We start from the raw sequence: 55,876 nt of genomic DNA, 5'->3' as shown, positions 1-55,876 counted from the left end.
TGCCCCGGGCGGCGCCATGACGAAGGTTGTCATGGCGCCGTTCGCTGTTTTACCCTTGAAGACGCAGGATCCCATTGCCAATCTTTCGAGGGGAAGCCGATGTTCGAGACCACGCCGCAGATGGCTTACATGCGTGACCAACTGGTCGGTTGGGGGCCCAGGATATTGCTGGCCATTGTCATCCTGGTCGCCACGTACTTCATTGCGCGCGCACTGAGGTGGGGCGTGGTGCGGATCGTCGGGGCGATTCCCTTTTTCGCGCGCGGTGCCGGGCGCTCGGGCGAAGCGCTGACGTCATCGCTGGGCGCGCTGGTCTACTGGCTCATCTGGCTGGTCGGCCTGCTGGCCGCGATGCAGCCCCTGGGCCTGACCCAGGCCATGGAGCCGATCAACGCGCTGACCCACCAGGTGTTCGCCTATGCGCCCCAGGTGATCGGCGCGGCGCTGATCTTCTTCGTCGGCCTGATCTTCGCGCGGATCGTGCGCAACATCGTCGAAGCCGCGCTGGGGGCCATCCGCGTCGAACGCCTGCTGGGCCGCCTGGGCCTGTGCACGCCCCCCGCCGAGCCGGTCATCCTCTCGGATCCCGCCGCGCCGGCGTCGTGCATGTCGCTGGTGCGGGTGTGCGGCGCCGTGGTTTTCACGCTGATCATCATTCCCGTCTCGATCGCGGCCCTGCAGACGCTGGGCATCTCGTCCATCGTCACGCCTTCGGTCGCCGTGCTGCAGACCGTGCTGGAGGCCATCCCCCGCGTCATTGCCGCGGCCTTGCTGCTGGCGATCGCCTTCGTCATTGCGCAGTGGGTGCGCCAGCTGATCGCCAATACGCTGGCTTCGCTGGGCTTCGACCAGGCGCTGGGCAGCCTGGGCGGGCTGAGCGCGACCACCCGGCCCTCGGCGGTGGCGGCGATGATCGCGCTGATCGCGATCATGCTGTTCGCGGCGGTCGAAGCCGCCAGCCTGCTGGCCTTCGACTCGGTGGCGGTCATGCTCACGCAGGTAACCGAGCTGGGCGGCCACGTGGTGTTCGGCAGCGTCATCATCCTGGTGGGCGTGATCATGGGCCGCATCGTCGCCCGCGTGGTGGGCGATTCCGTCGGCGAGAGCGGCCTGCCGTCCATCCTGAAGTACGCGGTGATCGCGCTGGCGGTGGCCATCGGCCTGCGCTTCATGGGGCTGGCCAACGAGATCGTCAATCTCGCCTTCGGGCTCATCCTCGGCTCCGCCGCGGTGGCGTGCGCGCTGGCCTTCGGCCTGGGCGGCCGCGAGACGGCGCACCAGCTGTTGCAGAAATGGGTCGCGGACTGCCTGGCCAGCCGGCGCCGCACGCCCCCGCCGGGCGAGGGCCAAGGCGAATGACGCGCCGGGGAGCGGCGGCTCGAGCTCCCGTTCCCCGCTGCAGCCGGGCAGCCGCCCGGCGGGTCATTCCTGCAAGGCGCGGGCCGCCGTGATCGGGTCGCCCTCCAGCGAGACGGAGGCGCGGCCGTCCGGCCCGACCGGGACCTCTCCGCCCAGCGTAATGCGGAACAACTGCCGGTCGAAGTCGGTCGCGAAGATGTCCTGCGGCGCGAGGTGGGCGGTCGAGCGGTTGTCCCAGAATGCGATGCTGCCGGGTTCCCATTTGAAGCGCACCGTGAATTCCGGCCGGATGGCATGCTCGAACAGTAGTTCCAGCAAGACCTGGCTCTCGCGCGGCGCGAGCCCCGCGATGCTCTGCAGGAAGGTCGGGCTGATCAGCAGGGATTTTTCACCCGTTTCCGGGTGGACGCGCACCAGCGGGTGCTCGGTCAGCAGTGGCCGCCGCTGGATTTTGTTGACGAAGTCGTCCGTGGCGACGGACCCTTGCGGCGCCGTGTAGCGATGCAGGCCGCGCAGTCCATCGACGAAACGGCGCAGCGGTTCGGACAGCGCCTGGTAGGCCGCCGCCAGGTTGGTCCACTGGGTGTCGCCGCTGTAGGGCGGAATCACCACGCCGCGCAGGATGGAAGCGAAGGGCGGGTTGATGGCCGCGGTCACGTCCGTGTGCCAGCCCGACCAGGGGCGGACCAGTTCCGTGCCCTGGTAGCGCGCTTTCTTGCGGTTCCGCGAGACGGGATAGATCTCGGGGTAGTCGGCCTCGAAGCCGAACACGGGATGGCCGATGGTGGGCTCGCCGAATTGCCTGGCCAGCGCGACGTGCTGGGCGTGAGACAGAGGCTGGTCGCGGAAGAACAGTACTTTCCATTGCAGCAGCGCGCTGCGTATGTCCGCGACCTGTTCCGGCGCGAGCGGCCGGCTCAGGTCCGCGCCGCGTATTTCAGCGCCGATGTGGGCCGACTGGGGCAGGACGTCGATGGTGGACGGACGGAGGGCGGGAACGGCGCTCATGGGATCTCCTTGGCTTGCGGTGCGATCGATTCTAGGTAAGCGTCCGCGGTATCCCAACGGCATTTTCGACATATCCAAATGCCGCCTCTCATCTGGGCGGGGTGCCGCTTCCTAGGGGTAACCCTCAGTGTTTTCAACCGTAAAGTTGCCGCTGGACGCTTGCACGTACCCCGAAGTTTGCGGACAATCTAACCTGATCGCCCCGGTTCCTGATCGAGCCGGGGTTTTATTTTTCTTCCGCCATCCTGCGCCTTGCCGCGCCTGGGGCCGGCCGTGCCGGCTCCCTCCTTCGGAGGCGGATCCCAACAGACGTAGAAAGGAAGTACACATGGCTGCCATTCCGCTGACCTCGCGCGGTGCCGAGCGCCTGAAACAGGAACTGCATCGCCTGAAAACGGTAGAGCGTCCCGCCGTGATCACCGCGATCGCCGACGCGCGCGCCCAGGGCGACCTGTCCGAAAACGCCGAATACGACGCCGCCAAGGAAAAACAGGGTTTCATCGAAGGCCGCATCCAGGAACTGGAGGCCAAGCTGTCCAATGCCCAGATCATCAACCCGGCCGAACTCGACGCCGGCGGCCGCATCGTCTTCGGCGCCACCGTCGACCTGGAAGACCTAGAATCCAGCGAAAAAGTCACCTACCAGGTGGTAGGCGACGACGAAGCGGACATCCGCGCCAACATGATCTCCGTCTCCAGCCCCATCGCCCGCGCCCTGATCGGCAAATCCGCCGGCGACGTCGCCGAAGTGCAAGCCCCCTCCGGCATCCGCGAATACGAAGTCCTGGATGTGAAGTACATTTAGACCCCCTACGCCCTTACGCGCGCCCCCCGAGCGGGCGAGGCGAGCGGACCGGCAAAGCCGGATCCACCGCCTCCTGGGTCTGGGAAGGTCGTCTTGGGTCAGGTAAACCTGGCCTCACGCAGGCGAATGTTGACAACGGGAACAGCGGATCCGGCTCCGCCGGTCCGCCAGTTCCGCCCCCTGGGGGGCGCGCGTAAGCGCGTAGGGGGTTACTTCTTCCTTGCGCCGGCGCGCAAGGAAAGGGAGCTGCCGGTGCGGCGGGCGGAGGTCTTCTTGGCGGCGCCGAGCGTGGAGCTCAGGCCGCTGGGACGGCGCGGCGGGGTGGTGCGGGCGGCGCCTCGGCGCGATCCGGTTTCTTCGTGCGTGGACGGGCGCTGGCGCTTGTCGGTGCCGAGATAGCGTTCGCGGGCGGTCAGGCCGGTTTCGCGCTCGGGGCGGGCCGGACGCTCGCCGCGCGGGGCGCGCGCTTCCGAGGCGGGCTTGCCGACCACGGCCAGCTTCTTGGGCAGGTGGGCCTCGCCGGATTTGCGGGCGCCGGTGCCGAGCGTGGCGACGTCGGATTTGATCTTGCGGCCACCGAGCACTGCCGTGGCGTCCGGATCGCGTTCGGTGGGGCGGAACAGGATGAAGATCTTGCCCAGGTGGTGGACGGGCGCGCAGCCCACGGCGTCGCAGATCTGGTAGAGCAGTTCGTCGCGCGCGGCGCGGTCTTCGCCGCCGGCACGGACCTTGATCAGGCCGTGGGCGGAAAGGTTGCGGTCGATTTCCTGCAGCACCGCGTCACTGAGGCCTTTGTCGCCGATGAGGACGACGGGCTTGAGCGGGTGGGCAGCGGCCCGAAGGGCGCTGCGCAGTTGGGTATTGATGTCAAGGACTGGCATGTCGCGATTGTACGGGAGCCCGAGGCCGGACGCGAGGGCGTTCCGCCCCCCGCGCGCTTCGCGCGTCCAGTATGGCGGGTCCCAGCCGCCACGCGGCAATCCCCCCGAGGGGGCGGCGCAGTGCCCCGGGGCGGCCGGTGGCATTTTTTATTGTTTATTCATGGAATGACCTCGGGAAAACCCGGGAAAATATGGCCAAGAACAAGTTTTCGAAGAACTGGTTGCACCAGCACATCAACGACCCCTATGTGAAGCTCGCGCAACAAAAGGGCTACCGGGCCCGGGCCGCTTTCAAGCTGACCGAGATCCTGGAGACCGAAAAGCTGCTCAAGCCGGGCGACGTGGTGATCGACCTCGGGTCTGCGCCCGGCAGCTGGTCGCAGGTGGCGCGCGAGCGGCTGGCGGGCGCGCAGGGCGTGATACGAGGCCGCATCATCGCCCTCGACCTGCTGCCCATGGAGCCCGTCGCCGGGGTGGAATTCATCCAGGGCGACTTCCGCGAAGAGGAAGTGCTGCTGCAACTGGAGTCCTTGCTGGGAAATCAGCCGGTAGACCTTGTGATTTCCGATATGGCCCCCAATCTATCCGGCGTCGGGAGTGCAGATTCCGCCCGGATCCAGCACGTATGCGACCTGGCGCGGGAGTTTTCGCAGGCCCATCTGAAGCCGGACGGGGCGCTGATCGTGAAGGCTTTCCACGGCAGCGGGTTTTCCCAGATCGTACAGAGTTTCAAGCAGACGTTTCGCCGGGTGGTGGAGCGCAAGCCCAAGGCCTCCCGGGATAAATCTTCGGAAACCTTCCTGGTAGGCGTCGGGCTGAAGAATCCCGGCGGCGGACAATAGTAGAATCGGACATAGTGTCCGATCGGGCCGGATTTTTCCGGCAGGTCGACCGATCGGCAATCAAGTAGGAGATCGGCCTTGAACAATATGTTCTCCAAAGTTGCGATCTGGATGGTGATCGCTTTTGTCCTGTTTACGGTCTTCAAGCAATTCGAGGGCCGCACCCGTCCCCAGGACGCCGTGTCCTATTCCCAGTTCATGGAAGAGGCCAAGGCAGGGCGCATCCAGAAGGTCGACATCCAGGGCGACGTGCTGGGCGTCACGCCTGCGGACGGTCGTCCCTACACCATTACGTCCCCCGGCGATCTCTGGCTGGTGAGCGACCTGATGAAGTACGGCGTCCAGGTCTCGGGCAAGGCCAAGGAAGAGCAGTCGCTCTTCATGAGCATCTTCGTGTCCTGGTTCCCGATGCTGCTGCTGATCGGCGTGTGGGTGTTCTTCATGCGGCAGATGCAGGGCGGCGGCCGCGGCGGCGCGTTCAACTTCGGCAAGTCGCGCGCCCGCATGCTGGACGAGAACTCCAATACCGTGACCTTCGCCGATGTCGCCGGCTGCGACGAAGCCAAGGAAGACGTCCAGGAACTGGTCGATTTCCTGCGCGATCCGTCCAAGTTCCAGAAACTGGGCGGCCGCATTCCGCGCGGCGTGCTGATGGTCGGCTCGCCCGGCACCGGCAAGACGCTGCTGGCGCGCGCCATCGCCGGCGAGGCCAAGGTGCCGTTCTTCAGCATTTCCGGTTCCGACTTCGTCGAAATGTTCGTCGGCGTGGGCGCGGCGCGCGTGCGCGACATGTTCGAGAATGCCAAGAAGCATGCTCCGTGCATCATCTTCATCGATGAAATCGACGCGGTCGGCCGCCAGCGCGGCGCCGGCCTGGGCGGCGGCAACGACGAGCGCGAACAGACGCTGAACCAGATGCTGGTGGAAATGGACGGTTTCGAAACCGGCCAGGGCATCATCGTGATCGCCGCCACCAACCGTCCCGACGTGCTCGACCCGGCGCTGCTGCGCCCGGGCCGCTTCGACCGCCAGGTGGTCGTGCCCCTGCCCGACATCCGCGGCCGCGAGCAGATCCTGAAGGTCCACATGCGCAAGGTGCCGGTCGCCACCGACGTCGATGCCACCATTCTCGCGCGCGGCACGCCCGGCTTCTCGGGCGCCGACCTGGCCAACCTGGTCAACGAGGCCGCGCTGTTCGCCGCGCGCCGCAACGGCCGTACCGTGGACATGCTCGATTTCGAGAAGGCCAAGGACAAGATCATCATGGGCGCGGAGCGCCGCTCCATCGTGATGCCCGAGGAAGAGCGCCGCAATACCGCCTACCACGAGTCCGGCCACGCCATCGTCGCCAAGCTGTTGCCCAAGACCGACCCGGTGCACAAGGTCACCATCATCCCGCGCGGCCGTGCGCTGGGCGTGACCATGCAGCTGCCCGAGGGCGACCGCTACAGCATGGACAAGGACCGCATGCTGAACACGATCGCGGTGCTGTTCGGCGGCCGGATCGCCGAGGAAATCTTCATGAACCAGATGACCACCGGCGCCTCCAACGACTTCGAGCGCGCCACCCAGATCGCGCGCGACATGGTCACCCGCTACGGCATGACCGATACCCTCGGCCCCATGGTCTACGCCGAGAACGAGGGCGAGGTCTTCCTGGGCCGCAGCATCACCAAGACCACCCAGGTGTCGGAAGCCACCATGCAGAAGGTGGACGCCGAGATCCGGCGCATCATCGACGAGCAATACACCGTGGCGCGCAAGATCCTGGAAGACAACCGCGACAAGGTCGAGACCATGACCAAGGCGCTGCTCGAGTGGGAAACCATCGACGTCGACCAGATCAACGACATCGTCGACGGCCGCCCGCCGCGTCCGCCCAAAGTGTCCGACTCGGCCGATGCGCCGCCGAACAACCCGCCGAGCACCGGCGGCGTCGCTCCCAACGCCACTGCTCCAGCCTGAGTTCGCTCAGCGATTGACCATGCCAGCCTATTGACGGAAATCTTCCGCCAATAGGCTGTGTTTTTTCCAGCGCTCCACCGAGTTCTGCATGTCCGAATTGCGTTGCGGTCGTTTTAATCTGGATTTGTCTCGGCCCTTGGTCATGGGCATCCTCAACGTCACGCCCGATTCCTTTTCCGATGGCGGCAGGAATCTTGCGTTCGACGCCGCGGTTGCGCACGCCCGCCAATTGATCGACGAGGGCGCCGACATGCTGGACATCGGCGGCGAATCGACGCGGCCGGGGGCTGCGCCGGTGCCGCTGGACGAAGAGCTCGCGCGGCTGCTGCCGCTGATCGAGGCGCTGCGCGGCTGCGGGGTGCCGCTGTCCATCGATACCTTCAAGCCTGCCGTGATGCGCGCGGTGCTGGACGCCGGCGCCGACATGATCAACGACATCTACGGCTTCAGGCAGCCGGGCGCGATCGAGGCGGTGGCGCGGGGAACCAGCGGCCTGTGCCTGATGCACATGCAGGGCGAGCCGCGCACCATGCAGCAGGCGCCGGTCTACCGAGACGTCGCGGGCGAAGTGTCGGCCTTCCTGGATGCGCAGGCGCAGCGGCTGCTGGCGGCCGGCATCGCGCGCGAACGCATCTGCCTGGACCCGGGCTTCGGTTTCGGCAAGACCGCGCCTCACAACTACGAATTGATGCGCCGCCTGCCCGAGGTGGGGGCGCTGGGCTACCCGCTGCTGGTCGGCGTGTCGCGCAAAACCATGATAGGCGCCGTCACCGGCAAGCCGGTGGACGACCGCGTCAGCGGCAGTATCGCAGGGGCACTGGCCGCGGTCGCGCGGGGCGCGGCCATCGTCAGGGTCCATGACGTGGCCGCCACGGTGGACGCGCTCAAGGTCTGGCGCGCCGTCGAGTCCTGGAGCGATTGACGCCGCCCGGAGCGCGGGGAACGCGGCAAGACGGCCGAAAAAGAAACAACAACAAAGAGGGCAACCGGCAATGGTTGGAAAACGCAAGTATTTCGGCACCGACGGTATTCGAGGCAAAGTGGGGGCCAGGGTCATCAACGCGGAATTCGCGCTCAGGCTGGGCTACGCCGCTGGCAAGGTGCTGACGGACACCCATCACGAAGGCAGCCGTCCGGTCGTGCTGATCGGCAAGGACACCCGTATTTCCGGCTACATGCTGGAGTCCGCGCTGGAAGCAGGCCTGTCTGCCGCCGGCATCGACGTGCTGCTGGCCGGCCCCATTCCCACGCCGGGCATCGCCTACCTGACCCGCGCGCTGCGCCTGTCGGCGGGCATCGTGATCAGTGCCTCGCACAACCCGTATTACGACAACGGCATCAAGTTCTTCTCCTCCGCCGGCATGAAGCTGCCCGACGAGGTCGAACTGGCCATCGAGGCGGCGCTGGACGAGCCGGTGGGATGCGTGGCGTCCGAGAAACTCGGCCGGGCCCGCCGCCTGAACGATGCCGCCGGCCGCTACATCGAGTTCTGCAAGAGCGGGTTCCCCAACGACCTGGATCTGTCCGGGCTCAAGGTCGTGGTCGATGCGGCGCATGGCGCGGGATATCACATCGCCCCCGATGTGTTCAGGGAACTGGGTGCGGTGGTCAGTTGCATAGGCTGCACGCCGAACGGGCTGAACATCAATGAAGGCGTGGGCGCCACGCACATGGATGCCTTGGCGCAGGCCGTTTCGGAGCAGGGCGCCGACGTCGGCATCGCGCTGGACGGCGACGCCGACCGTTTGCTGATGGTGGACCGCTCGGGCCATCGCTACAACGGCGACGAGCTGCTCTACGTCATCGTGGCGGACCGCCTGCGCCACGGGCCGGTGGCCGGCGTGGCCGGCACCCAGATGACCAACCTGGCGCTCGAGCACCGCCTGGCGGAAATGAAGATCCCCTTTGGGCGCGCCGCGGTGGGCGACCGCTACGTCCTGGCCATGCTGCAGAAGAAGGGCTGGCTCTATGGCGGCGAAAGCTCCGGCCACCTGCTCTGCCTGGACCGCCACACCACAGGGGACGGCATCGTCGCGGCATTGCAGATCCTGGCGGCGGTGCAGCGCGAAGGGCGTCCGCTGGCGGAGCTGATGGATGGCTTGACGCTGTATCCCCAGAAACTGGTGAACGTGCCGCTGACACCCGGCGTAGACTGGCATGACCACGCCGGTTTGGCGCGCGCGCGGGAGGACGTGGAACGGGAATTGCAAGGCCGTGGCCGGGTGCTGATCCGGGCCTCGGGTACCGAGCCCAAGCTGCGGCTCATGGTGGAGGCCTCCGACGAACGGCAGGTCGATGCGTGCCTGGAGAAGCTCTCCGCGAGTTTGAGATAGTCCCCTTACGCGCCGAGCCAGTCGCGTCGTTGGGGGCAGCGCGCTGAGCTGTCAAGCGGTGGTCATTTGCGGCGAGCACAATTCGGGGATCTACGATGATCTTGCAGGCTCCTTCCATGAATCTTCTTCTCTGGCGCCATGCCGAGGCCGAGGACGGCCAGGACGACATGGCGCGCGAGCTGACTCGGCGCGGCCGCAAGCAGGCCTCCGCCATGTCGGCCTGGTTGCATGCGCATGCGCCGTCCGGTCTGCTGGTGATGGTCAGCCCGGCCGTGCGCACGCGGCAGACCGCCGACGCGCTGGACCGCGAGTACCAGGTCGTGCCGGACCTCGCTCCGGAAGCCGAGCCGGCGCACGTGCTGGCTGCCGTCGGCTGGCCGCTGTCGCCCCGGCCGGTGCTGGTGGTCGGCCACCAGCCCACCCTGGGGCGGGTCGCCAGCACCTTGCTGGCGGGACAGGATCTGCCCTGGACGCTCAAGAAGGGCGGGCTCTGGTGGCTGGCGCGGCGCCAGCGCGACGAGGATTTCCAGACCGTCCTGCGGGCCGTGGTCAATCCGGAGTTCATCTAGCTCCGGCATAGGGCATTGCGGCCGGAAGAAGCGGTGCCCTTGGCTCGTCTTCCCCGGCCCGCCCTGATTTTGCAAGCAAGCTGGTGCCCGGAACCGGTGTCATGGTACGGTCATCATGCTGTCAAAGACGTGAAACGCGCAGCACCGACACTCGCCTTACTTGTCAAGGAGTGTGCATATGCTCGAATTCACCCGCATCGAAGCGCCTCGAAGCCCGGCCAGCGGCCTGGATGACGGTCCCGTCCTGGCAGTCGGGCTGGCTCGGTCCTGGGAAGAGGTCAGGCAGGCGCAACGCCTGCGCTACGAAGTTTTCACCGAAGACATGGGGGCCGTGTTCCCCGGCGCGGTGGGCGGCATTGACGAAGACCGGTTCGACGCCTGGTGCGAACACCTGATCGTGCGCGAACTGGACACCGACCGCGTGGTCGGCACTTACCGCATTCTCGCTCCCGAGCAAGCCCGCCTGGCGGGTGGATACTATTCCGAATCGGAGTTCGACCTATCCGGGCTGGCGCCCATCCGCAGCGAACTGGTCGAGTTCGGCCGTTCGTGCACGCATCGCGACTATCGCAGCGGCTCGGTGATCATGCTGCTGTGGTCCGGCCTGGCCGAGTTCCTGCGCCGTTCCGGACACCGCTACGTGTTCGGCTGCGCCAGCGTGAGCCTGCGCGACGACGGCGCCACGGCCGCCGGCGTGTACCGCTCGGTGGCCTCGCACATCGAGTCGGCGCGCGAGCTGCGCGTGACGCCGCTGCACGGCCTGCCCATGGAGCGGCTCGATTGCCGCCTGCCCGTGCGCGTGCCGCCGCTGATCAAAGGCTACCTGAAGACGGGCGCGCGCGTCTGCGGCGAGCCGGCCTGGGACGCCGATTTCAACACGGCGGATTTTCCGATGCTGTTGTCCATGGATGCCCTGGACGACCGCTATCGCCGCCACTTCGGTTTGGATACCCACACCTCCAGGCAATCATGATGCGCCCGGCATCGCTCGTGCCCGCCGCAGCGGGCGGCCGGCGCCTGGCCAGCACGCGCCGGCGTGCGAAGCTGCGGCGGCGCGTACGCCGCCTGGGCGTGCGGGTGCTGAGCCGGCTGACCCGGCGGGTGCGCTCAGAGCTCAAGCAGCTCGAACGTGAATCCTACCTTGCGCCATTCTGATTCTTCGGCGCGCAGCGTGAAGTCGGTGAGCGGATGCGCGCGCATCCAGGCCGCGGCGGCCTTGACGATGAGGGAATGGCCCTTGAGCGAAACCGCGATGGGCAGCGGGCCGACGTCTTCGCGCCGGCGATAGAGGATGGCGGCGAGCCGCAGGCACAGGATGGCGATCCATTGCTCCTCGTGGGCGACGAGTTCTTCCAGCTTGGCCAGCTTGCCCTGGTGGCTCAGCGCCAGCAGCGCCAGCAGGGATTGGTCCTGGCGGGAGAACCCCGGCATGTCGGCATGTTCCAGGATGTAGGCCGTGTGCTTGTGATAGGTATTGTGCGCGATCGAGAGGCCGATCTCGTGCAGATCGGCCGCCCAGCCCAGGATGCGCGTCAGTTCGCCCTGGTCGGGGGCGGGCGAAGGCACCAGCTGCCTGAACAGCTCCAGGGCCGTCTGGCGCACGCGCGCGGCCTGGGCCTTGTCGGTCTTGTAGCGGCTCATGAACTGGCGCACGGTATCGTCGCGCTTGTCGAACGCCGAGTCGCGTCCGGCCAGGTCGTACAGCACGCCTACCCGCAGCGCACCGTCCGCGGTGCGCATCGACTCGATGCCCAGTTCGTCGAAGATCGCGCTCATGATGGCCAGGCCGCCGGGCAGCACCGAAATGCGGTCGGGTTTGATGCCGGCCAGCTGGGCGCGCTCGACCGTGCCGGCCTTGATCAGCCTGTCCTTGAGCTTGTCCAGGCCGCGCCGCGTGATGCCCTGGTCGGAGAAGCCCGACTCGGTGAGGATCGCGCCCAGCGCCTTGGCCGTGCCGGACGAGCCGTAGGCTTCCTGCCAGCCCGCCTTTCGGTATTGCTTGGCGATGACTTCGATCTCGCGGCGCGCCGCCATCTCGGCCTGTTTCATGGTGTGGGCGTCGACGATGCCGGCGGGAAAGTGGGCGCGGCTGAAACTGACGCAGCCCATGTACAGCGATTCCATCAATTCCGGCTCGAAGCGGCGGCCGATGATGAATTCGGTCGAGCCGCCGCCGATGTCCACCACCAGGCGCTTGTCGACCGACGGCGGCAGCGAGTGCGCCACGCCGGCGAAGATCAGCCGGGCTTCTTCGCGGCCGGCGATGACTTCGATGGGAAAACCCAGGGCTTCTTCCGCCTGGGGCAGGAATTCCGCGACGTTGCGGGCGACGCGGAAGGTGTTGGTGGCGACGGCGCGCACCCGTTCGGGGTGGAAGCTGCGCAGGCGCTCGCCGAAGCGTCGCAGCACTTCCAGCGCGAAGGCGGCGGTCGGCGCGTCCAGGGTTTTGTCGGCGCGCAGGCCTGCGGCCAGCCGCACGGTTTCTTTGAGGCGGTCCACCGGGTAGATCTGCACCGCGTCGCCGGATTCGACGATGCGGCCGATCACCAGCCGGAAACTATTGGAGCCGAGGTCGACGGCGGCAAGCAACTGGGTCATGGGTGCGGGATAGTGGACGCGTAACCACGAAAGAATAGGGCGCTTCGATGACAGAATGGTTGCACTGTCATAAGGTAGTCATCATTTTGACGCAAGAATAGCGCTTCGAGATTCGATAACGACGCTGCGGATATTCCATGGTTGCCCGATTGCCTGCCAAAGACCGGTTCCTGAACCGCGAGCTTGCCTTGCTGAAGTTCAACGAACGGGTGCTGGCCCAGGCCGAGGACGAGCGCACCCCGCTGCTCGAGCGCCTGCGCTTCCTCTGTATCGTGGCCTCCAACCTGGACGAATTCTTCGAGATACGCGTGGCCAGCCTGCACGAACAGGTGCGCCAGAACCCTTCGGTCCGGGGTCTGGACGACCGCACGCCGGCCGAGGTGGCCGAGCGCGTGTCGCAAGCCGCCCATGAACTGGTGCGGCGCCAGTACGCGCTGCTCAACCAGGAGGTGTTGCCGCGCATGCAGGCCGAGGGCATCGTGCTGCACATGGCGCAGAGCTGGACGCCGGCGCAGCGGGCCTGGGCCCACGAGGTATTCCGGCTGGACGTGATGCCGCTGCTCACTCCCATCGGGCTGGATCCGGCGCATCCTTTTCCGCGGGTGTTCAACAAGAGCCTGAACTTCGCAGTCCAGCTGTCGGGCCGCGACGCCTTCGGCCGCAACGCCGCCATCGCCATCGTGCAGGCGCCGCGCGCGCTGCCGCGCCTGATGCAAATGCCTCCCAGGCTGTCCGGCCATCCCCACGGCTACGTCATGCTGACCTCGTTCATGCAGGCTTTCGTGGGCGATCTGTTTCCCGGCATGACGGTGGAAGGGTGCTACCAGTGGCGCCTGACGCGCAATAGCGACCTGTTCGTCGACGACGAGGAAATCACCAATCTGCGCCAGGCGCTGCAGGGCGAACTGACGCAGCGCCACTTCGGCGACGGCGTGCGGCTCGAACTGGCCGATTCCAGCCCGCCCGAACTCGAGCGTTTCCTGCTCAAGGAGTTTTCGCTCTCGCCCGCCGACGCCTATCGCGTGAATGGTCCGGTGAACCTGGCACGCCTCATGCAGCTGGTCAACGGCATCAACCGGCCCGATCTGAAATTCCCCCCGTTCCGCGCGGCGGTGCCCGCGCCGTTCGACCAGCGCAGCCTGGCGCCGGAGGCCTTGTTCAAGGCCATCGCCGAGCAGGACCGCCTGCTGCACCATCCCTACCAGTCGTTCCAGCCCGTCATCGATTTCCTGACCGCGGCGGCGGCCGATCCGAACGTCGTGGCGATCAAGCAGACCATCTACCGCACCGGCGAGGATTCCGAACTGATGCGGCTATTGCTGGCGGCGGCTCGGTCGGGCAAGGAGGTGACCGTGGTGGTGGAACTGATGGCGCGCTTCGACGAGCAGACCAACATCAACTGGGCGGCGCGTCTGGAAGAGGTGGGGGCGCACGTGGTGTACGGCGTGGTAGGCCACAAGACGCACGCCAAGATGGCGCTGGTGCTGCGCCGCGAGCGCGGCCGCATCCGCCGCTACGGCCACCTGGGCACCGGCAATTACCATCCCAGCACGGCCCGGCTGTATACCGACTTCGGCCTGTTCACGGCCGATCCGCGCATGTGCCTGGACATGGAGCAGATTTTCTCCCAGCTCACCGGCCTGGGCGCGCGCCGCCAGCTCAAGTGCCTGCTGCAGGCGCCGTTTTCGCTGCATGAAACCATGGTGGCGATGATCCGGCGCGAAGCCCGCCACGCCCGCGCGGGCAAGCCGGCCCGCATCATGGCCAAGATGAACTCGCTGCTCGAGCCCTCCATCATCGAAGAACTCTACAAGGCCAGCCGCGCCGGCGTGCGCGTGGACCTCGTCGTGCGGGGCGTCTGCACGCTGCGCGCCGGCGTGCCGGGCCTGTCCGAAAACATCACCGTGCGCTCCATCGTCGGCCGCTTCCTCGAGCATTCGCGGGTGTTCTATTTCCTGAACGGCGGCCTGGAATCGGTGTACCTGTCCTCGGCGGACTGGATGGACCGCAACTTCTTCCGGCGCATCGAAGTGGCCTATCCCGTCACCGACAAGGCCCTGAAGAAGCGGGTCATCGACGAGGCCTTCACCTTCGCGCTGCGCGACAACCAACTGGCATGGCAGCAGCAGCCGTCCGGCGACTACGTCCGGGTCCGCTCGCGCCGCCAGCCGTTCAGCCTGCATGCCCATCTGATGAAGACGCTGGTCGGCTTCGACGAAACGGTGCAGTAGCGCAGGCCGCCTCGTTCGCGCGTACGGCCAGGCCCGCGCCCGCTACGGTCGCCGCCCGCGCCCCTACAATCTGGCCACGAGCCAAGGGGAGGCGCGATGGATCTGCGGCAGTTGGAATACTTCATCTATGTGGCCGAACTGGGCAGCTTCACCCAGGCCGCGGCCGTGCTCGGAGTCGGCCAGCCCGCCTTGAGCCGGCAGGTGCGCAAGCTGGAAGTAGCGCTGCGGCAGACGCTGTTCTACCGCAACGGCCGCGGCGTGCGCCTGACGGAGGCGGGCAAGCGCCTGCTGGCGCATGGCCGGACCATACAGCTGCAGGTCGAACATGCACGCCATGACGTCGAGGATGCGCGCGGCACGCCGCTGGGCCGGGTGATCATCGGTTTTCCCTATGCGGTCGGACGGATGTCCAGCACCGCCTTCGTCAAGGCGTTCCGGCACCGCTATCCCCGGGCCAACCTGTGCATCACGGAGGGGCTGACCATCCACCTGCAAGAGTGGCTGCTGGCCGGCCGCATCGACATCGCGCTGCTGCACGATCCGGTGCCGTCCCCCAGCCTGGACATCCAGCCCATACGCGAAGACGACTTGCTGCTGCTGGGCTACAAGAAGCACAGCGAGGCCGCGGTGGTGGCCGATATTCCCCTGCGGCGCGTGGCGGAGCTGCCGCTGATCATCCCCTGCAGGCCGCATCCGCTGCGCATGATGGTGGAGACCCGGCTGGCCAACATGGGACTCAAGCCGCAGGTGGCGCTTGAAATCGACGCGGTGGCGACCATCGTCAACCTGGTCGCCCAGGGCGAAGGCTATGCCGTCGTGACCCGCCACGCCGTTGCCATCAGCGCCTTCAAGGAGAGCCTGCAGTTGCGCCGCATCATCGGGCCGCGCATGAGCAGCGTGCTGGCGCTGGCTACGTCGTCCGAGCGGCCCCTGACCACGCTGGTGCATCGCACGAAAGAGCTGCTGCTGGAGCAGTTGGCGGCGCCCCAGGCTTGAACCGTGTGCGCGCAGGCCAGCGGCCCGGATATGTTTTCGAGGAATAACAGCTAGGCAGGGATGCCGATATTCATAGCGTTTCTCCAGCACTAAGCTTTCGGTGTCGCGCGGCGGTGCATGCGCCGCGACGGCATACCGATAAAACAGGAGACACGACGATGACGCAGCGTTTCGGTTGCATGTTCGCGGGCATGGCAGGAGGAGCCGCGCTTGCCCTGGCCCTGGCGGCGCCGGCCCTGGCGGCCTATCCCGACAAACCCATCACCCTGGTCGTTCCTTTCCCGCCCGGCGGCGCGGTCGACACCCTGGGACGCCTGTTCGCCGAGAGCATCAGCGCGCAGACCGGGCAGCCCGTGATCGTGGAGAACAAGGGCGGCGCCAACGGCAACATCGGCACGGAAGCCGTCGTGAAGTCGGCGCCGGACGGCTACACGCTGCTGATCGCGGCCAACGGGCTGGCCACCAACCCCACGATCTATCCCAAGCGGACGTTCAATGAGGTGAACGATCTTCGGCCCGTGGCCTATATCGGCTATGCGCCGCTCATCCTGGTGGTGGCGCAGGATTCCCCCTACAAGACTCTGGACGACCTGATCAAGGCGGCCAAGGCCAAGCCCGGTACGATCACCTATGCCACCTCGGGCAGCGGCAGCGCGCCGCACCTGGCGTCGGAACTGCTGAGGCTGACGACCAATACCCAGATGGTCCACGTTCCCTACAAGGGCGGCTCGGCCGCCAAGCTCGATCTGGTGACGGGCCGGGTGTCGTTCATGCTGCTCAATCCGCTGGAGGCCGTTCCCCAGGTCCAGGCGAAAAAGCTGCGTGCGCTGATGGTCGACAGCGACGAGCGCCTGCCGCAGCTTCCCGACGTCCCGACGGCGCGGGAGCTCGGCCATTCCGAATTGGAGGCCAAGGTCTGGTGGGGGTTCGCGGTGCCCAAGCGGACGCCCGACGACGTGGTCGAGGCGTTGAACGCGCGCATCAACGCCGCGCTCAAGGACAAGCAGGTCCAGGACAAGCTCAAGCAGATGGCGGTCACGGTGGGAGGAGGCAGCACCCGGCAGTTCGACGCCTTCTTCCACGAGCAGGTCGCCAAGTGGGCCGACGTGGTCAAAAAGGCCGGCGTGACTGCCGAATGAACCGCCGGACGCGGACCGCAAGGCGCCGCGCCCGCCCCTGCAATGTATCCGGATAGACCATGATCATCGATTGCCATGGCCATTACACGACGGCTCCCAAGGCGCTCGCGGCTTTTCGCGCCTGGCAGCTGGACATGCTGCTGCATCCCGAACGGCGCACGCCCGACCCGGGCATGGCGGTGAGCGACGACGAGATCCGCGAGTCGCTCGAGCTCAACCAATTGCGCATCCAGCGCGAGCGCGGCGTCGATATGACGCTGTTTTCGCCCCGTGCGGGCGGCATGGCGCACCACGTGGGCGATGCCCGCACCAGCGAAGCCTGGACGCGGCATTGCAACGACCTGATCCATCGGGCGGTGTCGCTGTACCCGGACCGTTTTGCCGGCGTCTGCCAATTGCCGCAGTCGCCGGGCGTCAGCCCTGCCCTGTGCATTCCCGAACTGGTGCGCTGCGTGGAGGAGCTGGGCTTCGTCGGCTGCAATATCAATCCCGATCCCACCGATGGCTACTGGAAGGATCCTCCGCTGACCGACCGCCACTGGTATCCGCTTTACGAGAAGCTGGTCGAGCTGGACGTGCCGGCCATGGTCCATACCAGTTGTTCGTGCAATCCCAATTTCCATTTCACGGGGGCGCATTACATCAACGGCGACACCACGGCTTTCATGCAGTTCATCGAAGCCGACCTGTTCAGGGACTTTCCCGGCCTGAAGTTCATCATTCCCCATGGCGGCGGCGCGGTGCCCTACCACTGGGGCCGTTATCGCGGCCTGGCCCAGGACATGGGCAGGCCGCCGCTGGAGAGCATGATGGAGAACGTCTTTTTCGATACCTGCGTCTACCACCAGCCGGGCATGGAGCTGCTGCTGCAGATCGTGCCGGAGGACAACGTGTTGTTCGCATCCGAGATCGTCGGCGCGGTCAAGGGCGTGGATCCGCGCACGGGCTTCAACTATGACGACACCAAGCGCTACATCGACGGCATCGCCTGGCTGCGGCCCGAGGCACGCGCCAAGGTCATGGGCGGGAATGCCCTGCGCGTCTATCCGCGCCTGCGTACCCGCCTGGAAGCCTCGGGCCGTTCGCCGGCCCGGGCCTGACGCGCGCACCGGAGCATGACGATGAAGCCGGACAACGGTGTGCTTGCGCATGGCGCGGGGAGGGCGTCGCCGCCCAGGCTGGTAGGCGTACTGGGCGGCATGGGGCCCCTGGCCACGGTGGATTTCATGCAGCGCCTGATCGACCTTGCCGGCGCCGGCACCGACCAGCAGCACATCCCCGCGGTAGTGGCCCAGATCCCCCAGATACCCGATCGCGTCGGCGCCATTCTCAGCGCGACCGAGAGCCCGCTGCCGCAATTGACCGAGTCGCTGCGGCGCTTGGAGCGCGCGGGGGCCGATCTGATCGTGATGCCGTGCAATACCGCGCACTACTGGTATCCCGAGCTGGCCGCCGCTACCGACCTGCCGTTCCTGAATATCGTCGATGCGGTGATTGACGTGTTGGCCGGCCACGGCCTGGAGCCGGGCAGCCGGGTCGGGTTGCTGGCCACCCGCGCGACCCTGGCCGCGGGCGTCTATGCCGAACGCGACGGGGTGCAATTCGTTGCGCCGGAAGAGTCCGAACTGCGCGACCTGCTGCTCCCATGCATCGCTCTGGTCAAGGAAGGCCGCGTCCAGGAAGCGGGCGGATTGCTGACGCAGTGCGTGGCGAGCATGCGCGCCCGAGGTGTCGAGCACATTGTCCTGGGCTGCACGGAATTGCCGCTTGCGCTCAAGGCGGCCGGCATGTCGCTGGACGATGGCTTCGTCGATTCCACCACCGCGCTGGCGCAGGCCGCCATTGCCGCCGCGAGGGCCGGTCCCGCCTAGTTTTCAACCCGGTTTTCCACCTTCGTTCAGGAGACAAAAATGAATCTCGCAAAATTCCCCCGTCACCGCTTCGGTCATTTCCCGACGCCGCTCGAGCATCTGAAAAACCTGAGTGAACATCTGGGCGGCCCCGATATCTACATCAAGCGCGACGATTGCACCGGGCTGGCCACGGGCGGCAACAAGACCCGCAAGCTCGAGTTTCTCATCGCCGATGCGCTGCGGCAGGGGGCGGACACCGTCATCACGCAGGGAGCGACGCAGTCGAACCACGTGCGCCAGACGATCGCGGCGGCGAATATCGTAGGCTTGAAGAGCAAGGCCATCCTGGAGAGCCGGGTGACCAACCTGGACCAGGAATACGCCGAATCGGGCAACGTTTTCCTGGACCGGCTGCTGGGCGGCGAGATCGCCAGCCGCGTGCCGGCCGGCACCGACATGAACGCGGCGATGGAAACCCTGGCGGCGGAACTGCGCAGCCAGGGCGCCAAACCCTACATCATCCCGGGCGGCGGCAGCAATCCGGTCGGCGCGCTGGGCTACGTCGCCTGCGGGCTGGAAATCATGCAGCAGGCCTACGAGCTCGGCCTGGACGTCGCGGCGGTGTTCCACGGGACGGGCAGCACAGGCACGCAGGCCGGTCTGATAGCCGCTTTCGAGGGTACGCAAAGCGGCATTCCCGTGATCGGCATCAGCGTGCGGGCGCCGCAGGCGCCGCAAGTGGCCAACGTGCTGAAGCTGGCCAACGCCACTGCCGAACTGCTGGGGCTTTCGACCCGCATCGCCGAATCGGCGGTGCAGGTGGACGACCGCTACGTGGGGCCGGGCTATGGCCAGCCCACGCCTTCGATGATCGAAGCCGTCACCATGCTGGCGCAACGCGAAGGCATACTGCTGGACCCGGTTTATTCCGGCAAAGGCATGGCCGGGCTGATCGGCCAGATCCGGGAAGGCCGGTACCGCAAGGGCCAGAAGGTGGTATTCGTCCATACCGGCGGGTCCGCCGCGCTTTTCGGTTACCGTTCCGTGTTCTGAGCCGTCCGGCGCGACCACAGCAGCATGGGCGTGAGCACCAGCGTGGCCAGCGCCAGCCCGACGCCGACCATAAAGCCCCCGCCGTAGCCCGCCAGCGCGGCCAGGGCGATCAACGACGAGGACGCGGCCATTTCACCCAGGTCGCGCATGCTCTGCACGGCGGTCATGTCGGTGCCCGCCTGGTCGCGCGCATGGGCGAAGCGCATCGCGGCGGTCATCATCGCGACGGATGCGCTCCCCGCGCCGAAACTGGCCAGCAGCGTCGCCAGCCAGACGACATAGGCAGGCAGAGCGGGCGAACTCCAGGCCAGGACCGTCCAGACGGCGGCCGCCGCGCCCGCCGAGGCGATGCCGACGAAGAACACCGGCCAGGCGCCCAGCCGCGACACCAGCCAGGCGCCCCCTCCGCAGCCCAGGACGATGGTGACGGCGCCGCCGGCCATGCCCACCTGGCCGATCTTTTCGAGTGCCCAGCCGGCATCGACCAGCAGCAGCTTGGACAATCCATGGCAGGCGACCACGGTCACGGCGGACAGAAAGGCCGCGGCGATCAACGCCCATGCTTGCGGACCCGAACTCAGGAAGCGCCGCAGGCTGGCCTGCTGCGGGCGCGTCCATCGATCGGAGGGCGGCGCGGGTTCGCGCCATGCCGCGACCAGCGCCAGGCTGAGCGCGATGGGCAGGGACAGGAGCAGCAGCGCGCCCGTCTGGCCGAGCCGGGCATAGGCCATCAGGAACACCGGGCCACCGTAGAAAAAGCCGATCATGGTGCCGCCGACCTGGACCGCGTTGGCCGCGCCCAGCGTGCGCGTATCGAACCGTTCGGCGACCAGGCCGTCGGTGGCGATGTCCTGCGTGGCGCTGGCCAGCGACGCGGCCACCGAGAGCGCCAGCAGATAGGGCAGGGCGGCCTGCGCGACGCCGATCGCCATGATGCCCAGCAACAGGGCCAGCACCAGCCCCTGCATGGGCAGGATCCAGCTGCGCCGGCGACCCAGGCGCGGCGACCAGTGGTTGTCCACGATCGGCGCCCAGCCGCATTTCAGGACCCAGGGCAGACCCACCAAGGGAAGATAGGCGAGCGCCCCGAGGTTGGCTCCCTGCTCCCGCAGTATGGCCGGCAGCGCTTCCATCGCGAGTCCGAAGGGGATGCCCTGGGAAGCGTACAGAAACGCGATCATGGGCCATTGCAGCAGGGGCGCGTCGCGCCGTGCCTTCGAAGCGGGGGAAAGGGTTGGCATGTCAGTTTTCCTGGTCGCGGGGGCGGCGCGGGCGGTGCTCGCTGTCGGTGGCGGGGGTGACGAACATCAGGCGGCCCGGCCGATGCACTTCCAGCCTGTGCCACCATCCCTGGGGAACGACTAGGGACTCACCCGCGGCGACTTCCAGTTCGCGTTCGTCGCCCTCGTCCGCGGCCAGGACGACGCGCAGCGACCCTTCCAGCAGCGTCAGGATCTCGTCGCCGCGCGGATGCCGTTCCCAGTGGTTGCCGTGGACCGAGGCGGTGTCGGAGATGGGCTTGATGCCCATGATCCAGCCGGCCTCCGGCAGGCCGTGCCGCTGGAACGGCATGAGGCGCACGGTCGCGTCGGCCTGGAGGACGGCCAGCGAGGAGGACAGCGCGAATAGCCGGGGCAGGCGAGAGGCGTCGCTGCCGGAGTCGGGGAGTTTGTGTCGGGTCATGATGGTCGAAGGGAAAAACGGGCGAGCCGCCACAACAGGGCGCCCGCCAGGATCAGCAGGAAGTTGAAGGCCAGCGCCGGCCACTCGGCGGCAAGCGGGTGGCCGGACTGATGCGCGAGGCTGGCGATGGCCGCCATCCAGAGCAGGGCACCGGCGATACGCAGCGAGGCCGCGGCGCGTTTGCGGCCGCTCGCGGGCCACGCGAAGCAGGCGGCCGCTCCAAGCCAGGCACCCCAGAAGGCCCAGGCCTGCAGCGCCGGACGGGCCGGCAGCGTGTCCGGCGTCAGGCTGGTGACCGCCAGCAGGACGCAGCATGAGAAGCTCAATCCCAGGCAGACACCTTGCGCCGCCCGCCGCGGCCAGGCCTGCGGATGCTCCGGGGTCGTCCGCCGCCGCAGCCAGAGCCAGGTGCCGGAGGCGGCCAGCAGCGCGGCGGCCAGGCCCCCCGCCGCGTGCAGCCAGCGGCTGGCCGTGCCGCCGTATTGCGCGAAGTGCAGAGGCTGGATGGCGATGAACGCCCGGGTCCAGGGACCGCGCTGCGCCGCGCTGTCGTGGCGCAGCAGCGCGCCGTCGCTCAGCCGGTAATGGAAGCGTTCGAACACGCCGGTGCTCAATTGGCCGGCGCCGTGTCCGCGCAAGGTGGCATAGGCCTGCGCATCGCCCCAGTGCTGGATGGCGATGCTCTCCACCTGGAACCCGGGATGGGCCTGCCGATGGCGTTCGGCCAGGGCGTTCAGGCTGGGCATGGCGGCTGGCTGCCCCACGGCGGGGAAGGAGGCGTTGTCCATCAGCGCCTGCATGGCCCGGCGAGGGCTTTCGGGGAAGGCATGGGGCGCCAGGTTGACGGTGGCCAGCGCGCCCAGGCCAGAAAAAATGCCTGTCACTGCGATGAGCAACAGGAGCGGCGAGAGCCAGAGCCCCAGCAGCTTGTGGGCGTCGAGCGCCAGTGTCCGCGCGTCCGCGCCGACGCGCAGGCGCAGCAGTCCGGAGGCCCGGCGGGGGTGGTTGGCCACCCCGCCCACGACCAGGAAGGCCAGCGCGAAGCCGAACAGGCTCACGAGCACACGGCCCGGAAACCCCGCGTGCAAGGTGTTGTGCAGCGTGACCAGCAGCTCCGCCGCGCCGCCATGGACGGCGGGCACGGGGCTGGCGTCGCCGGCGCGCAGGGCCAGCGCGGCCTGGCCGGCTGCCGGCCGGCCGCCGGCGGGGGCCACGATCGCATGGCGACGCAGGCCGTCCGGCAACTGGATCGTCAACGAGGCGCTGTCGCCGAACCGGGCCTGGCCCGCACGCAGCAGGGCGTCCAGGTCGAGCCTCGGGTCCGGGGCCTGGCGCTCGGACGGCATCTCCCAGTAGCGGACCTCCTGCTTGAGCACGGCGAACACGCCGGTCAGGCAGATCACGAACAACACGAGGCCCACGGTCATCCCCGCCCAGGCGTGAGTGACGGACACGGCCCGGCGCATGGGCACGGCCGCGCGCACGCCCAGGAACAGGCAGGCGCCCAGCATCAGCAGTTGCGCCAGCACGCCGACGAACATGCCGGCGTACAGCCGGTCCAGCGCGTCGTCCAGCGGCGCCCAGCGCGCGATGGCGATCGCCAGCCCGATGGCGGCCGCCGGCGCGGCCAGGACGGCCAGACCCGCGCGCGCGGGCCAGCGGGGAGCCGGCACCCTAATACTCCATGCGCAGCGTCAGGGCAACGCTGCGCGGTTCGCCATAGCGGTTGTTCCAGCTGGTGCCGGACAGGCTCTGGTAGTAGCGCGTGTCGAACAGGTTGTTGACGTGCAGCGCCGCGCTCATGTGTTTGCTGATGCGGTAGCCGAGCCGCAGGCTGGCCAGGGCATAGCCGCCCTGGCGCAGGGTGACGCCGCCGGACTGCACGGTATAGGCGCTTTGCGCCTGGATGCCCAGGCCCGCGCTGAGCCGGCCGTCGTTTCCGGGCAGGACGGTATTGGCCCACAGCCTGAAGATGTGCTTGGGCGTGAAGCGGGCGAAGGGCTGACCCTGCGACTGGGCGTCCTTCAGGTATTCGGTGGCGTTGTAGGTATATCCCAGCGACAGGTCCAGGCCCGGCAGGACGCGTCCGTTCAATTCGGCCTCGATCCCGCGGCTCTCGACCTCTCCGCTCGCGATGTAGTAGCAGATCGCGCCCGCGCAAGGATGCGCGGGGTCCGATTGCGCGCGGTTGCGCTGCCGGATGTTGAAGAGGGCCAGGCTGGCGTCCAGCCGCCCGTCCAGCAGTCCGCCCTTGATGCCGACTTCCCGGTTGCTTCCCTGGACCGGATCGAGCATGTCGCCTTCCCACGTGGCCTGCGTCTGCGGCTGGAAAACCTGCGCGTAGCTGGCGTAGAGCGCCCACTGCGGCGCGATGTCCAGCACCAGGCCGCCATAGGGCGTGAACTCGCTGTTGATGCGGGAGCTGGCGGACGAGGTGCTCTGCTTCCACCGGCTCAGCCGGCCGCCCAGGATCAGCTTGAGGGGATCGGCCAGCGAGAACCGGCCCATTGCGTAGGCGCCCGATTGGACCATGCGCGTCGGCCCGCGGGATGTGTACGGGCCCACTGCGGGTTCGGGCACGCTGTGCGGGTCCCAGTTCCAGACGTCCACCGGCACGCCTATCGGCGTCAGGAAGTTGGCGGAGAACTGCTCGGTGCTGGTGCGCAGGTGATTGACGCCCACCAGCGCCTCGTGCCTGCGGCCGAACAGCGTGAACGGGCCGTTCAGGTAGCCGTCCGCGCTGGTCTGGCGGTTCTCGAATTCATAGGCGGCGCCCGTCAGGCGCGGACCGGCGCCGGTGGCGGGATCGACCGCGCCGTTGGCGCCGGCATACTTCATGTCGGCGTTGCCGCTCAGGCGGTTGACGTTGAGCTTGGCCGTCCAGCCGTTGTCGAACGCGTGCTCCAGGCCGGCGAACACGCGCGTATTGTCCCAGTTGAAGCGGTCCCACGCGACGTCCAGGTAGGTGGAGCGGGGCAGGCCGATGTCGCGGCCATCGCTGTAGAAGGGCACGCCGGCCATGTTGGTGATGGAGCGGATGCGCTGGTGGTGCACGCCCACGGACAGCACGGTGCCGGGGCCGAGGTCCAGCTCGGCCGTGCCGTACAGGTTGGTGGACTTCTGGTCGGCCACGTCGTAGAAGAAGTCGCGGTCCTCGTGACTGACCACCATTCTCGCGCGCAGGCTGCCGCTTTCGTTCACCGGGCCGCCCACGTCCGCTTCGGCGCGGTAGCGGTTCCAGCTGCCGGCGGTCAGCGCGCCGCGCGCGCCGAACTGCCGCGGCGCCCGCTTGGGCACGAGATTGACGGTCGCGGCCGGGTTGCCCGTGCCCTGGAGCAGGCCGTTCGCGCCGCGCAGGATCTCCACCCGTTCGTACATGCCCATGTCTTCCGGCGCGCCGGCCGTCTGGCCCATGAGCACGGGTACGCCGTCCTGCTGGAACGAGTCGATCTTGAAACCCCGCGCGTAGTAGCCCGTGGTGAGCTGTTGATAGGGCTGGACGGTGATGCCGGGCGCCTGCTGCAGTACCTCTTCCAGCGTCTGCAGGTTCTGCTGCTGCATGCGTTCGCGGTCGATGACCGTGACCGATTGCGGCGTTTCCTTGAGGGACTGCGAAGTCTTGAGCAGCGACGCGGGCGCATCGGCGCTTCCCGTGACCTTGACTTCGGGCAGCGTGCTGGCCTGCGGCTCGGGCGCTGTCTGAGCATGGGCGCCCGCGCCCAGCAGCATGATGGCCGAGGCCAGGGCGGTGCGGACATGAAATGGCTTGCGCGTATCCACGAGGGTCCTCTTCCTTGTGTTGGAATTGAGAATCAATCTCATGAATTCTAGGAAGGGAGCGGAGTGCCGATTGGCGATTGCCGGTATCAATCTGGCGATCGGGAGTATTCGGCGGAACGGAGGGGAACTAGCGTCGCAAACCGCGCGGGGCGATGCCGAAACGCTTCTGGAAGGCCTTGGAGAAGTGCGAGTCGCTATAGCCCGCGGCGGACGCGGCGTGGGCCACGCTGCAGCGGCCGGCCGCCAGCATGCGGTAGGCGAGTTCGAGGCGCTGGTCGCGCACGAACTGGTAGACGCTGCAGCCGAACAAGGTGCGGAATCCTCGCGTGAGCGTCGTGACGTTCAGCCCCACCTGCCGCCCGAGCGCCGCGAGACCGGGCGGCTCGGAAAGTTGCTCCAGCAGCAGCGCGCGGGCCTCGTGCAGCGCTTCCAGCTGGCGCGGCGACAGCGTGAGCGCATCGCCTTGCGCGGTGCCGGCGGTGGCAAGTTCCAGACCGGCGAGCACGCTGGAGGTCAGCTCCAGCGCCTTGCCGGCCAGGTAGAGGTCGCGCAGGTTTCCCCGCAGCGGGCAGGCCAGCAGTTGCCGGCCCAGCGCCTGCAATATCCTGTTCGCCTGCCGGTCGAGGAAGAAGGGCGTGTCGGCGCCGCGTCCCCGCTGCCGGGCATGCAGGCCGATGTCGACGTCCAGCCCTTCCTGCAGCACTTCCTCGGGCATGCGCACGGCGACGTATTGCAGCGGCGTCGCAGCATGGAAGGAATGGCTGACCGTGAACGGGCTGCGGCTCAGGCTGAGATGGACGGCGGGCCCCTTGATGCCCATCGACCGATGTCTTTGCATCGAGTACCGCAATTCCCCGCCCAGCAGCAGGACCAGCTTCAACCCGGCTTCGTTGTGCTCGGTAATGGCCTGGTCGCGATCCGCGCGCAATATGCCGCCGCTGATGGACAGCGAAGCGGTCACGGCGGGGACATGCCATTGCTCGGGCACCGGGGCGGTCATCTGCATATATTGAATGAGAATCGTTATTCATTCTACATGTGGCGGCAACGACGCGCCATTGCCGGCCTGGCCGGCCGGCGGAGGTTTCCTGTCACGGTCATGTCATATTCGCTACGTAATCTCTCGGTCGTAGTGAGGTTTCCACTCCCCCCAAGCAGAGGACTGCACATGTTCAAGTTCGCTTTCAACAAGGTTACGGTTGCCGTCGCGCTGGGCGTTGCTGCGATTTCCGCGCACGCCGCCGACATCACCGGGGCCGGCGCGTCGTTCCCCTATCCCATCTACGCCAAGTGGGCGTCCGACTACAAGGCCGCCACCGGCAACACCGTGAACTACCAGTCGATCGGTTCGGGCGGCGGCCAGAAGCAGATCATCGCCAAGACCGTCGATTTCGGCGCTTCGGACGATCCGATGAGCGGCGAAGACCTGGCCAAGAACGGCCTGGTCCAGTTCCCGGCTGTGATCGGCGGCATCGTGCCCGTGGTCAACCTGCAGGGCATCCAGCCCGGCCAACTGAAGTTCACGGGTTCGCTGCTGGCCGACATCTACCTGGGCAAGGTCAAGAAGTGGAATGACGAGGCCATCGCCAAGCTGAACCCCGGCGTGTCGCTGCCGGCCGCCGACATCATCGTCGTCCACCGTTCGGACGGTTCGGGCACGACCTTCGGCTGGACCAACTACCTTTCCAAGGTTTCCGCCGACTGGAAGTCCACCGTGGGTGAAGGCAAGGCCGTGAAGTGGCCCGCCGGCCAGGGCGGCAAGGGCAACGAAGGCGTGGCCAACTACGTCAAGCAGTTCGCCGGCGCCATCGGCTACGTCGAATACGCCTACGCCAAGCAGAACAAGCTGTCCCACGGCCAGGTGCAGAACAAGGACGGCAAGTTCGTCCAGCCGGAAGAAGCCGCCTTCGCCGCCGCCGCCGCGAACGCCGACTGGAAGAGCGCGCCCGGCATGGGCGTGATCCTGAACGACGAGCCGGGCGAGAAGAGCTGGCCCATCACCAGCGCCACCTTCATCCTGATGCACAAGTCGCAGGACAAGCCCACCCAGGGCGCCGAAGTCCTGAAGTTCTTCGACTGGGCCTTCAAGAACGGCAAGAAGTCCGCTTCCGATCTGGACTACGTCGCGCTGCCCGATGCCGTGACCACCCAGATCCGCACGTTGTGGAAGTCCGACATCAAGGATGCCGGCGGCAAGTCGCTGTACTGATTAGTCCCCCTAAGCGCTTACGCGCGCCCAGCATGGTGAGCCCCCAGCCGCTGCGCGGCAGCCCCCCGAGGGGGCCTGGGCCCGCCTTGGGGCGGCCCGGCGCCGGGCCCAGGGGGCTCTACCGGCGGACTGGCAAGGCCAGATCCGCCGTGCCCTGGATCTGGCGGCGCATTGTCATGCGTCGCTTTTCTTCTGTCCCAATTCCCCGGACCCCCCATGAGCGCGGTACTTGATAACATTTCGGGCGTGATGAGAGGAAATCCTTCCTCCGACCGTGCAACTACCGGGAATCCGCCCCCGATGAAGAAAAACCGTAATGCGGCCATGGACGCATTGTTCAAGAACCTGACGCGGTTCTTCGCCTTCGCCGTTTTGTGCCTGCTGGCGGCGATCCTGGTCTCGCTGATCATCGGCAGCCAGGAAACCCTCGACAAATACGGCCTGTCGTTCCTGTGGTCGTCCGAATGGGATCCGGTCAACAACGAATACGGCGCGCTCGTGCCTATCGTGGGCACGCTCATCACCTCGGCCATCGCGCTGCTGATCGCCGTGCCCGTGTCGTTCGGCATCGCGCTGTTCCTGACCGAGCTGGCGCCCGCCTGGCTGCGCCGCCCGCTGGGCACGGCCATCGAAATGCTGGCCGCCATCCCCTCCATCATCTACGGCATGTGGGGCCTGTTCGTTTTCGCCCCGCTGTTCAAGGAATACGTGCAGCCGCTGCTGATCGCCACGCTGGGCAGCATCCCCGGCGCCGGCGTGCTGTTCCAGGGGCCGGCCTTCGGCATCGGCGTGTTCACCGCAGGCATCATCCTGGCCGTCATGATCATCCCCTTCATCACCGCCGTGATGCGCGACGTGTTCGAACTCGTGCCGGCGATGCTTAAGGAGTCGGCCTACGGCCTGGGCGCGACCACCTGGGAAGTGGTCTCGCGCGTGGTGCTGCCCTTCACCAAGGTCGGTGTGGTCGGCGGCATCATGCTGGGGCTGGGCCGCGCCCTGGGCGAAACCATGGCCGTCACCTTCGTCATCGGCAACGCCTACCGGCTTTCCGGCTCGCTGTTCGCGCCCGGCAACTCGATCGCCTCGGCCCTGGCCAACGAATTCGCCGAAGCCTCCGACGACGTCCACTTGTCGGCGCTGATCGAACTGGGCCTGATCCTCTTCCTCATTACCACCATCGTGCTGGCATGTTCCAAGCTGCTGCTGTTGCGGCTGGCGCAAGGCGAAGGCAGGAAGGGATGAACCCACCCCCTACCCGCTGACGCGGGCCCCCTCAAGGGGGCGGCGCTGGCGGACCGGCAAAGCCGGATCCGCGGCGCCCTGGGAAGAGCCGGCACAGTAACTGCGAAAGGAATTCTGATGTCTGTCATTACCATGCAGAACGGCGTCTACCGTCGCCGGCGGCTGACCAACCAGGTCATGCTGACCTTGTCGGCGGGGGCGCTGCTGTTCGGGCTGTTCTGGCTGTTCTGGATCATCCTGACCCTGCTGTCCAAGGGCGCCGCGGCTTTGTCGCTGTCGCTGTTCACCGAGATCACGCCGCCTCCCGGCCAGAACGGCGGCCTGCTCAATGCCTTGCTGGGCAGCGTGCTGATGGCCGGCCTGGGCACCGCGATCGGTACCCCCATCGGCATTCTCGCCGGCACCTACCTGGCCGAATACGGCCAGCGCGGCTGGCTGGCGCCCGCCACGCGCTTTATCAACGACGTGCTGCTGTCGGCGCCCTCTATCGTCATCGGCCTGTTCATCTACACCGTGTTCGTGGCGCGCATACAGCACTTCTCGGGCTGGGCCGGCACCCTGGCGCTTGCCGTCATCGTCATTCCCGTCGTCGTGCGCACCACCGACGACATGCTCAAGCTCGTGCCCAACAGCCTGCGCGAGGCCTGCATCGCGCTCGGCTGCCCGCACTGGAAAATGATCACCATGGTGTGCTATCGCGCAGCGCGCTCCGGCATCATCACCGGCATCCTGCTGGCAGTGGCCCGCATCGCCGGCGAAACCGCACCGCTGCTGTTCACCGCCCTGAACAACCAGTTCCTGTCGCTGAACATGAATGCGCCCATGGCCAACCTGCCGGTCACGATCTTCCAGTTCGCCATGAGCCCCTTCGCCGACTGGCAGCGCCTGGCCTGGGCCGGCGCGACCCTGATCACGCTGCTCGTCCTGGTCATCAACATCATTGCCCGCGTCATGTTCCGCAAGCAAGGCGCCTGAGCCCACCCATACCGACGCGACTCATACCCGGATACACCATGTCTACCATCGCCGAGATAGTGAACCCCAAGCTGGAAGTCAAGGACCTGAACTTCTACTACGGCAAGTTCCACGCGCTGCGCAACGTCAACATGCGGATTCCCGAAAAAAAGGTTACCGCCTTCATCGGGCCATCGGGCTGCGGCAAATCCACGCTGCTGCGCACCTTCAACCGCATGTTCGAGCTCTACCCCGAACAGCGCGCCGAAGGCCAGATCAACATGGACGGCGAAAACCTGCTCACGTCGAAAATGGACATCTCGCTGATCCGCGCCAAGGTCGGCATGGTGTTCCAGAAACCCACGCCGTTTCCGATGAGCATCTACGACAACATCGCCTTCGGCGTGCGCCTGTTCGAGAATCTCAGCAAAGGCGAAATGGACGAGCGCGTCGAATGGGCGCTCACCAAAGCCGCGCTGTGGGAAGAGGTCAAGACCAAGCTGCACCAGAGCGGCCATAGCCTGTCGGGCGGCCAGCAGCAGCGCCTGTGCATCGCCCGGGGCATCGCCATCAAGCCCGAAGTGCTGCTGCTCGACGAACCGTGTTCGGCGCTGGACCCGATCTCCACCGCCAAGATCGAAGAGCTCATCGCCGAACTGAAGAACGATTACACCGTGGTCATCGTGACCCACAACATGCAGCAGGCGGCGCGCTGTTCCGACTACACCGCGTACATGTACCTGGGCGAACTGGTGGAGTTCGGGGTGACGGACCAGATCTTCATCAAGCCGGCGAAAAAGGCCACGGAAGACTACATCACCGGCCGCTTCGGCTGACGTCCCTCCGGCCGGGCATCCCCGGCCGATCCTGCTGCAACCTGGGCGAACCGGCCGCGCTGGGCGCGACGGACCGGTTCCTTGCCACGGCATCGGCCGATATCAATAGGCCCGCGTGTCCAGGCTGATCCAGCCCCGCACGTCGACGATCCCCAGGCGGGCAATGGAGCCCGACGGCAACTGATCGCGCGTTCCGCGAAGAATCTGCTGGTTCGGGGCCACCGGAACGAACGGTACCGCGGCGGAGGCGGGCGGCGCTATCCAGTGGCCCAGATCGTTCTCGTCCTGGACCAGCCACAGCGGCTGCACGGTGGCGTCTGCAGGCAGGCTCTGCGGGCGCGGCACGCCAGCGGAGAAGTTGTCTCCGACGGAACTCAGGAACCCGGTGATGCGCAGGACCCCCGGCTCGGCCGCGTCCGATACGATCAGCATGCCCGGCAGCGAATCGTCGTCGTCATCATCGTCATCGTCGGGCAGGCCGCGCACGGAGACCGGAATCATGAAGTTCTCGGGGGAGTCGACCGCAAAGCGCATGCCGTCCGGAAGCGCCGAGAAGTAGACAGGCGTGCCGGCGTCGTCCAGGTGGAACCAGCCCTGCATGAACGACGGGTCGACGAGCTGGTCGACGGTGCTGTCCGTCAGCGGTTTGATGGCGGTCAGCCAGCCGGAGGCGTCCTGAACCGCGGCGAAGTCCTGTTCCACGAGGCCGCGATCCACCGCGTTCAGGTCGGCCTGGACCGAGGTCGGGGCGTTCGGGGTTCCGTCGTTCCAGTCGACCACGCCGATGGTGGGCAGCGGCAGCTTGGTATTGTCGGTGCCGATGTCGGAGTGCTGCCGGATGAAGCTGCGCTGCGAGTCGGGCAGGAAAGCCAGCGCGGTATAGGTATTCGTGTCGTCGGAGGTCTCGGCGACGCGCTGCGGCAGATAGAACGTGAGGCCGGCAAGGTTGGAGAAGGCCTCGGTGTGCTTCTGGTGGACCACTGCCTGCTCCAGCGCCTGCGTCAGCCTTTCCCGCTGCGCGTCGGTCAGCCGCAGGCTGTTCCACTCGAACATGCGCAGGTCGACCAGCTCCATTGGCCCGGGGCTCAGCAGATTGGAGCCGAAAATGAACGCCCTGGAGCGGGCTTGGGCGATGTCGAGCCAGGTCTGCACCGGCTCGGTGGCCAGTTGTCCGTTCAGCGTGGCGCTGATGTCGGCGAGCGCGGCGGTCACGCCGTCGATGCGGCTCAGGTCGACCAATGACAGCGTGGCCTGGGCGACGGGGTTTTCCTTCAATTGCTTGGCGACGAAGGCGTCGACCATGGTGCGGCCGAAGGCTTCGGTGCTGTCGGTGGCAGAGCGGGTCAGGTGCGTCAGCAGCGCCGCCCAGTCCTGGCCGGTGCCGGGCTCGAGCTCCTGCGAAGCGACCATGTAGTCGGCGTAGGGGGCCAGGGCCTGGCCGACTTCGACCGATGCCATCAGACAGGCGTCGAAGCCGATCAACGCGAGCTTGCGTCCGGATGCCTGCGTGACCGGAGCGAGCGCGCTGCGCAGGGCGTCCAGCGACAGGGCGTGCCCGGTGAACGGGTCGGAGCCTATGCCGTGGTTGGGGCCGCCGCCGTGGTCCCACAGGACGAGCATGGTCCGCTCGGCCGGGTAGGTTTTCATGCCCCAGGAGACGAAATCCTGCAGGGTCTTGGCGCTGCCCATGTCCACGGCGCCCAGGTCGTCGAGCAGCTCGACCCGCTGGCCCAGCACGCGCTTGCGCTGGACGGTGCGCCAGCCGTCTTTCTTGGCGGCGCCGGTGGTCAGCACGACGTTGACCCGGTCGCTGGGCGCGATGCTTCGCATTTCGTCGATGTTGAGCGTGGCCGAGCCGTCATCGCTCTCGAGATTGGTGCCCATCATGTAGACGAGCAGGGTGACGTCCGCCTGCGCGGCCGGCGTACTGCCGGACCCGCCGCAACTGACGACGAGCATGGCCAGCGTGGCGATGGCGAATATGGCCCGCAGGCGGGCGGCAAAAATGCGGAAGGCGCGAAGAGGAGGAGCGGGCATGCGGCGATCCTTTTCATGGTTATATCGGAAGCATTTTGTAACACCGTTTGAGACGAGAAGCGATACTTTTCAGCCCTTTCGTTGGCTCATGGGCTTAGTCGATCGGGGGCGCGCCCTGAGGCAGCCAGAGGAGTCTCACGGTCAGCCATATCGGTTGCGGCGCCCGGCCGGCAGCTTTTTCGCCCGGCGTGGGTAGATTCTTCATTCCGGGAGCGCCTGAGCGTGGAACGGTGAGGTACCGCGGCCTGGCACGAACCCTGCTCGGTGCGGCCATGGACTTCAACTGCAACGCCGCTGTGTTGGTTCCCGCGCCGGCCGATGCCGCGGCCGGCGGCGCTCCGTCCCTGGTCTACGTGGACGATGCCGGTCCGGGGTACGGCCGCCGGCTGGTCCGTGGACGATTCGTCTATGTCGACCTGTACGGCAAGCGCATCCGCGACCCGAAGGAGATTGCCCGCATCGACGCACTGGCGATCCCGCCCGCCTACGCCGAGGTCTGGATATGCCCCGACCCGGCCGGACATATCCAGGCGACCGGACGCGATGCGCGCGGCCGTAAACAATATCGCTACCACCCGCATTGGCAGGCCGAACGCGACGCTGATAAATATGCCCAGTTGGCCGAGTTCGGCCGCGCCCTGCCGCGCATCCGGCGCCGCGTGCAGCGCGCGCTCGACGCGCCGGGCCTGGGCGAAGAAAAGGTGCTGGGCACCCTGGTGCGCCTCCTCGAGACGACCTTGGTGCGGGTCGGCAACCGCGCCTACGCCAGGGAGAACCGGTCGTTCGGCCTGACGACTTTGCGCCGGCGCCACGCCTCATTGTCGGGCGTCCGCCTCCGGCTGCGCTTTCGCGGCAAGAGCGGCGTCGAGCATGACGTCGCCATCGCCGACCGGCGCGTGGCGCGAGTCGTGCGGCGATGCATGGAAATTCCCGGCCAGACGCTGTTCCACTACCTGGACGAGGCGGGCCAGCCGCACGGCGTCGACTCGGCCGCCGTCAACGCCTACCTGCGCGAAGCGGGGCAGGGGGATTTCACCGCCAAACACTACCGGACGTGGGCCGGATCGGTGATGGCCCTGGAATGCCTGCGCAAAATGCCCTGCGCGCAAGGCCAGGCCGCGCGCCGGGCGGTCGCCGAGGTGGTCAAGGCGGTGGCCCGAAGGTTGGCCAACACGCCTGCCGTTTGCCGGACTTGCTACATCCATCCGGCCATCATCGAGGCCTATCTGCGTGGAGAGCTGCCCGCGGGCTCGACTCCCGTCGCCCCGCGGGGATTGTGCGCGGCCGAGCGGCGGCTGCTGGCATTCCTGGATAGCCTAGGCCTGGATGGGAAGTGAGGTTAGAAAAATGCCAACCCTTGAGGGGCGCGCTGACCGCAAGCCGGTTGCACCCATAGGGCAGAAAACGCAAAGGCCTGGGACGTAGAAGCGTCCCAGGCCTTGATTTCATTGTTCCGGGCGGCGTAATCGCGGCTCTTATCGCGGCCGGGCGCAACCAAGGATCATGAGCGGAATGCGGCAGTGCAAGCGTCAGGAATCGAAGGTCGAGAGGTCAAAATAGCCGACAACGCCGGCTCGAGTCTGCTTCTGGAGGCTTCCCAGGAGCACCAGGCGTGGCGGCTCGTAGGACTCTTTCTGCGGCTCAGAGCGGGAGCTGTTCAATTCGGAGGGTTCGAAATTCGACGTGATGGTTCCATGAGCGGGTGGGGTGTTGGCAGGGCTTTTACCTTATCCGGCGTGGAATAGCCATTCATGCTGCTTCAGAATGGGCGCCAAGAACACAACAGGACTAGCCACTATCGCGTCAGAATCTCGAAGGTGCTTTGGCACTCTGAGTACAAAGACTACGATGGCAAGGTCTTAAAATCCTACCAGATCGGTCTGAGGACCAGCCGTCGGCGAATGCACTCGAACAGCGCTTACGAGCTTTTGACGCCGAGGAAGCGAAGCGCTAGGGCAAACGAAACACGTTGTCGGGTGTGGATCTAATGTTTGGCAGTTTGAGGCCTGCACGCCTCGACGTTCGCATTGGAAAGCAGGCTATGTCTGCTCCTTTTGTCCACGACACGTGAATCTCAGATTCAACATATCAGACATCCGGATGGAAAAGCTATACGACCGCAACTGGCCGGAAGCAGGCAGCGGCTTACTAGCGATAACGTGTAATTATCTCTAGTTATGTCGGAGTTCGGCCTGCTGTCTTGAAAAACTCCCTACCTGCGCCTTATGCAACTTTTTCGCAGCCGTCCGCTAAAGAGCCTTGTTGGCTTTCATGTCAGTAAGAAACGGGCCAGAGTCGTTCCCGATGCTGTAATTTGTGTGACGCCTGCCGCCAATGCTTCATCTCTCAAGTTCGTAGCAGCCCATCGCCCGCAAAAAATGTAGATAGGTGTGCTAGGTGAAAGTTGCTTAATTGCTCGAGCTAGATCAATGCCCGCCTTCTCCCCTTCGGGCCTGCCCATGTCTGAGATCACTACGTCATAATGCGACCGCCTGAACATTGCAACGCCTTCATCCGTCGCTAGCGCGGTGTCCACGCGCGCTCCACGGTTCTCTAACGACGCGACCAAAAAACTATTGTTTTTTGGATCGTCATCTACCCAAAGAATGCGCTTACCAGAAGCTGGTGCTGTCCCTAACGCTTCTTGCGTCGCTCCACCCAGTCGCTTCTCAAGCTCGGCGACCTTAGATTGAAGGTCTGAGAGCGCGTCAATCTGTTGTTTTGACACCTCCTCCATTGTCAATTCGTTACCCGCAACCTTGATAGTGAATTTGCGTGCGAGAGCTGTTTCGATAAGCGCTTTAATCGGTGCATAGAATTTAACCAGTAGAACGGCAAAGACGATTGGCCACGCAAGTGTTGCAAGAGCGGTAATCAGTTTCGCAATAGATTCCAATAGCGCCTCCATGATAGCTAACTACAAATAGGCGACAAGCCGCTGGAGACGATTGATCGCCTAAACAGATGCAACCTAGTCCAACTCATTGAAGCAAAGTCTTTTGATTTAGTTTAGACAAACCTAAAAACCTACGGATGGAGGATCTGTCCACTTTTGGCCGGACAGCGACAATCCAGATAGATGCGCTGTCCGATTGTAAGCAAACCTCACGTTTCTGTCTGCTCTGCCATTTCCAGCGCGTCGTCGACTTCGATGCCAAGGTATCGCACCGTGCTTTCTAACTTGGTATGTCCGAGAAGGAGTTGGACTGCCCGAAGGTTCTTCGTTCGCCGGTAGATCAGCGTCGCCTTTGTTCGGCGCATGGTGTGCGTGCCATACGTCGCAGGGTCCAAACCGATCGACACGACCCAACCCGCAATGATGCGTGCGTACTGGCGCGTAGAAAGGTGCGGCGACTTGGTTACCGGCCGATGCATCTTGCGCTGCATGACGATAGCACGCGGGTAGATGCTCTTCCCTTGTGAAGTGTCGCAAACGCGCAAGCTGACCAAATCGCAACCACGTAATTTGCTGTCGATGGCTAGGTTGAATAGCGCCAGATCCCGCACCTTTTCAGCTAGCTGGAGCCGTATACGGATCGCCCAGACTTCTTTTAGCTTCAAAGGAGTCTTTTGGCCAACAAGTCTCCCCTTGTTCCAAGGAAAGAACGGTTTTGCTTCATTGAGATCCGGTTTCATGAGGTTCTCCTTCGATGAAAGGAATCCCATTTTTACTAACAAAAAGGATGAGTGCGACCCGAAGCGGGCGTCCATATCCGTCAAGCATGAGGCCTATGTTGAGGGATAATACCCTTCCAGAATTCCGGCTCATTGAGCGATAGACTGGCATAATCCGGTTGTCAAAGGTAACCGGAGTGGGGAATGAAGTCGGAGACATGGACGATCCAGCAGGTTTTCCAGGATCGTAAGCAGTACAAAGTACCGTTTTATCAGCGAGCCTACGTGTGGACCTTGGAGAAGCAGTGGCAGCTTCTGTGGGCCGATATCAAGGACAAGGCTGACGAACGGCTAACTGGAGCAACTCCCGCACCTCACTTCCTCGGAGCCATCGTGGTGGAACCTCAGGACAAATCCGGCCTGCGAGGTGTCGACACTCTCCACATCATCGATGGTCAACAGCGGTTGACCACCCTACAGTATATCTTGGCCGGTATCCGTTTGGCCACCCGCGAGTTGGGGATCGTGGACTACGATTCCTATTTAGCAGCAGTGTTGGATAACCCAAACCGCAGCACCATGGGCAACGCGGACGTGGAGATCTTCAAAGTCTGGCCGACGTTCTCGGATCAGAAGGCATTTGTTGAGGCCATGACCGCCGACAAGTTGCCCACGCTGCAATCGCGGTTTCCGGCACACTTCACCCAAGCCGGGACATTTCGACGGATTGGGATCATCCATCCTGCGGCGTTGGACGCCATCTGGAATTTCGCCGAGTGGGCCAAGGAATGGATCGTGGCCAATGGTGGTACCGATGCCGTCGAGGCTTTGATTATGGCGGTACTGAACGACCTGAAGGTGGTGCTGATCCAATTAGAGAAAGACGACGATGCCCAGGTTATTTTTGAAACCTTGAACGGGCGGGGAGCAGAACTCCATGCTACTGACTTGATCCGTAACTACTTGTTCATGAGTGTGGACAGCGCCATGGAAGATCCGGCGGCGTTATACGAAGAAAAGTGGAAGCAGTTTGAAGAAGATATTTGGAAGGTCCGAGAGCGACGAGGCCGCATCACTAAACCGCGGCTAGAGTGGCTGATCTTCTCTGCTATTCGTGCGCAAACTGGTCAGGAGGGCGACCTGGCCCGACTGTACGTGGATTTTAAGAACGACGCCCAGGGTCGAACCACCACCCAGCAATTGGACATGCTGGGCACCTATGCTAAGCATTATCTTCAATTGATCGAAGGGAAGGGTACCTTGCCTGTCGCCAGGTTCGGCCGACGTCTCCAGCCATTCGATACCACGACTACCCATCCGCTCGCTTTGCGTATTTCAACGGCCGACGTATCGGAAAGCGAGAAGACGGCGATGTTTGGCGATATCGTCTCGTACGTCGTTCGCCGTGCAGTATGCGGACTTACTTCCAAGAACTACAACAACTGGTTCACATCGGTGCTGCGCCAATGGATCAAGGGGCCGATGACACATGCCACGTTGAAGGATCTGCTAGCCTCTTCGCCCAACAGTCCTGCTGCTCGTTGGCCAGACGACGACGAGTTCTTACACGCCCTCCAGACGGCACCTATTTACCACGGGAACCTTGATAGTGGTCGTTGCCGCATGTTGCTCACAGAGCTAGAAGGCTGGCTGCGCATGAGCAAGCGCACAGAAGAGCCCGCCATTCCCGACTTGTCCGACCTCGACATCGACCATATCCTGCCGCGATCCTGGTATGAGCATTGGACATTGCCTGATGGCTCCAAGGCGACACTTGCCGAGAGTCGGGCGGCTGAGCAACATGAACTAATGGGCGGTACCCTATCGAGCCAGTACCTAGCTATCCGTCAGCGTGCCAAGATAGTCCCTACGTTGGGTAATCTCACCTTGCTCAACCTGTCGGTCAATCGTGAAGCGCAGAACAAGTCGTTCCCGATCAAGAAACGTCTGCTGATCGCCAATACTGTGTTGAGCATCAATGGTGACTTGATAGCCCGAGAAATATGGGACGAGGAATCCATTTCGGCTCGCTCTAAGTTGCTGGCCGAAGCAGCTACGAAGCTTTACCCGCGCTAGGTACGCTCTCGATTTCAAAGCAATTATTACAACGTCCGGACTGTCTGCTATTGACCGACAGCAGACCTGAACGGACGCCCGCTTCCGACCCGAAGCGGAAGTTCAACAGGTTAAGGCCAATGGCCGCTCCGCAGCGGTAAGCAGACATCGAGTCACGCACCGTTCAGTTCGGCTCACCGGCGCGTTGCCGACTTTCGCGCTGAACAACTACGCACGCAACGGTAAGGTCAGCGCAGATTGCTACTTGAGCTGCGTTGACCATCAACGCTCGAGCTCGGGCTAGATCGGTGTCGAAGTGGGCTTTAGCGCTCACCAGGATTGGCATACTCGTCTCTCAGCTCGCGTCGAACACGTCGTTGATTGCCCCAAACAGTGCGGCGAATCTTGCGGAGGTCGCGACGTCCAGTGACTTGGGAGGTGATGACGCGAACTGAGACGCAACGGCATAATGGTTGAATCCGCCCGACGGCCTAAGCGAGATCCCATTGGCTTCAACGTACTTTTCCAAGCGGCACACGATCCGATCGCCTGCTGGCAAATCAGCTTCGTTCACTTCTTTCCCGGCAAGCTGCTTAGCAAACGTCGTGTTGAAGTACTTCAAGTAAAGGCTCGGGGTGAAGAGATCTTCGATGTCGGTCGGGGTTGTGCTCTGCCCAAACTTCTTCTCATCGCGAAACTGCGAAACGTTGAAAAGCGACTTGGCGTTGAGAAGCTTGTCGCGAACAAGTACAGTCAACTTTTGCTCCGGAGACCCCTTGTAGTCGTGGAGCACCGCAAGCTTCAACCCACTTGCACCAAGCAGAGATACAAACGTCGCGACGTTGTCCAATCCGCCCGTCGGTACGATCGTAAGGTCGGCGCGAAGTCCCGGCGTGCCTTTTGCGTCGAATAGGCTAGACGCCACCTGCAGATAGATCAGTTCAGATGGCCCTTCGACCAAGAGATTGCGTTCAGATATGAACAGGTTCTGAGCGATCGTCCATCCCAAGGCGGCCTGCAGTGGGAATATGGTTCGTGGATCAGATCCGTTAAGGTTCGAGGAGATGACCGTGCCTACTTTGAGTTGGTCCTCCACCAGCCGTACCTGGTGGAGTCGGTCTGAGTGGATCATGAAAGGTGAATGCGTCGTGTAGAGAACTTGATGGTCTTGTGCGAGGCGATCGATGTACCGAAGAAAATCAGCCTGAGCGAGCGCATGAAGAGCCAACCCAGGCTCATCCAGCAACAGAATCAATTTTTTGCCTGCACTCTTTCCCGATGGGTCGAGTTGATGCTGGACACTGTCGAACCAGACCAAAAAGCTAAAGAACCAGATGAATCCGCGGCTGCGCTGATCGAATGGCGTGCTAACTCCGCGATGCCTGCGATTCTTGATACGCAGGTAGAGGTTGGCGCCGTTGTTGAATGGCACAGCATCAGTTGGATCGGCCTTGAGGTCGACTTCCACTTCCAAGTCCTCGTTCTGCTTCCAGAACTCCATGACCTGATCTGTAAGGCTGATCGAGACGCCTTCGATCTTCGCCTTCAACTCCTCATAGCTGCCTGGGCTTACGAGGTCTTCCATCGAAATGTCGGCCATTCTCAGCAAGGCCAGTACCGAGCGGTGTGCCGCGGTCAGCTGCTTGGGATCGTTCTTCGCCGCCTCGGCACGCTGTGCGAGGTCGGCTAAGTTCATTTTGCCGGGCAGTGTGTCGTAGTCACTAAAGTAGAGGAACTTGGGTACGTTCGCCCGCACATGGGACCAAACTTCCCACTGAGAAACATTCGACCACTTCGTCGCCTGAAGGCGCGTATTCAGGCTTGCAAGCGCAGCGTTGTCCTCGGCTGTCAGGCTGGCCTCTTTGAGCAGATCAGGAATTGCCCGGAGGGTTTTCGCTTCCTTCATAGCAGTCTGTGCGTCGGAGCTCAGCGTCTTGGCGAACGCTTGTATCACCGGTGTCTCGTCAACTAGCAATGACAGCTGGATCGTGTTGTCGTACTTGTGGGTGACGGCGATCCGAAATCCAGAGGGAAGTTTGGTCTTGAGCGCCTCATTTGCAGCGCCAACCTCTGACTCCTCCAGTTCGTATGTCAGAACTGTTGCAGTGGCGGGTTCCGTCTTGTGCTGCTTCAAGTACGATGAGAGATCCTTTCGCGGGTAGTCGTCGACTGGATCAAACTCATCCTCACCAACTGCGTCGAACGACTTGTGAAGCGCCTTTAAGAGAACCGTCTTCCCCGCTTCATTCATACCCACGAAGACCGTGACGGTTGGGTCTATCTCAACCGTTTGTTCGCTGTTCATCGAACGGAACGGGCCCACTTTCGCCGATACAAGAATCATAATGCCCCCAGTCGTTGCAGTTACATATTGTAAATCAGCCTCTCGGGGACCGCCATCATGGAGGGGGGAACCTGGAAGATGTCCCTCGACGCAGTAAAGTGGTGACCACCAAAGCGAATCGCCTGCGCGACCAAGCAAACAAAGAGCCCCATTGTGGGGTCAGCACCTCGTCGCTTTGCAGACGGTCCCGCATCACCACTCGAAGGGCTGCAACCCAGCCTGGATTTGCCGTTGGCGGCCTAGCGCCGGACGACTGTTGCTGGCCGAACGCAGACAATCGCTATTGATAATTACACGTTATCGATAGTCAGCACCCGTCCTAGTCCACCCCCAAAGTCGCATTCCATGATGGGCAACGGCATCACGGGATGTCCTACGCTTATGCCACTCTAGCTTCCTTCGCGGGGCAGAAAGTACCGATCCTCGCGCAGCCTGCCATGCGGCAACCCCATGATGTTCTCGGGCGTGAAGACGTTCGCCAAGTCAATCATGCCGTCCGCCTCAGGGCAGTACCTCAAAGAAATATCGACGCCAATCGCCTCAAGAATTCCCTTGCGATGGGCGTAGACCGTGGCCTTCGAATAAAGCGATACCAGGCCTTTTCCTGCCAGCCAGGCCGTGTAGACACGCAACTGCGGCTTGCTGAGCGTCTGTTCGACCCAGGAGAGCAGCACCTGCTTCTGGACAGTACCGGTCAGCCTGTATTTGTCCAGAAGTTGAAAGAACACCGCGTCCACATCCAGCCCGCCCCAAGCGCGAAGCGAGCCCAGCCTTCGCGCCAACAGACCAGCGCGGTACAGCTTGATCTCCACTCGGATCGTCTTATCCGCCAACGCAAGCACCTGGCTCTTCAGCGGTCCGATCTCTTGCCATTGCCCCTTCAATTGCTCGTGCTTGCAGTAGATCGTCAGCATGTGATGGCACTACCTCAAAATCATAGCCAATCGGCGGCGCGTTTGGTTGGCGTCATTACTTTGTGCCAGCGCACGCTTTTTCCGCCTAGCCGACGCTAAAGGCGCCGTTTTGGGCACATTTCCGCCACGCAAGGCCCAACGTCATGCACGCGGCGGGAACAAGGCCTACGCGTCGTTGTCGCCCGTCTACGGCGGCAGTGGGCAATAGTCGGCGGTTTCGTATCGGCAGTCAGCCGCAAGCTCCACGCATGCCGTCGCAAACGCGCTCAACTCCGCAATCAGATCGCCGATGCCCGCCAGTGCGGCGGATGCACTGAGCCGGGTAGCATCGCCTTCTACAAATGCCAGCAACGTGCCAAGGCTTTCCAGTTCCGCATGCGCGCGCAAGACCACACCCTCCGCAGCTTCGGCCACGGCAACCATCGCCTCCGCATCGCTGCCCGCGAAGTCTATGCCGCGCGCATCGCCGTCAAGACGCGGCAACTGGCGCAGCAGCAACGGCAAAGATCGAACAGGAAGTTGATCGTAGGACTCTTGGCTCATGATGGACACACGGCATCTGCGGGATAGCCGCTGCGGCGTCCTCGCAAGACCCGGCACAGCGCACGGCGCACGGCGCACAAGCCGATCATGATAGGGAAGATAGGTATTTGCGTGGGCGCTGTATTACTTCGCGCATACGCACGCTGGGTCCGCACGCGGATGGCGCATCGGCCACCTGTCCATTCGACCAAGACTGCTCGTTGGGCCCTGTCCGGGACACCATTCCGACCGACCTTTAGGCCAGCCATTCAAGGCGAATTTCATCCAACCGTCCGCCGAGATCCGCACCAATACACGGCCGTCCGCCCGCCGGTTGCCCCATTGAGCCCGGAAACGAAAAAGGGCTAGCCGAAGAAAACGGCTAACCCTTTGATATATATGGTCGGGGCGGCGGGATTCGAACTCGCGACCCTCTGCTCCCAAAGCAGATGCGCTACCAGGCTGCGCTACGCCCCGAACGAGCAGGATTGTACCTTACTGGCAGGATCGAAGCAGAGCGATGCTGCAGGCCTGCATAGGCATTCTCGCCGGCAGGCCCGCCCATGCACCTTCATTACAATCCCCTGCATTCCCCGCATTCAGGACCCTCCCATGAGCAAATCCCTGCGTTGGTCGGAAAAGTGGTTCCGCCGTGGCCTCTGGCTGGTGGCTTTCGCGTTCGCCTGGTTCCTGATCGGACTCGGGGGCGCCGTGGTGGGCGATCTGCCGAACGTCGAGCATCGGCTGACGCAGGAGGATTTTCTCGACAAGCAGGCCGCCGGTCCTTTGCGCATGCAAATCGAGGCGGGCGAGCGGCAGCGCAATGCGCTGCAGGACGAGTTGAAGCAGGCCCGCCTGCAGCAGCAGGCGGCGCGGCAGGCGTCGCTGTCCGCGCGCGAGACTTTCGCGAACTGGGTCGCGACGCGCCGCGCGACGAGCCAGCCGGATCAGGATGCTGCATTAATCGAGCGTTCGCGCCAGCTCGATGCGCTGATGGAAGAGGAGAAGCGCCGCGACGGCCAGGTGTTGGGTTTGGAGAAGCAGCTCCTGGACCTCAACCAGGTGTTGAAGTTGAACCGGACCGAGCTGAGCCTGCTGGAGCGCGATGCCGGCGGCAAGCTGGAATCGGCTATGCGCAAGATGGAGTTGCGGGTCTTTTTGTACCGGCTCGCCTTGACGCTCCCTTTGCTGGTGATCGCCGGCTGGCTGTTCGTCCGTAAGCGCAACAGCACTTATTGGCCATTCGCCTGGGGCTTTATTTTCTTTGCGCTGTTCGCCTTCTTCGTCGAGCTCGTGCCTTATCTGCCGAGCTATGGCGGCTACGTGCGCTATACGGTCGGAATTGTATTGACCGTGCTGCTTGGGCGGCAGGCCATTGTGGCGCTGAATCGCTATCTGCAGCGCCAGCAGCAGGCCGAGCAGCTATCCGATGCCGAACGGCGGCGGACGCTGGATTACGACCTTGCGCAGGCCAGGCTCGCCAAGCAGGTGTGTCCGGGGTGCGAGCGTAGCGTGGACCTGAAGGACGGCAAGACGGATTTCTGCCCGCATTGCGGCATCGGATTGTTCCAGCCGTGCCCGGCATGCCATGCGCGGCGCAGCACGTTCGCGCACTATTGCCATGCTTGCGGCGCGGCGGGGGGCAACTGACTTCGATTCGCTCACCGGATCGACCGTGGGCGCTCAACGCGCCGGTGAAGGCGGCTATCCCGTCAAAGCTGCGCCAGCTGGACCCGGATGTCGCCGATCAGGTTGTCTACCCATTTGTCGTAGGAGGGATGGATGATGGGGCGGGCCGGATCGTCGGGGTTGGGCGCGTATTGCAGGTTGGTGCTGTTCTTGTAGACGATGTCGTAGGTGGTGTCTTTCAGGACGATGGTCACGTCCAGCGTGTGCTGGCGTATCGCCAGGTGGGCGTTGAGCGTGCCGTCGCCGTTGCGCGTGATGATCCAGTTGCGCTGCATGCCGGCGCGGATGATCGCGTTCTCGATTTCCGTCTTGCCGGGCGTGGCGGTGTTGAGGGTGCGTATCGGGTTGTCCAGGTGGAGCTGCATGGGCTTGCCGGCGCGCGCGGCATAGGCGGCGTTGCCCATGGCCAGGGCGATCATGATGGCGGCGAGGAGGCGGGTGACGGGTTTCATGGGGTCTCCGGATGAGCTTGAGGGCTGAGGTCTACGGCCAGCGGCGGAAGATCAGGGAGGTGTTGATGCCGCCGAACGCGAAGTTGTTGTTCATGACGAATTCGTGGCTGGCCTGCCGGGGCTGTCCGGTGATGTAGTCGAGTTCGGCGCAGAGCGGATCGACGCGGTCCAGGTTCAGGGTGCCGACGTAGCTGTCGTTCTTGAGCATTTCTATGCTGAACCACGACTCCAGCGCGCCGCATGCGCCCAGTGTGTGCCCGAGGTAGCTCTTCTGGGAGCTGAGGCTGATGCGCGGGCCGAACACGGCCGCCGTGGCCTGGGTTTCCGCGATGTCGCCCTGCTCGGTGGCGGTGCCGTGGCCGTTGACGTAGCCGATGGCTTCGGGAGCCAGGCCGGCGTCGTCCAGGGCGAGTTCCATGGCTTTCTGCATGGTGGCCGATTCCGGCCGCGTGATGTGGCTGCCGTCGGAGTTGCTGCCGAAGCCGACGATCTCCGCGTGGATGCGGGCGCCGCGCGCCTGCGCATGGTCGAGCGATTCGAGCACCAGCATGCCGGCGCCTTCGCCGATGACCAGGCCGTCGCGCTGGCTGTCGTAGGGGCGCGGCGTCAGTTCCGGCGTCTGGTTCTTCTGGCTGGTGGCGTAGAGGGCGTCGAAGACGATGGCCTCGCTGGGACAGAGTTCCTCGGCTCCGCCCGCCAGCATCATGGCCTGGCGTCCGTACCGTATGGCCTCGAACGCATAGCCTATGCCCTGGCTGCCCGAGGTGCAGGCGCTGGAGGTGGGGATGATGCGGCCCTTGGCGGAGAAGAAGATGCCGATGTTGGCGGCGGTCGTGTGCGGCATCATGCGCACGTAGGAGTTGGCGCTGAGGGCGTCGGTGACGCCATTGAGCAGCATGTTGCCGAAGGCCTTGACCTCGGCGGTGCTGCCGGTGGACGAGCCGCAGGCGACGCCCATGCGTCCGTCGGTGATCGATGGATCGCCGAGCAGGCCGGCATCGTCGAGCGCCCGCTCGGCGGCATAGACGGCCAATTGAGAGACCCGCCCCATGCTGCGCAGCTGCTTGCGGGTCCAGTGGGACGGCGGCGCGAAGCCCGCGATGGGGGCGGCCAGGCGGGTGTTCAGGTCGGGATACCTGTCCCAGTCGGGCATGCTGCGGACCGCGTTCCGCCCGGCGCGGAACGCCGCGTCGATGGTGCGCCAGTCATCTCCCAGCGCGCTGGTTCCGCCCATGCCCGTTACGACGACGCGATGCATCAGCACAGCCCTCCGTTGACGGCCAGCACCTGCCGGGTGATGTACGCCGCCCCGGGCGACATCAGGAACACGACGGCCGCGGCGACTTCTTCGGGTGTGCCCATGCGCTGCGCCGGCACGGCTTTGAGGATTTCTTCCACGGGTACGTCTTCGTCGATCATGTCGGTGTCGATGAGGCCGGGCGCCACGCAGTTGACGGTGATCCGGCGTTTGGCCAGTTCCACGGCGAGCGCCTTGGCGGCGCCGATGAGCCCGGCCTTGGAGGCGCTGTAGTTGACCTGGCCGCGGTTGCCGACCAGGCCGGATACCGAGGCCATGCAGATGATGCGGCCCGGCGCGCGCCGGCGGATCATGGGCATGCTGAGCGGCGACAGGACATTGTAGAAGCCGTCGAGGTTGGTGCGCAGGACTTGGTCCCAGTCGCTGTCGGTCAGTGCCGGGAAGGCGCCGTCGCGGCTGATGCCCGCGTTGAGCACGACGCCGTAGTAGGCGCCGTGCGCCTGGATGTCGGCTTCCAGCACCCGGGCGCATTGGGCGCGGTCGGCCGTGTCGAAGGCGAGCACGCGCGACTGGCGGCCGCGGGCGAGGATTTCCGCCTGCACGGCATGCGCCTGTTCCAGGCCCGCGCGGCAATGCACGACGATGTCGTAGCCCGCGTCGGTCAGGGCCAGCGCGATGGCGCGGCCGATGCCCCGGCTGGAGCCGGTGACGAGGACGGTCTGATTATTCATGGGGGGCGGGTTCCTGCGTGTAGTGGGCGGCATCGGCCGGCTGATAGACGTTGAGGCGGGCTTGCGCCAGCACGGTCTCGTCCTGGCGCAATTCGCATTCGAAGACGCCCATGCCCGTGGCGTCCTGCATGGCGCGGCGTATGGCGATCGTGAGCACGGCGCCGGCGGGGAAGCCTGCGGCATGGCAGGCGTAGTGCCGCGTGCCGAGCAGGAAGCCCAGCTTGACGGGGGTTCCCGCCTGCCGGGCATGCCAGCCGGCCCAGGCGCCCACGCCTTGGGCCAGCATCTCCAGGCCGAGCCAGGGCGGCAGGCTGCCGTCGGGCAGGCTGAAGGGGCAGGGCCTGACGACGGCCCGCGCGCTGAGGCTTTCCGCATCGCAGGACAGCAGCTCGTCGAGCAACACCATGTCGCCGGCATGCGGCAGCAGCTCGCGCAGAAGAGGCGGGTTCATGCGGCGCTCCCCAGGATGAGGGTGGTGTTGTTGCCGCCGAAAGCGAACGAGTTGCTCATGGCGACGCGCGCACAGCCTGGGGGATAGCGGTGGCCGGCGGTGCTGAAGGACAGCCGGGGCAGCGCCGGGTCGGGCTGCGCGTCCCAGACGTGCGGCGGCAGGGCGCCGTCGCGGTTGGCGGGGTCCAGGGTCAGCCAGGCCAGGGCGGCCTCGAGCGCGCCGGCCGCGCCCAGCGTGTGGCCGGTGAGCGCCTTGGTCGATGCGCACGGCACGTCCAGGTCCGGAAATATGGCCTGCACGGCCAGGCTTTCCATGGCGTCGTTGTGCTCGGTCGCGGTGCCGTGGAGATTGATCCAGCCGACCGCTTCGGGCTCCACGCAGGCGTCCTGCAGCGCCGCCCGCATGGCCTTGGCGGCGCCCGCGCCGCTGGGGTCGGGGGCCGACATGTGCCAGGCGTCCGAACTGCCTCCGCCTCCCAGCAGCGCGACCGAGCCGGGCGCCGCCGGATCGCGCTCCATCAGGAAGACGACGCCGGCTTCGCCGATGTTGATGCCTGCGCGATGCGCCGAGAACGGCCGGCAGAGGGTGTCCGCGACGGCGCCCAGCGCGGCGAAGCCATTGATGGTGAGCCGGCACAGCGAGTCGGCGCCGCCGCAGACGACGGCATCGCATACGCCCATGGCCAGCAGGTGGCGGGCGGTGATCAGGGCGCGCGCACTGGAGGTGCAGGCCGTGGAGAGGGTGTAGGCCGGTCCTGTGGCGCCCAGCCAGTCCGACAGGAAGGCGGAGGGCGAGGACAGGGCCTGCCTGCGGTAGTCGTAGGCGGCCGGCCACGCGTTGTCGGCGGCCAGCGAACGGAAGGCATCGACGTTGTCGTCGACCCCGGATGTGCTGGTGCCCAGCACGACAGCGACCCGATGGGCGCCATGGCGGGCCAGGGCATTGCGCAAGGCGGGCTCGATCTGCCGGGCGGCGGCCAGCAGCAGCCGGTTGTTGCGGGTGCGATGGTGCGCGGGGATGTGCCCGGGCCATTCGGGCAGCACGCCTTCATAGGCGCCCAGCACGGGCGTGCGGCCGGCTATCCACCCGGCACGCGGGCGCATGCCGGACGTGTCGCCGGCATGGAGGCGGGCGCGCACTTCGGCGATGCCGCTGCCCAGGGCGCATACCAGGCCCGGAGGTCCCAGCCAAGTCTTCATGGTCGTGTATCCAGCGGGGCGACCCGCCAATGTGTTCCGTGCGAATCCTCGATCACCAGGACGCCTGCCGGTCCGGCATGGATAGCCCGTATGGCGAAGTATGGCGCGTTGGCCCGGATCAGGGTGCGGCGCCAGCCGTCCCGCATCGGTTCTTCCCGCCACGAGCCCGCGCCGTAGGCCGCGTCCAGCGCGTCGTGCGGCGTCCAGGCGAACAGCAGCGCGGCGAACAATTCCCTGGCTTCGCTATTGGGCGGGGCGAGGCCGTCGCTGCGCCAGTTTCCCTGGTCGAGCAATTGGCGCGCGAGCGGCACGCCGAGCGGGTCGAACCAGGACCAGCGGGTCGCGCCCTGCTCGCGCTGGACGGCGAGCATGCTGTCTTGATCCGCTTGCCCGGGGTGTTGGCGGACGACGTGCAGCCAGCGCGGGAGGCCGTAGTCGTGTTCGCGGGCCGGCAGCGGCGGCGTGGTCGAGCATGCCGACAGCCAGGCCAGCATGACGCAGAGCGCGATGCGACGGAGCAGGGCGGGCATCTTCATTCTCCGGCCTCTTGCGGGACGGCCGCGGGGGTGCCTGCACCGGTGCGAGGCGAGACGATCAGGAAGGTCGCCATCAGGCTGAACACGGCGCCCAGCGCGATGGTCAGTCCGAAGTTCGAGACCGCGGGCGTGGAACTCAGGCCCAGCAGACCGAACGAAAGCAGCGTGGTCGCGGCCGACAGCGCCACGCCGAAGGCCAGCACCGGCGGGCTGGATGCGCCGGACTGCATGAACACGGCGTAATCGACCGCGACGGCCGAGGCCAGCAGCAGGCCGAACATGCTGAACAAGGTCAAGGGCTGGCCCACGATGCCGAGCATGGCCACGGTGCATGCGGTCGATAGCAGGGGGACGGACAGGATGCGCCAGGTGGCCGAGCGCCCGAGGACGACCAGCAGAAGCACGGCGGCCAGCACATACGATGCGGCCTTGAGTTCGGCGGCCTTGGTGCGCGTGGCCGCGAACTGGCGGTTCAGCTCGCCGTTCTGGTCGACCAGAACGACGCCGGGCACCGCGCGTGCAATGGCGTCCAGCGCCGCCACGGTGCGCAGGCCTTGCAGGGTGACGAGGCCCACCGATGCGCCCGCTTGCCGGCCCAGCCAGAGGTCGCGCCAAGGTTCGGCCCACGGAGCGTCCAGGGCTGCCGGGATATCGAGCACGGGCGTATCCGCCAGGCGCAGCAACTCGTTCCGGATGGCCGCGGCCGGTACGCCTATCGTGTCGAATGGCTGCCATGGCGCCGCCTGGGCGGACAGTTCCGCCAGCCGCGCGCGGGTGCGGACCTGAACGTCCGAGGGGGAGAGCAGCTGGCTGAGCGCGAGGTACGAGCCCACGCCGCCCTCGGCCTTGAGCGTATCCAGCGCGGCGGCGACGCGCGCCTGGCGGCGCAGCAGCTCGTCGTCGTCCGGGGCCCGCACCAGAAAGAACTGGCTGGTCGGCATGAAGCCGGTAATGGCGCCGATCTGCCGCGCTTCGTCCTGCATGGCGGCCGGCAGGCTGATCCATTGCCGCAGGTCGTCGCGCATGTCGAGGCGGGCCAGTCCGATCGCGCAGAAGCCGGCCAGAAGCACGGCGCCTGCGAGCTGCAATCCGCGTCGGCTCGCAAGCCGGTCGCGCTGCCCGAGCAGGTACGAGAGCCACCGGCGGGGCCGCACGGCGGGACGCCAGTTCCGGAACAGGGCCGGCAAGAGGCAGGTGGTGCAGGCATAGGCGCCGAGCAGGCCGGCGGAGGAGAACACCGCGATCTGGGTGAGCGCGGGAAACGGCGTGAAGGCGAGCGCCAGGTAGCCCAGCAGGTTGGCGGCCAGGCTGATGCGGAGGCTGGACCGGATCCGGTCCAGGGCGCGCCAGGGCTGCCACACCGGCATGTCCTGGCTCTTGCTCAGCCAGTGCAGCGGGAAATCGATCACGATGCCGATGAGGCTCGCGCCCACGACCAGGGTCATCACGTGGATGGTGCCGAACGCCGCGACGCAGGCGACGAAGCCGGTGAGCAGCGCGCAGCCCACGACGATGAAGCTGAGCAGCGCCCGCGCGCTGCGCAAGGCGAGCAGCAGAATCAGGACGATGCCGGCGATGGAGCAGGCGCTGATCCAGCCGCCTTCCCGCATGGCCAGGCTGCGGCCGGACTCCGCGTACAGGATGCCGCCGGTGGCGAGCAGGCGCGCGCCGTCCGCCCGCAGCCGTTGCTGTTCCTGGCCGATGTAGTCCGCCAGCCGCGGCGGGGAGTCCTGGTCGAAGGCGCGTCCGCGCGTCTCGGTGCGGACCAGCGCCCACGTCAGGCCGTCGTGCCGGGTGAGCAGCATGCCGCTGCCGGGATCCAGCTGCAGGCTGGTGTCAGGCTGGAGGGCGCGTTCGGCCTGGCGCGCCAGGCCCAGCCAATCCTGGTCCAGGGGAATGAGCGAAGCGGACGAGAAGGGATCGCCGATCTCCCGCGCCCGCTGTTCGGCATAGGCCTGGGGACGCTGTTCGAGCTGGGCGCGCGCCTGCGGCGGCAGCATGGCGATGCGGCCGGCCAGGAGGCGGGCGCGGAGCTGTTCCAGGTCGGGTTCGAATTCGACCTGGACGCGTTCGAACAGGCCGCTTTGCCGCCAGCGCTGGCTCAGGTCGCGCGCCTGCCGGATCGCCTCGCGTTTGTCGGGGGCGCCGAGCAGCGCGACGAGCTGATGCGTCAACGGCGCCTGGACGCGCTCCTGCGCCTGGCGCAGAACCGGATCGCTCGCGACCTGGGGCAGGAGATCGAGCAGGCCGGACGACACCGGCCAGCCCTGCCGGGCTTGCCACAGCGCTGTGCACAGCAGCGCCGCCATGCACAGCAGGAACAGGCGCGGCAGCCAGCGCTCATTCCGCATAGGCACGGGCTTCCTCGGGAGTCAGCGCGGGCGCGGTCCGTACCTGTTCCATCTTCAGGACGGTGCGGTCGCCGGCGGCCTCGCGCAGTTCGATCCGGCGTATGGTCCTGCCGCCTTCGATGTCGATCCGCTCGAATATCTGCCGCAGCAGCGGTGAGTTCGGCGTCATCGTCATGCGCCAGGCGTCCGGACTGCCGTCGAGAGCCAGGTCGAAGTTCTCTTGCAGCTCTCGGGTGTCGCCGGCCAGGACGGACAGCATCAGGCCGTGTGCGCGGCCGGCGCCCGATTGCCGCGGCAGCGCGGTCCATTGTCCGCGCTCGTCCCGCCGCGCGATGCCGTCGGCGGTGATGCGCAGTTCCTGCTCGATGGGCTTGCGCAGCAGCCACAGCAGGCCTTTGCCGGTCGCGAGCGTGAACTCGCCCCGGCTGGTCAACGGCTGGGGCAGCGAGCGCAGGAATTTTTCCTGGACGAAGCGCCCGTGCACGACGGGCGAGGCGCGCAGCTGCGTTTCCAGTTCGCCCAGGCCGAAGGCATGGGCCGGGCCGCAGGCCGCGATGCCGGCGGCCATGATCGCCTTCAGCAGCGTCCGTCTGTTCATTGCCGTTCCCATGGCAGCGCGTGGAAGGGAATTCATCGAAACCCCCGGCGGGTAAGCGCCGCCTCGACGGCCTGGACCAGCGAGGGCGGCGAGGTGTAGAGCATTTCCCGGGTGGCGACGCTGACCGCGATCTGGGTGGTCGTGCCGCGGGTCAGGCGTGCCCCCGACGCTGCGCAGCTGACCAGGTAGTTGATGCGCAGCCGGTTCTCCCATTCGACGAGTTCCGCGCGCACATCGAGGGCCTGGCGGAAGGTCGCGGGCTTGACGTAGCGCAGTTGCAGGTCGACCACGGGCCAGACGTAGCCGTCGCGCAGCATGTCGTCGTAGTTGTAGCCGATGTCGTCGAGCAGTTCGCACCGGACTTCTTCGAAATACTTGACGTAGTGGCCATGCCAGACGACGTTCAGCGAATCGATGTCGTAGAACGGCACTTTGATGGGGATGTCGATGCCGAGCAGGCCGCGTTTACGCATGTTTCTGCCAGAAGGGATAGAAGTTGAACCATTGCAGCGGGGCGTCGCGGCAGGCCGCGGCGAGCACGTCGGCATAGCGCTGCGCGCCGCGCGAGACTTCGGCCTCGCGGGTGGCTCGCGTCCAGGCCAGTCCGTCTGACAGGCGCTGCAGGGCAATGCGGTAGCGTCCCCGCCGGCGTGTGCAGAACACGGTATTGACGGGGCAGCGCAGCAGGCCGGCCAGCAGCCATGGACCTTGCGGCAGCAGCGCATCGGCGCCGAGGAATGTCACCGGGACGACGCGCTTGCCCTGGAGCGGCGTGCGGTCGCCGGCGATGGCCAGCCATTCGCCGCGCTTGAGTCTTTCGCTCAGGTGCAGCATGGTCGCCGCGTCCAGCTCGCTGACCTGGATCAGGTTCAACTGGCTGGCGCCCGCCTGCGACAGCAAGGCGTTGAAGCGCACCGCGTTGTGGCTGTGGACCAGCACGTTGAGCCGCAGGTTCGGCTCGTGGCTGGCGATGGCCCGGCAGAGTTCGGCGTTGCCCAGGTGGGAGCAAAGCAGGATCTGCCCCGGACCGCTGCCCATCTGGGCCCGGAGCCGGTCCGGATCCTCGATGTCCACGTCGCCGGTGGCTATCCTGCCTTGCCAGGTATCGAGCTTGTCGAGCAAGGCGCACGCGAACGCCAGGTATTGGCGGTAGACGGGGAATCGCGCCGGAAAGAGCGCCGGCCCCCCGCCATGGGCCGCCAGGCGCCGCTGGTATTCCGCGATGGCGCGCCGCGCTTCCCCGCCCGTGGCGTAGAAGTACAGCACGACCAGCCAGACCACGGGGGCGACGGCGCGCCGGCCCAGCGTGCGCGCGGCCCAGGCCGTTGCCCGCATCGGCAGGCTCGCGCCTCGCTCCGGGCGCCGCGCCCAGTGCGTGGGAGAGGATGCCGGCCTCATGCGCCGGTCCTGCGCAGCGCGCGGCGGGCAAGCAGCAGGGGGAGGCGGCCCAGCATGCCGAAGAACAGGCGCGCGTGCTCTTTGCTGATCAGCAGGTTGTCGCGCAGCGCGTGGAAATGCGAGATGCCGTCACCCGGATACATGACCCGCGTCGGCAGCCACACCATGGGCACGTTGCGCCAGTGCAGGCGGACGATGATGGAAATGTCGAAATCCATTCGCCGCCCGATGCTGGCGTTGTCGATGACCGGCAGCGTCGCGGCGAGGGGATAGATGCGGAAGCCGCACATGGCATCGGGGATGTCCAGGGCGAGCGTGTTGATCCAGACCCAGACGCGCGTGATCCAGCGTCCGTAGAGGCGGGCACGGGGCGCATCGTCGCCGTAGATCGGTGCGCCGCACACCAGGGCCTGGGGGTGCGCCCTCGACAGCGCGGCGAATTGCGCGACGTCCGCCAGCGCATGCTGGCCGTCGGCGTCGATTTGCAGCGCGTGGCTGTAGCCGCGGCCGGCGGCGGCGCGCAATCCGTCCAGGACGGCCGCGCCCTTGCCGCCGTTGTCGCGGCGGCGCAAGAGCCAGGTGCCGGGGATGGTGCGGACGAGGCCGTCGAGCACCGTGGCGCAGTCGGGGGCGGAGCCGTCGTCCACGAGCAGGGTGTCCAGGCCTTGGGCGCGCAGGCTGCGAACTACGCCGGCCACCGTCGCGCCGTGGTTGTAGACGGGCACGATGGCGCAGAGTCTATGCGTCGGCATGTCGGGGCCTGTGCAGGATGCGGCCGGAGGAGCAAGGTTCGCCGTCCAGCCTGAATGCGAAATAGAGTTTGGCGTTCGCTTCGTTCCACCGCAGGGTGAGTTCGGCGACGTCGCCCGGGCGCAGCAGTTTCTGGAACTTGAGCACTTCGACGCCGCCGAAATCCAGGCCGGGAAACACGTCGCGCCGGGCCGTATCGTAGGCCCAGCCTATTTGCGCCACGCCGGGGACGACCGGCGTCGCGGGAAAATGGCCGGAGAAAAATGCCAGATCCAGCGGAATGCCGACTTCGTAGCGCCGCTCGCCTGCTTCCGTGGCAGGCAGCGCAAGCAGGTGCGGAGCGGTCGGCCGCGGGCCAGCCAAGGATTCGAACAGGGGAAGCGCGAGCTTGTCTTGCGCATTGCGGGGCAGGCGCTGCATGAAGCGCCAGCTGCGCGGGATCGCCAGGGAGGCGAGGTGCTCCCGCAGATGCGCCTGCAAGGCCGCGACCAGCGCGCGCCTGCCTTGATTGCGCAGGGCGTGCACGCCGGCCGGGGTCAGGGCCGCGAGCGCGGTGAGCCGGGTATTTTCCTTGCGCTTGCCGACGTACGCTTCGTGCACGTAGGGATGCCTGGCGAGGAGACGTTCCACCGCCGGCAGCGCGATGCGTTTTTCCTCGATCTTGACGATGCGGTCCAGGCGTCCCTGCAGCTCGAAGCCGGCATCGCAGAGGCGGACGGTATCCGCGGTCTGCTCGCGCGCCAGGGCGGTCCAGGGGGACTCCACCCACAGTGCCTGCCGTTCGTCGGCGCCGATGCGGGCGCCGGCGAAGGCCCGCCAATGACCGGCGCCTTGGCGCCAGGCAATGATGCCGGTTTCCGAACTGCCGTAGATCTCGGTCGGCAGCAGGTCCAGCCTGGCGGCGAATTGTCCGGCGGTTTCTTCGGGCAGCGGCCCGCCCGCGGAGAAAATCCGTTCGACCCGGGAGCCGAGGGCGGTCCAGTCCAGGGCCGGACCGCAACGCCGCAGCAAGGCGGGGCTGCTGATCCAGATCGCCGGCGCATGGCGCGCGGCGGCGCGCTGGAGCTCTTCGGGATAGACCAGTTGGGGGCGCAGGATGGGGCGGCCCGAGCACAAGGGCCACAGCACCCTGAAGATCAGGCCGTACATATGGTGCGGACTGACGCTGCCCATCACAGTGGCGGCGGTCGCACCGGCATGGGCCGGCCACTGGCGCTGGAGCGCTTCCACCTCGCTGGCCAATTGATCCCAGGTCTTGAGGATGCGCTTCGGACTGCCGCTGGATCCGGAAGTCAGCAGCACGATGCCGGCGGATGCCGGATCCAGGCGGCAGGCGGACAGCGCCGCCGCGCCGGTCTGCGCGATCAGGCCGGCCGGGGACGCGGTCCGGCCGGCGGTGCCCGGCAAGGCCGCGTCGCTGAGCCAGAGGTCGATCTCGCCGTCCAGTTCCGCGCAGGTGGCGGGCTGGACGTCGCTCGGCAGGATCGCCCGGGTTCCCGTTCGCCAGCATGCGAGCAGCGCGCAAGCCAGTTCGGCGGCATCGTCGAACCAGAGTCCCGCGGTCCGGACTTGCGCGGCCGCCAGCGCGCCGGCCAGCGCCAGGCTGCGGGCGGCCAGGTCCGCCTGGGTCATGGCGGGGCCGTGCGCGGCCAGCCGTGAAGGATCCGGCGCCGAGAGGAGCTCGGCCAGCGCTACCCAATGCCCGGACATCAGGCCGCTCGCAGCAGGAAGGGGCGCAGCGCGCGCTCGCCCACCAGCAGCGCGCCGATGAGCGCATAGCTGATGCCGCCGGTGTAGAGCGTCCACCAGCTCCACGGGGCCCACAGCGCCAGGGCGGCGGCGACGCCGGCATTGAGCAGGAAGAACACGCACCAGACCTGCGTGACCCGGCGCGTGTACCGCACGCCTTGCTCGGGCAGCTCCGGTTCGCGCAGGCGCGCCAGGCGCTCGATGACGGGCGGCCCATAGCGCAGGCTGCCGCCGAAAATGGCCAGCATGAACAGGCTGACCAGTACAGGATAGGCGCGCAACGAGAGTTGGGCATCCGAGCAGGACAGCGCGATGCAGCCGGCCAGGGCGGCCGCGGGCAGCAGCCGGCCCCCGGGTTCTTCCGGCCGCGCCAGCAGGGTGCGCAGCAGCCACAGCGCCGAGAGCGGAAGCATGATCCAGGCCGGCTCGACCCGGCCTTGCACGGCATAGACCCAGAAGGGATAGGCCATGCCGGCGGCGAGAGAGACCGGGACCAGGGCGGATCGCATGCTCAGCCGGCGTTCTGCTGTTTCTGGTAGACGGCCTCGATGACGTCTTCGACCGTCCGGACCGAGCGGAAGTCCGCGGCGTCGAGCTTGCGGCCCGTCGCGCGGCGGATGTGGTCGATCAGGTCGATGGCGTCGATGCTGTCGATTTCGAGGTCGGTATACAGGTTGGCCGAAGGCGTCACGCGTTCGGGCTCTATCTCGAACAGCTCGACGAGGGCATTGCTCAGTACGGCGTAGATCTCTTCTCGAGTTTGCATGGCGGATCGGCGGTCAGTTTCGGCGGTTCGAGGTGACGAAGGCGGCAAGGTGGGCGACGCTGGAAAAATGCTGCCGCAGGTCCTTGGTGTCGGGGTCGATGGCGATGCCGTATTTCTTCTGCAGG

Annotated in this window: 52 protein-coding genes and 1 tRNA gene (1 of these 53 cut by a window edge); 22 read left to right on the top strand and 31 right to left on the bottom strand. The window is 65.8% G+C overall.

Annotated features, from left to right (window positions below; genetic code table 11):
* The first annotated feature begins 99 nt into the window (after nt 1-99).
* Nucleotides 100-1,359, top strand: a complete 1,260-nt coding sequence (locus PIGHUM_RS17580) for a mechanosensitive ion channel (protein ID WP_222929274.1) — start codon at nt 100-102, stop codon at nt 1,357-1,359.
* Nucleotides 1,360-1,422: 63 nt separating this feature from the next.
* On the opposite strand, the gene PIGHUM_RS17575 is transcribed toward PIGHUM_RS17580, so the two are convergent.
* Nucleotides 1,423-2,367 (bottom strand): TauD/TfdA dioxygenase family protein, encoded by a 945-nt coding sequence (locus PIGHUM_RS17575; protein WP_124080939.1) that lies wholly within the window; start codon nt 2,365-2,367, stop codon nt 1,423-1,425.
* Nucleotides 2,368-2,695: 328 nt separating this feature from the next.
* On the opposite strand from PIGHUM_RS17575, the gene greA reads away from it, so the two are divergent.
* Complete coding sequence (gene greA / locus PIGHUM_RS17570) at nt 2,696-3,172, top strand: transcription elongation factor GreA (RefSeq protein WP_124080938.1); 477 nt, start codon at nt 2,696-2,698, stop codon at nt 3,170-3,172.
* Nucleotides 3,173-3,381: 209 nt separating this feature from the next.
* On the opposite strand, the gene PIGHUM_RS17565 is transcribed toward greA, so the two are convergent.
* Nucleotides 3,382-4,053 (bottom strand): YhbY family RNA-binding protein, encoded by a 672-nt coding sequence (locus PIGHUM_RS17565; RefSeq protein WP_124080936.1) that lies wholly within the window; start codon nt 4,051-4,053, stop codon nt 3,382-3,384.
* Between the two features lie 191 nt (nt 4,054-4,244).
* On the opposite strand from PIGHUM_RS17565, the gene PIGHUM_RS17560 reads away from it, so the two are divergent.
* The 7 genes from PIGHUM_RS17560 to PIGHUM_RS17530 all read left to right on the top strand — a co-directional run bounded on the left by PIGHUM_RS17560 (nt 4,245) and on the right by PIGHUM_RS17530 (nt 10,917).
* Nucleotides 4,245-4,895: an RlmE family RNA methyltransferase gene (locus PIGHUM_RS17560; RefSeq protein WP_124080934.1), complete on the top strand. Its 651-nt coding sequence runs from the start codon at nt 4,245-4,247 to the stop codon at nt 4,893-4,895.
* A 78-nt stretch (nt 4,896-4,973) separates the two neighbouring features.
* Nucleotides 4,974-6,860, top strand: coding sequence for an ATP-dependent zinc metalloprotease FtsH (ftsH, locus tag PIGHUM_RS17555; RefSeq protein ID WP_124080932.1), 1,887 nt, complete (start codon nt 4,974-4,976; stop codon nt 6,858-6,860).
* 88 nt (nt 6,861-6,948) lie between these two features.
* Nucleotides 6,949-7,782: a dihydropteroate synthase gene (gene folP / locus PIGHUM_RS17550; protein ID WP_124080931.1), complete on the top strand. Its 834-nt coding sequence runs from the start codon at nt 6,949-6,951 to the stop codon at nt 7,780-7,782.
* Nucleotides 7,783-7,852: 70 nt separating this feature from the next.
* Complete coding sequence (glmM, locus tag PIGHUM_RS17545; protein WP_124080929.1) at nt 7,853-9,193, top strand: phosphoglucosamine mutase; 1,341 nt, start codon at nt 7,853-7,855, stop codon at nt 9,191-9,193.
* 116 nt (nt 9,194-9,309) lie between these two features.
* On the top strand, nt 9,310-9,762 hold the full coding sequence (locus PIGHUM_RS17540) for a SixA phosphatase family protein (protein WP_124080927.1): 453 nt from the start codon (nt 9,310-9,312) through the stop codon (nt 9,760-9,762).
* A gap of 178 nt (nt 9,763-9,940) precedes the next feature.
* Complete coding sequence (locus tag PIGHUM_RS17535; protein WP_124080925.1) at nt 9,941-10,735, top strand: GNAT family N-acetyltransferase; 795 nt, start codon at nt 9,941-9,943, stop codon at nt 10,733-10,735.
* Nucleotides 10,732-10,917: a hypothetical protein gene (locus PIGHUM_RS17530; RefSeq protein ID WP_124080923.1), complete on the top strand. Its 186-nt coding sequence runs from the start codon at nt 10,732-10,734 to the stop codon at nt 10,915-10,917. Before PIGHUM_RS17535 ends, PIGHUM_RS17530 begins: the two co-directional genes overlap by 4 nt.
* On the opposite strand, the gene ppx is transcribed toward PIGHUM_RS17530, so the two are convergent.
* Nucleotides 10,870-12,360, bottom strand: a complete 1,491-nt coding sequence (gene ppx / locus PIGHUM_RS17525; protein WP_124080922.1) for an exopolyphosphatase — start codon at nt 12,358-12,360, stop codon at nt 10,870-10,872. The two genes, PIGHUM_RS17530 and ppx, sit on opposite strands and share 48 nt — an antisense overlap.
* A 137-nt stretch (nt 12,361-12,497) precedes the next feature.
* Between ppx and ppk1 the strand changes: the two genes are divergently transcribed.
* The 6 genes from ppk1 to cuyA all read left to right on the top strand — a co-directional run bounded on the left by ppk1 (nt 12,498) and on the right by cuyA (nt 19,632).
* On the top strand, nt 12,498-14,591 hold the full coding sequence (gene ppk1, locus PIGHUM_RS17520) for a polyphosphate kinase 1 (RefSeq protein WP_124080920.1): 2,094 nt from the start codon (nt 12,498-12,500) through the stop codon (nt 14,589-14,591).
* Between the two features lie 96 nt (nt 14,592-14,687).
* Nucleotides 14,688-15,587 carry a LysR family transcriptional regulator gene (locus PIGHUM_RS17515; protein WP_124080918.1) on the top strand — a complete coding sequence of 300 codons (900 nt, stop codon included), beginning with the start codon at nt 14,688-14,690 and terminating at the stop codon, nt 15,585-15,587.
* A 158-nt stretch (nt 15,588-15,745) separates the two neighbouring features.
* Nucleotides 15,746-16,726: a Bug family tripartite tricarboxylate transporter substrate binding protein gene (locus tag PIGHUM_RS17510; protein WP_124080917.1), complete on the top strand. Its 981-nt coding sequence runs from the start codon at nt 15,746-15,748 to the stop codon at nt 16,724-16,726.
* A 59-nt stretch (nt 16,727-16,785) separates the two neighbouring features.
* Nucleotides 16,786-17,826, top strand: a complete 1,041-nt coding sequence (locus tag PIGHUM_RS17505; protein WP_124080915.1) for an amidohydrolase family protein — start codon at nt 16,786-16,788, stop codon at nt 17,824-17,826.
* 21 nt (nt 17,827-17,847) lie between these two features.
* A complete protein-coding gene (gene cuyB / locus PIGHUM_RS17500; protein ID WP_124080913.1) occupies nt 17,848-18,597 on the top strand; it encodes a cysteate racemase in 750 nt (249 codons plus the stop codon).
* A 39-nt stretch (nt 18,598-18,636) separates the two neighbouring features.
* Nucleotides 18,637-19,632 carry a D-cysteate sulfo-lyase gene (cuyA, locus tag PIGHUM_RS17495; RefSeq protein WP_124080911.1) on the top strand — a complete coding sequence of 332 codons (996 nt, stop codon included), beginning with the start codon at nt 18,637-18,639 and terminating at the stop codon, nt 19,630-19,632.
* Here the strand turns inward: cuyA and PIGHUM_RS17490 are convergent.
* The 5 genes from PIGHUM_RS17490 to PIGHUM_RS17470 form a co-directional block, all read right to left on the bottom strand.
* On the bottom strand, nt 19,614-20,873 hold the full coding sequence (locus PIGHUM_RS17490; protein WP_124080909.1) for a RhtX/FptX family siderophore transporter: 1,260 nt from the start codon (nt 20,871-20,873) through the stop codon (nt 19,614-19,616). The two genes, cuyA and PIGHUM_RS17490, sit on opposite strands and share 19 nt — an antisense overlap.
* 1 nt (nt 20,874) lies before the next feature.
* Nucleotides 20,875-21,315 (bottom strand): cupin domain-containing protein, encoded by a 441-nt coding sequence (locus PIGHUM_RS23945; protein ID WP_160142331.1) that lies wholly within the window; start codon nt 21,313-21,315, stop codon nt 20,875-20,877.
* Nucleotides 21,312-22,988, bottom strand: coding sequence for a PepSY-associated TM helix domain-containing protein (locus PIGHUM_RS17480; protein ID WP_124080905.1), 1,677 nt, complete (start codon nt 22,986-22,988; stop codon nt 21,312-21,314). Before PIGHUM_RS17480 ends, PIGHUM_RS23945 begins: the two co-directional genes overlap by 4 nt.
* 1 nt (nt 22,989) lies before the next feature.
* The gene (locus PIGHUM_RS17475; protein WP_342773209.1) at nt 22,990-25,095 is read right to left on the bottom strand and encodes a TonB-dependent siderophore receptor; all 2,106 of its coding nucleotides are present in this window, start codon (nt 25,093-25,095) and stop codon (nt 22,990-22,992) included.
* Nucleotides 25,096-25,222: 127 nt separating this feature from the next.
* Entirely contained in the window at nt 25,223-26,101 is an 879-nt protein-coding gene (locus tag PIGHUM_RS17470) for a helix-turn-helix domain-containing protein (protein ID WP_124080903.1), read from the bottom strand.
* 162 nt (nt 26,102-26,263) lie between these two features.
* Here PIGHUM_RS17470 and pstS point away from each other — a divergent pair, with 162 nt between their 5' ends.
* From pstS to pstB, 4 genes are all read left to right on the top strand, one after another.
* Nucleotides 26,264-27,304 carry a phosphate ABC transporter substrate-binding protein PstS gene (pstS, locus tag PIGHUM_RS17465; protein WP_124080901.1) on the top strand — a complete coding sequence of 347 codons (1,041 nt, stop codon included), beginning with the start codon at nt 26,264-26,266 and terminating at the stop codon, nt 27,302-27,304.
* A 216-nt stretch (nt 27,305-27,520) separates the two neighbouring features.
* A complete protein-coding gene (pstC, locus tag PIGHUM_RS17460; RefSeq protein WP_124080899.1) occupies nt 27,521-28,546 on the top strand; it encodes a phosphate ABC transporter permease subunit PstC in 1,026 nt (341 codons plus the stop codon).
* Between the two features lie 117 nt (nt 28,547-28,663).
* The gene (gene pstA / locus PIGHUM_RS17455) at nt 28,664-29,521 is read left to right on the top strand and encodes a phosphate ABC transporter permease PstA (protein ID WP_425466738.1); all 858 of its coding nucleotides are present in this window, start codon (nt 28,664-28,666) and stop codon (nt 29,519-29,521) included.
* Nucleotides 29,522-29,559: 38 nt separating this feature from the next.
* Nucleotides 29,560-30,336 carry a phosphate ABC transporter ATP-binding protein PstB gene (gene pstB, locus PIGHUM_RS17450; protein ID WP_124080895.1) on the top strand — a complete coding sequence of 259 codons (777 nt, stop codon included), beginning with the start codon at nt 29,560-29,562 and terminating at the stop codon, nt 30,334-30,336.
* Between the two features lie 102 nt (nt 30,337-30,438).
* On the opposite strand, the gene PIGHUM_RS17445 is transcribed toward pstB, so the two are convergent.
* Nucleotides 30,439-32,373, bottom strand: coding sequence for a clostripain-related cysteine peptidase (locus PIGHUM_RS17445; protein WP_124080893.1), 1,935 nt, complete (start codon nt 32,371-32,373; stop codon nt 30,439-30,441).
* A gap of 272 nt (nt 32,374-32,645) precedes the next feature.
* Here PIGHUM_RS17445 and PIGHUM_RS17440 point away from each other — a divergent pair, with 272 nt between their 5' ends.
* Nucleotides 32,646-33,710: a DNA topoisomerase IB gene (locus PIGHUM_RS17440; RefSeq protein WP_124080892.1), complete on the top strand. Its 1,065-nt coding sequence runs from the start codon at nt 32,646-32,648 to the stop codon at nt 33,708-33,710.
* A gap of 192 nt (nt 33,711-33,902) precedes the next feature.
* Here PIGHUM_RS17440 and PIGHUM_RS24450 read toward each other — a convergent pair whose 3' ends face one another.
* The 3 genes from PIGHUM_RS24450 to PIGHUM_RS17425 all read right to left on the bottom strand — a co-directional run bounded on the left by PIGHUM_RS24450 (nt 33,903) and on the right by PIGHUM_RS17425 (nt 36,009).
* Entirely contained in the window at nt 33,903-34,034 is a 132-nt protein-coding gene (locus PIGHUM_RS24450) for a lasso RiPP family leader peptide-containing protein (protein WP_160142330.1), read from the bottom strand.
* Between the two features lie 608 nt (nt 34,035-34,642).
* Nucleotides 34,643-35,281 (bottom strand): response regulator, encoded by a 639-nt coding sequence (locus PIGHUM_RS17430; protein ID WP_124080890.1) that lies wholly within the window; start codon nt 35,279-35,281, stop codon nt 34,643-34,645.
* A gap of 197 nt (nt 35,282-35,478) precedes the next feature.
* Entirely contained in the window at nt 35,479-36,009 is a 531-nt protein-coding gene (locus PIGHUM_RS17425) for a tyrosine-type recombinase/integrase (RefSeq protein WP_124080887.1), read from the bottom strand.
* Between the two features lie 183 nt (nt 36,010-36,192).
* Here PIGHUM_RS17425 and PIGHUM_RS17420 point away from each other — a divergent pair, with 183 nt between their 5' ends.
* Entirely contained in the window at nt 36,193-38,064 is a 1,872-nt protein-coding gene (locus PIGHUM_RS17420; protein ID WP_124080885.1) for a DUF262 domain-containing protein, read from the top strand.
* A gap of 334 nt (nt 38,065-38,398) precedes the next feature.
* On the opposite strand, the gene PIGHUM_RS17415 is transcribed toward PIGHUM_RS17420, so the two are convergent.
* The 4 genes from PIGHUM_RS17415 to PIGHUM_RS17400 form a co-directional block, all read right to left on the bottom strand.
* Nucleotides 38,399-40,387, bottom strand: coding sequence for an AAA family ATPase (locus tag PIGHUM_RS17415; protein ID WP_124080883.1), 1,989 nt, complete (start codon nt 40,385-40,387; stop codon nt 38,399-38,401).
* Nucleotides 40,388-40,776: 389 nt separating this feature from the next.
* Entirely contained in the window at nt 40,777-41,301 is a 525-nt protein-coding gene (locus tag PIGHUM_RS17410) for a hypothetical protein (RefSeq protein ID WP_124080881.1), read from the bottom strand.
* Between the two features lie 186 nt (nt 41,302-41,487).
* A complete protein-coding gene (locus PIGHUM_RS17405; protein WP_148087260.1) occupies nt 41,488-41,853 on the bottom strand; it encodes a hypothetical protein in 366 nt (121 codons plus the stop codon).
* A 370-nt stretch (nt 41,854-42,223) separates the two neighbouring features.
* Nucleotides 42,224-42,300, bottom strand: a tRNA-Pro gene (locus PIGHUM_RS17400).
* Nucleotides 42,301-42,435: 135 nt separating this feature from the next.
* Here PIGHUM_RS17400 and PIGHUM_RS17395 point away from each other — a divergent pair.
* A complete protein-coding gene (locus tag PIGHUM_RS17395) occupies nt 42,436-43,473 on the top strand; it encodes a zinc ribbon domain-containing protein (protein ID WP_124080877.1) in 1,038 nt (345 codons plus the stop codon).
* Between the two features lie 62 nt (nt 43,474-43,535).
* Here PIGHUM_RS17395 and PIGHUM_RS17390 read toward each other — a convergent pair whose 3' ends face one another.
* The 15 genes in view from PIGHUM_RS17390 to PIGHUM_RS17320 are tightly spaced (at most 32 nt apart) and all read right to left on the bottom strand, a layout consistent with a single transcriptional unit that may run on beyond the window.
* The gene (locus PIGHUM_RS17390; protein ID WP_124080876.1) at nt 43,536-43,964 is read right to left on the bottom strand and encodes a hypothetical protein; all 429 of its coding nucleotides are present in this window, start codon (nt 43,962-43,964) and stop codon (nt 43,536-43,538) included.
* 31 nt (nt 43,965-43,995) lie between these two features.
* Entirely contained in the window at nt 43,996-45,222 is a 1,227-nt protein-coding gene (locus tag PIGHUM_RS17385; RefSeq protein ID WP_124080873.1) for a beta-ketoacyl-ACP synthase, read from the bottom strand.
* A complete protein-coding gene (gene fabG / locus PIGHUM_RS17380; RefSeq protein WP_124080871.1) occupies nt 45,222-45,953 on the bottom strand; it encodes a 3-oxoacyl-ACP reductase FabG in 732 nt (243 codons plus the stop codon). The genes PIGHUM_RS17385 and fabG overlap by 1 nt, the downstream gene beginning before the upstream one ends.
* Entirely contained in the window at nt 45,946-46,404 is a 459-nt protein-coding gene (locus PIGHUM_RS17375; protein ID WP_124080869.1) for a hotdog family protein, read from the bottom strand. Before PIGHUM_RS17375 ends, fabG begins: the two co-directional genes overlap by 8 nt.
* The gene (locus PIGHUM_RS17370) at nt 46,401-47,603 is read right to left on the bottom strand and encodes a beta-ketoacyl-ACP synthase (protein WP_124080867.1); all 1,203 of its coding nucleotides are present in this window, start codon (nt 47,601-47,603) and stop codon (nt 46,401-46,403) included. The genes PIGHUM_RS17375 and PIGHUM_RS17370 overlap by 4 nt, the downstream gene beginning before the upstream one ends.
* Nucleotides 47,600-48,133, bottom strand: a complete 534-nt coding sequence (locus PIGHUM_RS17365) for a DUF3261 domain-containing protein (RefSeq protein WP_124080865.1) — start codon at nt 48,131-48,133, stop codon at nt 47,600-47,602. Before PIGHUM_RS17365 ends, PIGHUM_RS17370 begins: the two co-directional genes overlap by 4 nt.
* A gap of 2 nt (nt 48,134-48,135) precedes the next feature.
* A complete protein-coding gene (locus PIGHUM_RS17360) occupies nt 48,136-50,490 on the bottom strand; it encodes an MMPL family transporter (RefSeq protein WP_124080971.1) in 2,355 nt (784 codons plus the stop codon).
* Nucleotides 50,480-51,088, bottom strand: coding sequence for a LolA family protein (locus tag PIGHUM_RS17355; protein WP_124080863.1), 609 nt, complete (start codon nt 51,086-51,088; stop codon nt 50,480-50,482). The genes PIGHUM_RS17360 and PIGHUM_RS17355 overlap by 11 nt, the downstream gene beginning before the upstream one ends.
* Nucleotides 51,089-51,120: 32 nt before the next feature.
* Complete coding sequence (locus PIGHUM_RS17350) at nt 51,121-51,561, bottom strand: acyl-CoA thioesterase (RefSeq protein ID WP_124080862.1); 441 nt, start codon at nt 51,559-51,561, stop codon at nt 51,121-51,123.
* Complete coding sequence (locus PIGHUM_RS17345) at nt 51,554-52,486, bottom strand: lysophospholipid acyltransferase family protein (protein WP_124080860.1); 933 nt, start codon at nt 52,484-52,486, stop codon at nt 51,554-51,556. Before PIGHUM_RS17345 ends, PIGHUM_RS17350 begins: the two co-directional genes overlap by 8 nt.
* Nucleotides 52,483-53,238, bottom strand: coding sequence for a glycosyltransferase family 2 protein (locus PIGHUM_RS17340; RefSeq protein WP_124080858.1), 756 nt, complete (start codon nt 53,236-53,238; stop codon nt 52,483-52,485). The genes PIGHUM_RS17345 and PIGHUM_RS17340 overlap by 4 nt, the downstream gene beginning before the upstream one ends.
* Nucleotides 53,225-54,946 (bottom strand): ApeI family dehydratase, encoded by a 1,722-nt coding sequence (locus tag PIGHUM_RS17335; RefSeq protein ID WP_124080856.1) that lies wholly within the window; start codon nt 54,944-54,946, stop codon nt 53,225-53,227. The genes PIGHUM_RS17340 and PIGHUM_RS17335 overlap by 14 nt, the downstream gene beginning before the upstream one ends.
* Complete coding sequence (locus tag PIGHUM_RS17330; protein ID WP_124080854.1) at nt 54,946-55,494, bottom strand: COG4648 family protein; 549 nt, start codon at nt 55,492-55,494, stop codon at nt 54,946-54,948. Before PIGHUM_RS17330 ends, PIGHUM_RS17335 begins: the two co-directional genes overlap by 1 nt.
* 2 nt (nt 55,495-55,496) lie before the next feature.
* Nucleotides 55,497-55,751: an acyl carrier protein gene (locus PIGHUM_RS17325; protein WP_124080852.1), complete on the bottom strand. Its 255-nt coding sequence runs from the start codon at nt 55,749-55,751 to the stop codon at nt 55,497-55,499.
* Between the two features lie 13 nt (nt 55,752-55,764).
* Nucleotides 55,765-55,876, bottom strand: the 3' end of a protein-coding gene (locus PIGHUM_RS17320) for a phosphopantetheine-binding protein (protein WP_124080850.1). The gene runs 149 nt beyond the window's last position; 112 of the gene's 261 nt are visible here — the last part of the coding sequence; its start codon lies off the right edge, out of view; its stop codon occupies nt 55,765-55,767.

The sequence above is a fragment of the Pigmentiphaga humi genome (genome assembly GCF_900606115.1).
Lineage (GTDB): Bacteria > Pseudomonadota > Gammaproteobacteria > Burkholderiales > Burkholderiaceae_B > Pigmentiphaga > Pigmentiphaga humi.
Note: the sequence above shows the minus strand (reverse complement) of the source record. Positions and strands in the feature narration are given on the sequence as shown.

Excerpts from the sequence above, each read along its gene's own strand:
- PIGHUM_RS23945 (WP_160142331.1), bottom strand. The coding sequence starts at position 21,315 with ATGACCCGACACAAACTCCCCGACTCCGGCAGCGACGCCTCTCGCCTG.
- PIGHUM_RS17540 (WP_124080927.1), top strand. The coding sequence starts at position 9,310 with ATGAATCTTCTTCTCTGGCGCCATGCCGAGGCCGAGGACGGCCAGGAC.
- PIGHUM_RS17575 (WP_124080939.1), bottom strand. The coding sequence starts at position 2,367 with ATGAGCGCCGTTCCCGCCCTCCGTCCGTCCACCATCGACGTCCTGCCC.
- greA (WP_124080938.1), top strand. The coding sequence starts at position 2,696 with ATGGCTGCCATTCCGCTGACCTCGCGCGGTGCCGAGCGCCTGAAACAG.
- PIGHUM_RS17515 (WP_124080918.1), top strand. The coding sequence starts at position 14,688 with ATGGATCTGCGGCAGTTGGAATACTTCATCTATGTGGCCGAACTGGGC.
- PIGHUM_RS17410 (WP_124080881.1), bottom strand. The coding sequence starts at position 41,301 with ATGCTGACGATCTACTGCAAGCACGAGCAATTGAAGGGGCAATGGCAA.
- PIGHUM_RS17535 (WP_124080925.1), top strand. The coding sequence starts at position 9,941 with ATGCTCGAATTCACCCGCATCGAAGCGCCTCGAAGCCCGGCCAGCGGC.
- PIGHUM_RS17325 (WP_124080852.1), bottom strand. The coding sequence starts at position 55,751 with ATGCAAACTCGAGAAGAGATCTACGCCGTACTGAGCAATGCCCTCGTC.
- PIGHUM_RS17580 (WP_222929274.1), top strand. The coding sequence starts at position 100 with ATGTTCGAGACCACGCCGCAGATGGCTTACATGCGTGACCAACTGGTC.
- PIGHUM_RS17445 (WP_124080893.1), bottom strand. The coding sequence starts at position 32,373 with ATGCCCGCTCCTCCTCTTCGCGCCTTCCGCATTTTTGCCGCCCGCCTG.
- PIGHUM_RS17510 (WP_124080917.1), top strand. The coding sequence starts at position 15,746 with ATGACGCAGCGTTTCGGTTGCATGTTCGCGGGCATGGCAGGAGGAGCC.
- ppx (WP_124080922.1), bottom strand. The coding sequence starts at position 12,360 with ATGACCCAGTTGCTTGCCGCCGTCGACCTCGGCTCCAATAGTTTCCGG.
- folP (WP_124080931.1), top strand. The coding sequence starts at position 6,949 with ATGTCCGAATTGCGTTGCGGTCGTTTTAATCTGGATTTGTCTCGGCCC.
- PIGHUM_RS17490 (WP_124080909.1), bottom strand. The coding sequence starts at position 20,873 with ATGCCAACCCTTTCCCCCGCTTCGAAGGCACGGCGCGACGCGCCCCTG.
- PIGHUM_RS17335 (WP_124080856.1), bottom strand. The coding sequence starts at position 54,946 with ATGTCCGGGCATTGGGTAGCGCTGGCCGAGCTCCTCTCGGCGCCGGAT.
- PIGHUM_RS17360 (WP_124080971.1), bottom strand. The coding sequence starts at position 50,490 with ATGCGGAATGAGCGCTGGCTGCCGCGCCTGTTCCTGCTGTGCATGGCG.
- PIGHUM_RS17365 (WP_124080865.1), bottom strand. The coding sequence starts at position 48,133 with ATGCCCGCCCTGCTCCGTCGCATCGCGCTCTGCGTCATGCTGGCCTGG.
- pstC (WP_124080899.1), top strand. The coding sequence starts at position 27,521 with ATGAGCGCGGTACTTGATAACATTTCGGGCGTGATGAGAGGAAATCCT.
- PIGHUM_RS17560 (WP_124080934.1), top strand. The coding sequence starts at position 4,245 with ATGGCCAAGAACAAGTTTTCGAAGAACTGGTTGCACCAGCACATCAAC.
- PIGHUM_RS17425 (WP_124080887.1), bottom strand. The coding sequence starts at position 36,009 with ATGAAACCGGATCTCAATGAAGCAAAACCGTTCTTTCCTTGGAACAAG.
- PIGHUM_RS17340 (WP_124080858.1), bottom strand. The coding sequence starts at position 53,238 with ATGCCGACGCATAGACTCTGCGCCATCGTGCCCGTCTACAACCACGGC.
- PIGHUM_RS17440 (WP_124080892.1), top strand. The coding sequence starts at position 32,646 with ATGGACTTCAACTGCAACGCCGCTGTGTTGGTTCCCGCGCCGGCCGAT.
- fabG (WP_124080871.1), bottom strand. The coding sequence starts at position 45,953 with ATGAATAATCAGACCGTCCTCGTCACCGGCTCCAGCCGGGGCATCGGC.
- PIGHUM_RS17385 (WP_124080873.1), bottom strand. The coding sequence starts at position 45,222 with ATGCATCGCGTCGTCGTAACGGGCATGGGCGGAACCAGCGCGCTGGGA.
- PIGHUM_RS17355 (WP_124080863.1), bottom strand. The coding sequence starts at position 51,088 with ATGAACAGACGGACGCTGCTGAAGGCGATCATGGCCGCCGGCATCGCG.
- PIGHUM_RS17470 (WP_124080903.1), bottom strand. The coding sequence starts at position 26,101 with ATGCAGATGACCGCCCCGGTGCCCGAGCAATGGCATGTCCCCGCCGTG.
- cuyB (WP_124080913.1), top strand. The coding sequence starts at position 17,848 with ATGAAGCCGGACAACGGTGTGCTTGCGCATGGCGCGGGGAGGGCGTCG.
- PIGHUM_RS17375 (WP_124080869.1), bottom strand. The coding sequence starts at position 46,404 with ATGAACCCGCCTCTTCTGCGCGAGCTGCTGCCGCATGCCGGCGACATG.
- PIGHUM_RS17505 (WP_124080915.1), top strand. The coding sequence starts at position 16,786 with ATGATCATCGATTGCCATGGCCATTACACGACGGCTCCCAAGGCGCTC.
- PIGHUM_RS17395 (WP_124080877.1), top strand. The coding sequence starts at position 42,436 with ATGAGCAAATCCCTGCGTTGGTCGGAAAAGTGGTTCCGCCGTGGCCTC.
- ppk1 (WP_124080920.1), top strand. The coding sequence starts at position 12,498 with ATGGTTGCCCGATTGCCTGCCAAAGACCGGTTCCTGAACCGCGAGCTT.
- pstA (WP_425466738.1), top strand. The coding sequence starts at position 28,664 with ATGTCTGTCATTACCATGCAGAACGGCGTCTACCGTCGCCGGCGGCTG.
- pstB (WP_124080895.1), top strand. The coding sequence starts at position 29,560 with ATGTCTACCATCGCCGAGATAGTGAACCCCAAGCTGGAAGTCAAGGAC.
- PIGHUM_RS17430 (WP_124080890.1), bottom strand. The coding sequence starts at position 35,281 with ATGGAGGCGCTATTGGAATCTATTGCGAAACTGATTACCGCTCTTGCA.
- PIGHUM_RS17330 (WP_124080854.1), bottom strand. The coding sequence starts at position 55,494 with ATGCGATCCGCCCTGGTCCCGGTCTCTCTCGCCGCCGGCATGGCCTAT.
- PIGHUM_RS17420 (WP_124080885.1), top strand. The coding sequence starts at position 36,193 with ATGAAGTCGGAGACATGGACGATCCAGCAGGTTTTCCAGGATCGTAAG.
- PIGHUM_RS17345 (WP_124080860.1), bottom strand. The coding sequence starts at position 52,486 with ATGAGGCCGGCATCCTCTCCCACGCACTGGGCGCGGCGCCCGGAGCGA.
- glmM (WP_124080929.1), top strand. The coding sequence starts at position 7,853 with ATGGTTGGAAAACGCAAGTATTTCGGCACCGACGGTATTCGAGGCAAA.
- PIGHUM_RS17390 (WP_124080876.1), bottom strand. The coding sequence starts at position 43,964 with ATGAAACCCGTCACCCGCCTCCTCGCCGCCATCATGATCGCCCTGGCC.
- pstS (WP_124080901.1), top strand. The coding sequence starts at position 26,264 with ATGTTCAAGTTCGCTTTCAACAAGGTTACGGTTGCCGTCGCGCTGGGC.
- PIGHUM_RS17370 (WP_124080867.1), bottom strand. The coding sequence starts at position 47,603 with ATGAAGACTTGGCTGGGACCTCCGGGCCTGGTATGCGCCCTGGGCAGC.
- PIGHUM_RS17350 (WP_124080862.1), bottom strand. The coding sequence starts at position 51,561 with ATGCGTAAACGCGGCCTGCTCGGCATCGACATCCCCATCAAAGTGCCG.
- PIGHUM_RS17565 (WP_124080936.1), bottom strand. The coding sequence starts at position 4,053 with ATGCCAGTCCTTGACATCAATACCCAACTGCGCAGCGCCCTTCGGGCC.
- cuyA (WP_124080911.1), top strand. The coding sequence starts at position 18,637 with ATGAATCTCGCAAAATTCCCCCGTCACCGCTTCGGTCATTTCCCGACG.
- PIGHUM_RS17530 (WP_124080923.1), top strand. The coding sequence starts at position 10,732 with ATGATGCGCCCGGCATCGCTCGTGCCCGCCGCAGCGGGCGGCCGGCGC.
- PIGHUM_RS17415 (WP_124080883.1), bottom strand. The coding sequence starts at position 40,387 with ATGATTCTTGTATCGGCGAAAGTGGGCCCGTTCCGTTCGATGAACAGC.